The sequence below is a fragment of the Castellaniella sp. S9 genome (genome assembly GCF_027257175.1).
Taxonomy (GTDB): domain Bacteria; phylum Pseudomonadota; class Gammaproteobacteria; order Burkholderiales; family Burkholderiaceae_B; genus Castellaniella.
The window spans coordinates 226,990-280,569 of record NZ_JAPFGD010000006.1 but is presented as its reverse complement, the minus strand read 5'-3'; the positions used below and the strand labels follow the sequence as shown (position 1 = coordinate 280,569).

The 53,580-nt window shown below is 67.4% G+C and carries 56 protein-coding genes and 2 tRNA genes (2 of these 58 cut by a window edge); 13 read left to right on the top strand and 45 right to left on the bottom strand.

What is annotated here, in order from left to right:
- Window positions 1–280 (top strand): ATP-binding protein (locus OOZ48_RS12230; protein ID WP_269498681.1); only part of this gene is annotated, 280 nt, incomplete at its 5' end.
- A gap of 174 nt (window positions 281–454) precedes the next feature.
- Here OOZ48_RS12230 and OOZ48_RS12225 read toward each other — a convergent pair.
- Window positions 455–904, bottom strand: coding sequence for a hypothetical protein (locus tag OOZ48_RS12225; RefSeq protein ID WP_269498679.1), 450 nt, complete (start codon window positions 902–904; stop codon window positions 455–457).
- Between the two features lie 414 nt (window positions 905–1,318).
- Here OOZ48_RS12225 and OOZ48_RS12220 point away from each other — a divergent pair, with 414 nt between their 5' ends.
- On the top strand, window positions 1,319–1,873 hold the full coding sequence (locus OOZ48_RS12220; RefSeq protein ID WP_269498678.1) for a hypothetical protein: 555 nt from the start codon (window positions 1,319–1,321) through the stop codon (window positions 1,871–1,873).
- 145 nt (window positions 1,874–2,018) lie between these two features.
- On the opposite strand, the gene OOZ48_RS12215 is transcribed toward OOZ48_RS12220, so the two are convergent.
- From OOZ48_RS12215 to OOZ48_RS12165, 11 genes are all read right to left on the bottom strand, one after another.
- Window positions 2,019–2,228 (bottom strand): cold-shock protein, encoded by a 210-nt coding sequence (locus OOZ48_RS12215; RefSeq protein ID WP_269498676.1) that lies wholly within the window; start codon window positions 2,226–2,228, stop codon window positions 2,019–2,021.
- 502 nt (window positions 2,229–2,730) lie between these two features.
- Window positions 2,731–2,807 (bottom strand) — tRNA-Pro (locus tag OOZ48_RS12210).
- A 95-nt stretch (window positions 2,808–2,902) separates the two neighbouring features.
- The gene (locus OOZ48_RS12205; protein WP_269498674.1) at window positions 2,903–4,768 is read right to left on the bottom strand and encodes a GGDEF domain-containing protein; all 1,866 of its coding nucleotides are present in this window, start codon (window positions 4,766–4,768) and stop codon (window positions 2,903–2,905) included.
- A gap of 166 nt (window positions 4,769–4,934) precedes the next feature.
- Entirely contained in the window at window positions 4,935–5,492 is a 558-nt protein-coding gene (gene sufT, locus OOZ48_RS12200; RefSeq protein WP_269498672.1) for a putative Fe-S cluster assembly protein SufT, read from the bottom strand.
- A gap of 10 nt (window positions 5,493–5,502) precedes the next feature.
- On the bottom strand, window positions 5,503–5,955 hold the full coding sequence (sufU, locus tag OOZ48_RS12195) for a Fe-S cluster assembly sulfur transfer protein SufU (RefSeq protein WP_269498671.1): 453 nt from the start codon (window positions 5,953–5,955) through the stop codon (window positions 5,503–5,505).
- Between the two features lie 4 nt (window positions 5,956–5,959).
- On the bottom strand, window positions 5,960–7,201 hold the full coding sequence (locus OOZ48_RS12190) for a cysteine desulfurase (protein WP_269498669.1): 1,242 nt from the start codon (window positions 7,199–7,201) through the stop codon (window positions 5,960–5,962).
- Window positions 7,198–8,508, bottom strand: coding sequence for a Fe-S cluster assembly protein SufD (gene sufD, locus OOZ48_RS12185; RefSeq protein ID WP_269498667.1), 1,311 nt, complete (start codon window positions 8,506–8,508; stop codon window positions 7,198–7,200). The genes OOZ48_RS12190 and sufD overlap by 4 nt, the downstream gene beginning before the upstream one ends.
- Window positions 8,505–9,305, bottom strand: a complete 801-nt coding sequence (gene sufC, locus OOZ48_RS12180; RefSeq protein WP_269498666.1) for a Fe-S cluster assembly ATPase SufC — start codon at window positions 9,303–9,305, stop codon at window positions 8,505–8,507. Before sufC ends, sufD begins: the two co-directional genes overlap by 4 nt.
- Before the next feature lie 14 nt (window positions 9,306–9,319).
- Window positions 9,320–10,768, bottom strand: coding sequence for a Fe-S cluster assembly protein SufB (sufB, locus tag OOZ48_RS12175; protein ID WP_269498664.1), 1,449 nt, complete (start codon window positions 10,766–10,768; stop codon window positions 9,320–9,322).
- Window positions 10,765–11,247: an SUF system Fe-S cluster assembly regulator gene (locus OOZ48_RS12170; protein ID WP_269498663.1), complete on the bottom strand. Its 483-nt coding sequence runs from the start codon at window positions 11,245–11,247 to the stop codon at window positions 10,765–10,767. The genes sufB and OOZ48_RS12170 overlap by 4 nt, the downstream gene beginning before the upstream one ends.
- A gap of 43 nt (window positions 11,248–11,290) precedes the next feature.
- Window positions 11,291–13,105, bottom strand: coding sequence for an ABCB family ABC transporter ATP-binding protein/permease (locus tag OOZ48_RS12165; RefSeq protein ID WP_269498661.1), 1,815 nt, complete (start codon window positions 13,103–13,105; stop codon window positions 11,291–11,293).
- Between the two features lie 75 nt (window positions 13,106–13,180).
- On the opposite strand from OOZ48_RS12165, the gene OOZ48_RS12160 reads away from it, so the two are divergent.
- Together OOZ48_RS12160 and OOZ48_RS12155 are read left to right on the top strand one after the other, a co-directional pair.
- Window positions 13,181–13,690 carry an RNA polymerase sigma factor gene (locus OOZ48_RS12160; protein ID WP_269498659.1) on the top strand — a complete coding sequence of 170 codons (510 nt, stop codon included), beginning with the start codon at window positions 13,181–13,183 and terminating at the stop codon, window positions 13,688–13,690.
- The gene (locus OOZ48_RS12155) at window positions 13,687–14,169 is read left to right on the top strand and encodes a hypothetical protein (protein WP_269498657.1); all 483 of its coding nucleotides are present in this window, start codon (window positions 13,687–13,689) and stop codon (window positions 14,167–14,169) included. Before OOZ48_RS12160 ends, OOZ48_RS12155 begins: the two co-directional genes overlap by 4 nt.
- 2 nt (window positions 14,170–14,171) lie before the next feature.
- Here OOZ48_RS12155 and OOZ48_RS12150 read toward each other — a convergent pair whose 3' ends face one another.
- The 9 genes from OOZ48_RS12150 to OOZ48_RS12110 all read right to left on the bottom strand — a co-directional run bounded on the left by OOZ48_RS12150 (window position 14,172) and on the right by OOZ48_RS12110 (window position 21,647).
- Window positions 14,172–14,600 (bottom strand): MerR family transcriptional regulator, encoded by a 429-nt coding sequence (locus OOZ48_RS12150; RefSeq protein WP_269498655.1) that lies wholly within the window; start codon window positions 14,598–14,600, stop codon window positions 14,172–14,174.
- A complete protein-coding gene (locus OOZ48_RS12145; protein WP_269498653.1) occupies window positions 14,597–14,908 on the bottom strand; it encodes an integration host factor subunit alpha in 312 nt (103 codons plus the stop codon). Before OOZ48_RS12145 ends, OOZ48_RS12150 begins: the two co-directional genes overlap by 4 nt.
- Before the next feature lie 11 nt (window positions 14,909–14,919).
- On the bottom strand, window positions 14,920–17,325 hold the full coding sequence (gene pheT, locus OOZ48_RS12140; RefSeq protein ID WP_269498651.1) for a phenylalanine--tRNA ligase subunit beta: 2,406 nt from the start codon (window positions 17,323–17,325) through the stop codon (window positions 14,920–14,922).
- Window positions 17,326–17,363: 38 nt separating this feature from the next.
- Window positions 17,364–18,386, bottom strand: a complete 1,023-nt coding sequence (pheS, locus tag OOZ48_RS12135) for a phenylalanine--tRNA ligase subunit alpha (protein ID WP_269498649.1) — start codon at window positions 18,384–18,386, stop codon at window positions 17,364–17,366.
- A 107-nt stretch (window positions 18,387–18,493) separates the two neighbouring features.
- Entirely contained in the window at window positions 18,494–18,853 is a 360-nt protein-coding gene (rplT, locus tag OOZ48_RS12130; protein WP_269498647.1) for a 50S ribosomal protein L20, read from the bottom strand.
- Window positions 18,854–18,865: 12 nt separating this feature from the next.
- Window positions 18,866–19,063 carry a 50S ribosomal protein L35 gene (gene rpmI / locus OOZ48_RS12125; protein WP_269498645.1) on the bottom strand — a complete coding sequence of 66 codons (198 nt, stop codon included), beginning with the start codon at window positions 19,061–19,063 and terminating at the stop codon, window positions 18,866–18,868.
- Between the two features lie 187 nt (window positions 19,064–19,250).
- Window positions 19,251–19,493, bottom strand: a complete 243-nt coding sequence (locus OOZ48_RS12120) for an accessory factor UbiK family protein (protein WP_442867582.1) — start codon at window positions 19,491–19,493, stop codon at window positions 19,251–19,253.
- A gap of 49 nt (window positions 19,494–19,542) precedes the next feature.
- Window positions 19,543–21,063: a YifB family Mg chelatase-like AAA ATPase gene (locus OOZ48_RS12115; RefSeq protein ID WP_269498642.1), complete on the bottom strand. Its 1,521-nt coding sequence runs from the start codon at window positions 21,061–21,063 to the stop codon at window positions 19,543–19,545.
- Between the two features lie 167 nt (window positions 21,064–21,230).
- Window positions 21,231–21,647 (bottom strand): hypothetical protein, encoded by a 417-nt coding sequence (locus tag OOZ48_RS12110; protein WP_269498640.1) that lies wholly within the window; start codon window positions 21,645–21,647, stop codon window positions 21,231–21,233.
- 468 nt (window positions 21,648–22,115) lie between these two features.
- Between OOZ48_RS12110 and OOZ48_RS12105 the strand changes: the two genes are divergently transcribed.
- Window positions 22,116–22,454, top strand: a complete 339-nt coding sequence (locus OOZ48_RS12105) for a P-II family nitrogen regulator (protein WP_269498638.1) — start codon at window positions 22,116–22,118, stop codon at window positions 22,452–22,454.
- A gap of 29 nt (window positions 22,455–22,483) precedes the next feature.
- Complete coding sequence (locus OOZ48_RS12100) at window positions 22,484–23,713, top strand: ammonium transporter (protein WP_332108274.1); 1,230 nt, start codon at window positions 22,484–22,486, stop codon at window positions 23,711–23,713.
- A 49-nt stretch (window positions 23,714–23,762) separates the two neighbouring features.
- On the opposite strand, the gene ptsP is transcribed toward OOZ48_RS12100, so the two are convergent.
- Genes ptsP through thrS form a run of 6 tightly spaced genes read right to left on the bottom strand, consistent with a single transcriptional unit; the run spans window position 23,763 to window position 29,786 of the window.
- Window positions 23,763–25,514 (bottom strand): phosphoenolpyruvate--protein phosphotransferase, encoded by a 1,752-nt coding sequence (ptsP, locus tag OOZ48_RS12095; RefSeq protein ID WP_269498633.1) that lies wholly within the window; start codon window positions 25,512–25,514, stop codon window positions 23,763–23,765.
- 32 nt (window positions 25,515–25,546) lie between these two features.
- On the bottom strand, window positions 25,547–25,816 hold the full coding sequence (locus OOZ48_RS12090; RefSeq protein ID WP_269498631.1) for an HPr family phosphocarrier protein: 270 nt from the start codon (window positions 25,814–25,816) through the stop codon (window positions 25,547–25,549).
- A 20-nt stretch (window positions 25,817–25,836) separates the two neighbouring features.
- Window positions 25,837–26,259, bottom strand: a complete 423-nt coding sequence (locus tag OOZ48_RS12085; protein ID WP_269498629.1) for a PTS sugar transporter subunit IIA — start codon at window positions 26,257–26,259, stop codon at window positions 25,837–25,839.
- Window positions 26,260–26,263: 4 nt separating this feature from the next.
- Window positions 26,264–27,223: a glutathione synthase gene (gshB, locus tag OOZ48_RS12080; RefSeq protein ID WP_269498627.1), complete on the bottom strand. Its 960-nt coding sequence runs from the start codon at window positions 27,221–27,223 to the stop codon at window positions 26,264–26,266.
- Between the two features lie 49 nt (window positions 27,224–27,272).
- Window positions 27,273–27,818 carry a translation initiation factor IF-3 gene (gene infC, locus OOZ48_RS12075; protein ID WP_269498711.1) on the bottom strand — a complete coding sequence of 182 codons (546 nt, stop codon included), beginning with the start codon at window positions 27,816–27,818 and terminating at the stop codon, window positions 27,273–27,275.
- Between the two features lie 27 nt (window positions 27,819–27,845).
- Window positions 27,846–29,786, bottom strand: coding sequence for a threonine--tRNA ligase (thrS, locus tag OOZ48_RS12070; protein ID WP_269498624.1), 1,941 nt, complete (start codon window positions 29,784–29,786; stop codon window positions 27,846–27,848).
- A 39-nt stretch (window positions 29,787–29,825) separates the two neighbouring features.
- Between thrS and OOZ48_RS12065 the strand changes: the two genes are divergently transcribed.
- Complete coding sequence (locus OOZ48_RS12065; RefSeq protein WP_269498622.1) at window positions 29,826–30,113, top strand: hypothetical protein; 288 nt, start codon at window positions 29,826–29,828, stop codon at window positions 30,111–30,113.
- Window positions 30,104–30,180, top strand: a tRNA-Val gene (locus OOZ48_RS12060). Before OOZ48_RS12065 ends, OOZ48_RS12060 begins: the two co-directional genes overlap by 10 nt.
- Before the next feature lie 92 nt (window positions 30,181–30,272).
- On the opposite strand, the gene OOZ48_RS12055 is transcribed toward OOZ48_RS12060, so the two are convergent.
- The 13 genes from OOZ48_RS12055 to OOZ48_RS11995 form a co-directional block, all read right to left on the bottom strand.
- Window positions 30,273–30,956: a phosphoribosylanthranilate isomerase gene (locus OOZ48_RS12055; RefSeq protein WP_269498621.1), complete on the bottom strand. Its 684-nt coding sequence runs from the start codon at window positions 30,954–30,956 to the stop codon at window positions 30,273–30,275.
- A complete protein-coding gene (locus OOZ48_RS12050; protein WP_269498619.1) occupies window positions 30,953–32,617 on the bottom strand; it encodes a TRAP transporter large permease in 1,665 nt (554 codons plus the stop codon). The genes OOZ48_RS12055 and OOZ48_RS12050 overlap by 4 nt, the downstream gene beginning before the upstream one ends.
- A 2-nt stretch (window positions 32,618–32,619) precedes the next feature.
- Window positions 32,620–33,231 (bottom strand): TRAP transporter small permease subunit, encoded by a 612-nt coding sequence (locus OOZ48_RS12045; protein WP_269498618.1) that lies wholly within the window; start codon window positions 33,229–33,231, stop codon window positions 32,620–32,622.
- 149 nt (window positions 33,232–33,380) lie between these two features.
- Window positions 33,381–34,205 carry a tRNA pseudouridine(38-40) synthase TruA gene (truA, locus tag OOZ48_RS12040; RefSeq protein WP_269498616.1) on the bottom strand — a complete coding sequence of 275 codons (825 nt, stop codon included), beginning with the start codon at window positions 34,203–34,205 and terminating at the stop codon, window positions 33,381–33,383.
- Window positions 34,206–34,215: 10 nt separating this feature from the next.
- Window positions 34,216–36,102: a type IV pilus assembly protein FimV gene (locus tag OOZ48_RS12035; protein WP_269498614.1), complete on the bottom strand. Its 1,887-nt coding sequence runs from the start codon at window positions 36,100–36,102 to the stop codon at window positions 34,216–34,218.
- Entirely contained in the window at window positions 36,103–37,233 is a 1,131-nt protein-coding gene (gene asd, locus OOZ48_RS12030; protein ID WP_269498612.1) for an aspartate-semialdehyde dehydrogenase, read from the bottom strand.
- Between the two features lie 102 nt (window positions 37,234–37,335).
- Window positions 37,336–38,994 (bottom strand): methyl-accepting chemotaxis protein, encoded by a 1,659-nt coding sequence (locus OOZ48_RS12025; protein WP_269498610.1) that lies wholly within the window; start codon window positions 38,992–38,994, stop codon window positions 37,336–37,338.
- 152 nt (window positions 38,995–39,146) lie between these two features.
- Complete coding sequence (gene leuB / locus OOZ48_RS12020) at window positions 39,147–40,220, bottom strand: 3-isopropylmalate dehydrogenase (RefSeq protein WP_269498608.1); 1,074 nt, start codon at window positions 40,218–40,220, stop codon at window positions 39,147–39,149.
- 79 nt (window positions 40,221–40,299) lie between these two features.
- Window positions 40,300–40,950 carry a 3-isopropylmalate dehydratase small subunit gene (gene leuD / locus OOZ48_RS12015; RefSeq protein ID WP_269498606.1) on the bottom strand — a complete coding sequence of 217 codons (651 nt, stop codon included), beginning with the start codon at window positions 40,948–40,950 and terminating at the stop codon, window positions 40,300–40,302.
- Window positions 40,951–40,960: 10 nt separating this feature from the next.
- Window positions 40,961–42,364: a 3-isopropylmalate dehydratase large subunit gene (leuC, locus tag OOZ48_RS12010; RefSeq protein WP_269498604.1), complete on the bottom strand. Its 1,404-nt coding sequence runs from the start codon at window positions 42,362–42,364 to the stop codon at window positions 40,961–40,963.
- Between the two features lie 165 nt (window positions 42,365–42,529).
- On the bottom strand, window positions 42,530–43,354 hold the full coding sequence (locus OOZ48_RS12005; protein ID WP_269498602.1) for a M48 family metallopeptidase: 825 nt from the start codon (window positions 43,352–43,354) through the stop codon (window positions 42,530–42,532).
- Window positions 43,355–43,372: 18 nt separating this feature from the next.
- Window positions 43,373–44,440, bottom strand: a complete 1,068-nt coding sequence (aroC, locus tag OOZ48_RS12000; RefSeq protein WP_269498600.1) for a chorismate synthase — start codon at window positions 44,438–44,440, stop codon at window positions 43,373–43,375.
- A 145-nt stretch (window positions 44,441–44,585) separates the two neighbouring features.
- On the bottom strand, window positions 44,586–45,002 hold the full coding sequence (locus OOZ48_RS11995) for a MerR family transcriptional regulator (protein WP_442867578.1): 417 nt from the start codon (window positions 45,000–45,002) through the stop codon (window positions 44,586–44,588).
- 328 nt (window positions 45,003–45,330) lie between these two features.
- Between OOZ48_RS11995 and OOZ48_RS11990 the strand changes: the two genes are divergently transcribed.
- Window positions 45,331–46,173: an EAL domain-containing protein gene (locus OOZ48_RS11990; protein WP_269498596.1), complete on the top strand. Its 843-nt coding sequence runs from the start codon at window positions 45,331–45,333 to the stop codon at window positions 46,171–46,173.
- Here the strand turns inward: OOZ48_RS11990 and OOZ48_RS11985 are convergent.
- Genes OOZ48_RS11985 through OOZ48_RS11975 form a run of 3 tightly spaced genes read right to left on the bottom strand, consistent with a single transcriptional unit; the run spans window position 46,115 to window position 48,947 of the window.
- Window positions 46,115–47,092: a 2-hydroxyacid dehydrogenase gene (locus OOZ48_RS11985; protein WP_269498594.1), complete on the bottom strand. Its 978-nt coding sequence runs from the start codon at window positions 47,090–47,092 to the stop codon at window positions 46,115–46,117. The two genes, OOZ48_RS11990 and OOZ48_RS11985, sit on opposite strands and share 59 nt — an antisense overlap.
- Before the next feature lie 24 nt (window positions 47,093–47,116).
- Complete coding sequence (locus OOZ48_RS11980) at window positions 47,117–48,589, bottom strand: protein adenylyltransferase SelO (RefSeq protein WP_269498592.1); 1,473 nt, start codon at window positions 48,587–48,589, stop codon at window positions 47,117–47,119.
- Window positions 48,582–48,947, bottom strand: coding sequence for a DUF2069 domain-containing protein (locus OOZ48_RS11975; protein WP_269498591.1), 366 nt, complete (start codon window positions 48,945–48,947; stop codon window positions 48,582–48,584). The genes OOZ48_RS11980 and OOZ48_RS11975 overlap by 8 nt, the downstream gene beginning before the upstream one ends.
- Before the next feature lie 38 nt (window positions 48,948–48,985).
- Between OOZ48_RS11975 and OOZ48_RS11970 the strand changes: the two genes are divergently transcribed.
- Both OOZ48_RS11970 and OOZ48_RS11965 read left to right on the top strand, forming a co-directional pair.
- Window positions 48,986–50,245, top strand: a complete 1,260-nt coding sequence (locus tag OOZ48_RS11970) for a YihY family inner membrane protein (protein ID WP_442867577.1) — start codon at window positions 48,986–48,988, stop codon at window positions 50,243–50,245.
- Between the two features lie 30 nt (window positions 50,246–50,275).
- Window positions 50,276–50,737, top strand: coding sequence for a CBS domain-containing protein (locus OOZ48_RS11965; protein ID WP_269498589.1), 462 nt, complete (start codon window positions 50,276–50,278; stop codon window positions 50,735–50,737).
- Here the strand turns inward: OOZ48_RS11965 and dusA are convergent.
- Window positions 50,689–51,669, bottom strand: a complete 981-nt coding sequence (dusA, locus tag OOZ48_RS11960; RefSeq protein WP_442867581.1) for a tRNA dihydrouridine(20/20a) synthase DusA — start codon at window positions 51,667–51,669, stop codon at window positions 50,689–50,691. The two genes, OOZ48_RS11965 and dusA, sit on opposite strands and share 49 nt — an antisense overlap.
- Before the next feature lie 186 nt (window positions 51,670–51,855).
- Here dusA and OOZ48_RS11955 point away from each other — a divergent pair, with 186 nt between their 5' ends.
- Both OOZ48_RS11955 and OOZ48_RS11950 read left to right on the top strand, forming a co-directional pair.
- Window positions 51,856–52,824 carry a homoserine kinase gene (locus tag OOZ48_RS11955; protein ID WP_269498585.1) on the top strand — a complete coding sequence of 323 codons (969 nt, stop codon included), beginning with the start codon at window positions 51,856–51,858 and terminating at the stop codon, window positions 52,822–52,824.
- 9 nt (window positions 52,825–52,833) lie between these two features.
- Window positions 52,834–53,580: the 5' portion of a BPSS1780 family membrane protein gene (locus OOZ48_RS11950; protein WP_269498583.1), read on the top strand. It continues 54 nt past the right edge of the window; only the first 747 of its 801 coding nucleotides appear in the window; it begins with the start codon at window positions 52,834–52,836; its stop codon lies beyond the right edge, outside the window.
- Window positions 53,565–53,580: the 3' portion of a DUF192 domain-containing protein gene (locus OOZ48_RS11945; protein WP_269498581.1), read on the bottom strand. Its footprint extends 320 nt past the window's final position; only the last 16 of its 336 coding nucleotides appear in the window; its start codon lies off the right edge, out of view; the stop codon is at window positions 53,565–53,567. The two genes, OOZ48_RS11950 and OOZ48_RS11945, sit on opposite strands and share 70 nt — an antisense overlap.

Genomic DNA, 53,580 nt, shown 5'->3' with positions numbered 1-53,580 from the left:
GGCCAAGACGCAGGTGTTGGTGCTGGACGATTGGGGCCTGGTGGGCCTGGACACCCTGACCCGCGAAGCGCTGATGGAAATCCTGGATGACCGCGCCGGCGCACGCGCCACGCTGGTGACCAGCCAGCTACCGGTGGAGCACTGGCATGCCTGGATCGGTGAGCCGGCCCTGGCCGACGCCATGCTCGACCGAATGCTGCCACAGGCCCACCGCATCGTGCTCAAGGGGGAATCCTTGCGGGCGCCCGAGCGCTCAGGCGGCAGCGTGTCGGACGCCTGATTGGGCGCGTTATCTGCCGACTTCCCAGCCCCGGTTCCGGGGCCGAAAACGCCTTCACGTACAATCAGATCCGCGCTTGATCCCGCCGGCCACCGCCAAGGTGGTCACGATCATCGGAATCGGTGGTCACGATACCGGACTGCCTGGTCACGATGCCGGAATCAGTGGTCACGATCAACCGGAATACCCTGGGTGGGTCTTGCCGGCGAGCTGCGGCACCCAGAATGAATGGAGGACGTCGACGCTTTCCAGCTCGATCCGCACGGGCACACCGACGGGGATGTGGATCTCGTTGGCGGTGACGACGGGCCGGTCGGAATCGGAAGGACCCTCATACCGGACTTCCCACCACCAGTCGTGGGCGGTCACCTTGACCGTCAGGGCCGGAGCGGGCGAGGGCTGGGCGACCGCCTCCAGGGTGACCAGCGTATAGGCCAGCGTGATCAGCAAGGCGATCGTGGACAGGCCGACGCCGATATAGACGAAGGCCAGGCCGCCCTGCTCCTTGCCCAGCGCCCGCTCGTCCGCGGGCGGACGCCGCCTGAGCAAGGCGCCGGCCAGCAGAAAAAAGACCAGCACCACCACCGAGACGCACAACGCCGTAATGCCCCAGCCCAGATGCATGGTGGGTATCGCGGCGGGACCATACGCCTGCCAAAAATATCCCAATGGGGCGGCCGCATCCGCCGATGCGGGCCAGGCAAACGCAGCTGCCAGGGCCGGCGCCAGCCGGCGGAGGATGAGGGACGGTTCAGTCGTGGCGCAAGGCTCCCAGGATCGGTGTGTTGACAGAGCCGGCGCGCGGCGGCGGCGCCCCCGGCCTTATCCCGCCATTGTGGGTGAAGCCCGTCCGTGTCTCAACGCGATTCTGTATCGACGTATGTCCGATACCCTCACGCGCCACGGGGCGCCTTCACCGCCATGCGGTGCCCGCGCCATCGCGCAACGGGCGCCCGGGCCCACGCCCCGCGCAGTTCGTCCCGGCACCGGCACATGACTTGCTGCAGTCCTGTCATGACACGTGAAAAGGTGGACAAAATGGCTCTGATCGTTGCCGCTCGTTTCAACACCTTCGATGCCGCCGAGGCCGCCGCCAGCCAGCTCATGGCTGCCGGGATGACGGCGGACGACCTGTTTACGTTCTTCGTCAACCCGGCCGACAAGCCCGGCCCCCACCCCGCGGAGGATCCGGCCTCGGGCGGCGCCTGGATCGGCGCAGCCGTTACCGGCCTCGTGGGCGCCGTCATCGGTGCCCTCATCGGCTCGGTCTTCGGCCTGACCGCCATCGGCATCGTCGGCGGCGCGGGCGTGGGCGCCTACGTGGGCTCGCTGGCAGGCGCCTTGCGAACGCTCGGCCGCCAGCGGCCGCCGCGCAGCCCCGTCGGCGGCGCCGCGCCCCCCGCCGCCAACGCAGGCAGGCCATCCGGTGTCCTCCTGGCCGTCCACGTCCAGGCCCAGGACGAACAGCGGATCGCGCATCTGCTGCGCGATGCCGGCGGCCAGGAAGTGGAGCGCGCGCAGGGACGCTGGGAGGATGGCAAATGGCAGGACTTCGACCCCTTGGGCAGTCCCGACATGAAACGCGACCTCTGAGCTGCCGCGGCTCACCCTACGCGCCGTCATCCGAAAAGCGGGTCAACACACGGAGACGGCCGTGGTCAAAATAAAAGCGGAACCCCATGTTTCAAAGGGTTCCGCCATACAAAGAACAGTCAGCCTGCCTGAGCAGGCGCTGTGTTTAGATCGCTACGATCTGCGTCGCGCAGGGGCCTTTTTGCCCTTGGCCGACTACAAACGATACACGCTGGTTTTCTTGGAGAGTCTTGTGGCCAGCGCCTTGAATTTCGCTGAAATGTGCAAAGAGATCCTTTCCGCCAAGTTCGGGCATGATAAATCCGAAGCCTTTGTCGTTATTGAACCACTTCACGATACCTGTTTCTGTTTTCAATGTAAGTCCTAAGTTTTAAAAGGGAAAAATATCCCCGAGCCCACTATCGCCCATATGCCAACATAAAGATAGGCGCGTTTCAAATTAACACATGTCGGATGAGGAATCGCGCCCCGCCTCCGGCTGGGCTCGCACGCTCTCGGCATGGGGCGTCTTGAACGCTTTCAATTCATCGCTAGGGGATTCGGTCCCGGCAGCGTATCCTCAACAGGTGACAGTCAACAGCAGTCAGCCATAGAGATCCTCTCAGACTGACAAGAGGAGTCGACATCACGAATTTATCTCACACCGCGCGGCCATTTTCGGCCCAGGGCAACAACATGAACATGCCCCCCAATCCCCCGTCCCCCGCAGACGAGGAAGCGCGCAAGCGGCACGCTTTGCTACGCAAGCGCCTCGTGCAGCAACTAAAGCGCACGTTCCCAGGGTTGCCATATTAAGCAAGCGCCCTAGCGACACAACAAGGGCTTGCAGACCAAAGTCTGCAAGCCCTTGATTTTTTTGGTCGGGACGGAGTGATTCGAACACTCGACCCCTTGCACCCCATGCAAGTGCGCTACCAGGCTGCGCTACGCCCCGAAAGACAGGCATTCTAGCATAAAAAACCAGGGCTACCGCGAGGGTGGGCCGCGGTTTGCGCAGCCGGGGAAAAGCGTCTGACTGGGACACCGGCATCAGACGATGCGCGACAGGCGCACGGCCTTGCGGCGGTCGATGAACAAGGCGTTGCCGCCGTGCTTCTTGGCTTGCGATTTGGCCTCGGTGGCCGCGCGCGCGATCTGGTGGTGCGAATCATATTCGCCCGGCTCGGCGCGCACGATGCCCAGCGACAGGCTGGGCAGCGCATAGCGCCGGCGGTGGCCGATGCGGTCCTCGGCGGTATAGCCCTGGGTGAAATCCTCACCTGGGCTGCAGGCCCGCATGTGCTGGTCCACCGCCGCCGGAAAATCCGTCAGGATGGCGCGGCAGCGGACCTCCCAGTCCTCGCTGCGAAACAGGATCAGGAAATCGTCGCCGCCGATGTGCCCGAGAAAATCGAGCTTGGGGTCGACGTGGCGCGCGAGCGTCCTGCCGGTGAGCTGGATGATCTCGTCGCCGCGCTGATAGCCGAACACGTCGTTGAAAGGCTTGAAGTGATCCAGGTCCGCATAGCATGCGGCAAAGCGCTGTCCCCGGTCCAGCAGGCGCTGGATCTCGCGCCCGATGGGAACATTGCCCGGCAATTGCGTCAGGGGATTGGCGTGGCGCGCGGCGCTGATCTGCAGGTCGTTGAGGGAATGCAGCAGGTCCTGGCTGGTGCCGATGCCCAGGTAGCGCCCACCGTCCGTGATGATGAAATCGTTGACCAGACCGTAGCCGTCGGCCTGGACGAGCCGCCGGCTGAGAGTGGTCAGCGAGGTGTGCATGTCGGCGACCACCGGCTTGTCGTCCATGATCAGCGCGCAGGGCTTGCCGCCGAATATTTCCCGTTGGTAGGGTTGCGCGAAGCGCTCGCTGAATGCGCTGCGCGTGATCACGCCCACCGGCACGCCCTGATCGACCACCGGAATGGCATGCAGTTGCGGATGGGCGCGAAAGAGCTCGCCCACCGCATGGTTCGACATCGAGGGCTCGACCGACGGCACGCGCCGCAATAGCCGCAGGGCCCTGCCGTCATCGGGACATTCCGCCTCACCGTCCCTTGCCAGCGAGGCGCTGGACCAGGCCGCGGCGCGGCCGGCCAGCCGGCTCGCGAGTTCGGGCTCCAGGAGATCCGAGGGTGCCGAGCCGGGACGCGCAATATAGTAGCCCTGCCCGCAGTTGATGCCTTGCTCGGCCAGGCAACCCAATTCGTCGTGCGTTTCAATGCCCTCCGCCACCACCTGGGCGCCCGTGGCCTTGGCCATGTCGCACAGCGAGCGTATGAATTGCTGGCGCAGCGGATCGCCCTCGATGCCGCGTACGAAGCGCTTGTCGGCCTTGATGTATTCGGGCCGCAAGTCCAGCCAGCGGCCCAGGCTGGAGTAGCCTTCCCCCAGGTCGTCGATCGCAAACTGCAGGCCGATGGCCCGGTACCACGCGGCCGCCTCGGCCAGGCGCGCATCGCTGGATTCGTTGCGTTGCTCGGTGAGCTCGAACACCACGTCGCGGGCCTCGACGCCGGCCTGGGCCAGCCAGTCCACCAGATCGGCGCGGCTTGCCAGCGAGGCGATGAGCGCTGCCGGACTGATGTTGAGGAACAGTTTTCCGGCCAGTCCCAGCGCGCCGAACCGTTGCAGGATCAAGCGGCAGCAGGCGAGCTCGAGTTCGATGCCGCGCCCCAGCGCGCGAGCGGTCCGGAACAAGGCATCGGGCATGTGCAGAGGGCTGCCCGCCGGCCCGCGGATCAGGCCCTCATAGCCCAGCAGATTGCCATGCCGCATCCGGACGATGGGCTGGAAGACCGGCGCCAGGCCGCCGCCGTCGAGAATGTCGTCCAGGAGCCGGCCCAGGAGGTCCAGGGGCGGTTCGCCCGGATCCGGAGGTTCGTTTGGAGAGGCTTTGAGGGCGGTTCCTGACATGGGGCGCGACATGGGGACGGAAGTGCAGCGACGGGGGCTGAAAAATTTTGTCACTACTATACAAGCTCTGGATGACGCGTCAATGACGGCTGTCAGCTTCGCGGACTTTCCCCATGCATGGCGGTGTCCGCCCCACACACCCGTCCGTGTACCCCTCGCGGCCGCCTCAGAGCAGGCCCAGCTGCAGGCGCGCCGGCTCGCTGATCATCTCGCGGCTCCAGGGCGGATCCCAGACCAGGTCGACCGTGACTTCGTCCACGCCTTCGATGTTCAGCAGTTTGTTGCGCGCCTCGTCGGCAATCATGGTGCCCATGCCGCAGCCGGGCGCGGTGAGCGTCATTTCGACCTCGATGCGAAAGCGCTCGGGCGCGCCCGCCGGCAGGATCCTGCAGGTGTAGACCAGCCCCAGGTTGACGATGTCGACGGGGATCTCGGGGTCGTAGCAGGTCGAGAGCATGGTCCATGCCGCCGCCTCGACCGACTCGGCCGTGGCCGGCCCGTCGTGGGTGTGGGCGACCTCCTCGATGGGCTCGAAGCCCAGCGCGTCGGCGTCCACGCCCTCGATGCGATACAGATTGCCCTCGACCATGACGGTGAAGGTGCCCCCCAGCTGCTGGGTGATGACCGCGTCGCAACCGGCCTCGATGGTGACCGGCGAGCCGTAGGGTACGGTCACCGCCGGCACGTCCCGGTTGACGACGACTTCTTGGCGTGTGTAGCTCATGGCATGTCCTCTATTCGGTACTGGCGGTATCCCTGGCGAGCGTGATGGCGTTGTGCAGCGTATGCCAGGCCAGGGTGGCGCACTTGACGCGCGAGGGGAACTCGCGCACGCCGGAGAGCACCTCGAGCTTGCCCAGGTCGCAGTCGGGGTGCGCCTCGGTCAGCATGGCGTGGATGTCGCGAAACAGGGCCTCGGCATCGTCCACGCGGCGACCCTTTACCGCCTCGGTCATCAGCGAGGCCGAGGCGGTCGATATCGCGCAGCCATGGCCGACGAAGCTGACCTCCTCGATCACGTCGTCGCGCAGGCGCACATAGACGGTGAGCTGGTCGCCGCACAAGGGATTGTGGCCGTCCGCGCGGCGCGAGGCGTCGGCCATCGCATGGAAATTGCGCGGATTGCGGTTATGGTCGAAGATGACCTCCTGGTAGAGCTCGCGCAGGCCGTCGTCTTGCTCGTCCATCGGCTCAGACTCCAAACAATTTCTGTGCCTTGCGCACGCCGGCCACCAGGGCGTCGATGTCCCGGCTGTCGTTGTACAGGGCGAACGAGGCGCGCGCGGTCCCGGGGACGCCGAAACGCGTCATCAGGGGCATGGCGCAGTGATGGCCCGCCCGGATGGCGACGCCTTCGGTATCGAGGATGGTGCCCAAGTCATGGGGATGGATGCCGTCCACCAGGAAGGACAGGATTCCCGCCTTGTGCGGCGCCGTTCCGACGACGCGGATGCCCGGCAAGGCCAGCATGCGCTCGGTGGCCTCGGCCAGCAGGGCCGATTCATGGGCGGCGATGCGATCCAGGCCGATCCCGCGCACGTACTCGATCGCCGCGCCCATCACGACGGCGCCACCGATGTTGGGGGTGCCCGCCTCGAAGCGCTGCGGGCCCTCCGCATAGGTGGTGCCCTCGAAGCTGACCGTGCGTATCATGTCGCCGCCCCCCTGCCAGGGCGGCAGGTCGGCCAGGATCGAGGCGCGCACGTAGAGCGCGCCGATGCCCGTCGGGCCGTAGAGCTTGTGGCCCGAAAAGGCATAGAAATCGCAATCCAGGGCCTGCACGTCCACCGCCTGGTGGGCGACGGCCTGGGCGCCGTCGACCAGCACCAGGGCGCCGGCCCCATGAGCCAGGCGCACGACCTCGTCGACGGGGTTGACGGTGCCCAGCGCATTGGACACGTGGGCCAGGGCCACCAGGCGGGTGCGGGCGTTGAGCTGCGCCTTGAAATCCGCCAGGTCGAGCTCGCCTGAGTCGGTGACCGCCGCGGCGCGCAGCACCGCGCCCGTGCGTTCGCACAGCAACTGCCAGGGAACGATGTTGGAGTGGTGCTCGAGGCCCGTGACCAGGATTTCGTCGCCGGCGCGCAGGCGCTGGCCCCAGGTCTGGGCCACCAGGTTGATGGATTCCGTCGTGCCGCGGGTAAAGACGATTTCCTGGGCGTCGGCCGCGTTCAACAACGCGCGCACCTGCTCGCGGGCCTCCTCGTAGAGGTCGGTGGCGTGCTGCGAGAGCCAGTGCACGCCACGGTGGATATTGGCGTTCGAGCGCCCATAGAACGCATCCAGCGCGTCGATGACCGCCTGCGGCTTTTGCGTGGTCGCGCCGTTGTCCAGATAGGCAAGGCGGCGCCCCCGCACCGGCTGCGCCAGGATGGGAAAATCGCCCGCCCGATCCAGCAGGCCCGAAACGAGGGTGGATTCCGGGGCGTTCATGCGACCACCTCGGTGGCGATGTCGCCCGGCAGCATCGCACGCACCGCCCGTTCGACGCGCCGGCGCAGGGGTTCGGCCTCGATGCGGGCGACGCTGGCCGCCGCAAAGGCATAGATGAGGATGTCACGGGCGCGTGCCTCGTCCAGCCCGCGCGAGCGCAGGTAGAACAGGCTGTCGGCATCGATCTGGCCCACCGTGGCGCCGTGCGCGCACTTGACGTCGTCGGCGTAGATCTCGAGCTCGGGCCGCGCGTCGGACTTGGCCAGGCGCGACAGCAGCAGGCTGTCGTTGCGCTGGACCGCATCCGTGCCGTCGGCGCCCGGCGCCACGAGGATGCGGCCGCTGAACACGCCGTGCGAGGTGTCGGCCATGATCCCGCGATAGGATTCGTGGCTGACGCAGCGCGGCTGCGCGTGGCCGATCAGCGTGTGGTGGTCGACGTGGCGGCGCTTGTCCACGTAGTACAAGCCGTTCAGCAGGGTCTCGCAGCGCTGCCCGGTAAAGTGGGTCGCGATGTCGTGGCGCGCCAGGCGCGCACCCAGCGACATCGAGTGCGAGGCGAAATACGAGCCCTGAGCCTGGCGGGCGTCGATGTCGCCCAGGTGCCAGGCCTCATCGGATTCGCGCTGCAGCTTGAGGTGCGTGATGCGCGCATCGCGGGCGAGGTCGAGACGCGTGGCGGCGTGGCTGAAGTTGGCCGCACCCGGCACGCCGACGTAGTGCTCGACCACGGTCGCCTGCGCCGCGTCATCGGCGATCACGACGTGCCGCAGGAACTGCGAGGCGCGCGGCGAGGCCGCCACGCAGACCAAGTGCACGGGCTCGGCGATCGCCGCCCCGCGCGGCAGCTTCAGAAAGGCGCCGTCGCTGGCCAGGGCCAGGTTCAGGGCCGAGGGGCTGGGGCCGTCCTCGGCCTGGCCGAGCACCGGCCGGATGTCCTCGGCATGGGTGGCGAGCGCCTGGGACAGCGGCTGCAGAATCACGCCCGCGGGCAACTCGCCGATCAGGGACAGCGCGGGATCGAAGCGCCCGTCCACGAACACCAGCCAGTGGCCGGACTCGTCCTCGCGCAGCGCCTCGACGAGGTCCGCAACCGGTTGGGCGCCGCCGTCCTCGAAGGACTGCGCGGCCAAGGCCGCCAGCGACGTATGGCGCCAGGCCTCGAGCCGGGTATTGGGCCACCCCTCGGTGGCGAAGCGATCCATGGCCTCGCGGCGCAGGCCGGCCAGCCAGGGGATCCCGGCGCCCGGCAGCCCGCCGGCGCGGCGGCTGAAGGCGTCGGTCCAGGCTTGCAGTGCTGCGCTCATGCCGTCGCCCCTTTCGCCGCGGGACCCCGGGCGGGACCCTTGGCCGCCTGCCCTGCCTGGTCCTCGATCCAGCCGTAGCCGCGCTCCTCGAGCTCCACCGCCAGTTCGCGGCCGCCCGAGCGCACGATGCGCCCGCCCGACAGCACGTGCACGTAATCCGGCACGATGTAGTCCAGGAGGCGCTGGTAGTGGGTGATCACGATCATGGCGCGATCGGGCGAGCGCAGCCGGTTGACGCCGTCGGCGACGATCTTGAGCGCGTCGATGTCCAGGCCGGAGTCGGTCTCGTCCAGGATGGCGAGTTTGGGTTCGAGCAGCGTCATCTGCAGGACTTCGTTGCGCTTTTTCTCGCCGCCGGAGAACCCCTCGTTGACCGCGCGATACAGGAATTCGTCACGCATGCCGACGAGCTTCATCTCGGCCTTGGCCCGCTTGACGAAGTCCATGGCGTCGAGTTCGGGCAGGCCGCGCTGGCGCCGCACGGCATTGACCGCCGCGCGCAGGAAATAGGCGTTGGAGACGCCGGGGATCTCGATCGGATACTGGAAAGCCAGGAAGATGCCGGCGCGCGCGCGATCCTCGACGGCCATGGACAGCAGGTCCTGGCCCTCGAATTCGACCGTCCCGTCGGTGACCTTGTAATCCTCGCGGCCGGCCAGCACCTGCGACAGGGTGCTCTTGCCCGAGCCGTTGGGCCCCATGATGGCGTGGACCTCGCCCGCCTTGACCTCCAGGTCCAGGCCGTGAAGGATCGTCTTGTCTTCGATCGAGGCGTGCAGATTCTTGATGTTCAGCATGAGTAGTGGGCTCCTTAACCGACGCTGCCTTCCAGGCTCACGCCGAGCAGGTTCTGTGCTTCGACGGCGAACTCCATGGGCAATTCCTTGAAAACCTCCTTGCAGAAGCCGTTGACGATCATCGACACGGCATCCTCGGCCGACAGGCCGCGCTGCATGGCGTAAAACAGTTGGTCCTCGGCGATGCGCGAGGCCGTGGCCTCGTGCTCGACGCTGGCGCTGGGGTGCTGGACCTCGATGGTCGGGAAGGTATGCGCGGCGCATTCCTTGCCGATCAGCAGCGAGTCGCACTGCGTGTAGTTGCGGGCGTTCTCGGCCTTGGGCGTCATGCGCACCAAGCCACGGAAGGTGTTGCTGCCGTGGCCGGCCGAGATGCCCTTGGAAATGATGGTGCTGCGCGTGTTGCGGCCCATGTGGATCATCTTGGTCCCGGTGTCGGCCTGCTGGCGGTGGTTGCTGAGCGCCACCGAATAGAATTCCCCGGTGGAATCGTCGCCCCGCAGGATCACGCTGGGGTATTTCCAGGTGATCGCCGAGCCGGTCTCGACCTGCGTCCAGGAAATCCGCGAGCGCGCACCCCGGCAGTCGCCGCGCTTGGTCACGAAGTTGTAGATCCCGCCCACGCCGTTCTCGTCGCCCGGATACCAATTCTGGACGGTGGAATATTTGATCTTGGCGTCCTCGAGCGCGACCAGTTCGACCACCGCGGCGTGCAGCTGGTTCTCGTCGCGCATCGGCGCCGTACAGCCCTCGAGATAGCTGACGGTCGCGCCCTCCTCGGCAATGATGAGCGTGCGTTCGAACTGCCCGGTGTCGGCCGAGTTGATGCGGAAATACGTGGAGAGCTCCATCGGACATCGCACGCCCTTGGGGATGAAGACAAAGGACCCGTCCGAGAACACGGCCGAGTTGAGCGCCGCGTAGAAATTGTCGCCCGGCGGCACGACCGAGCCCATGTACTTGCGCACCAGGTCGGGATAGCTGCGCACCGCCTCGGAGAACGAACAGAAGATCACGCCCGCGTCGGCGAGCTGCTTGCGAAAGGTCGTCGCCACGGACACCGAGTCGAACACCGCGTCGACCGCCACGCCCGCGAGCTTGGCGCGCTCGTGCAGCGGCACGCCGAGTTTTTCATAGGTGCGCAGGAGCTCCGGATCGACTTCGTCCAGGCTCTTGGGGCCGTCCTTTTTGGATTTCGGCGCAGAGTAATAGCTGATGTCCTGGAAGTCGGGCTCGGGGAATTCGACCTTGGCCCACTTGGGTCGCGGCATCTTGAGCCACGCGCGATAGGCGTTCAGGCGCCATTCCAGCATGAATTCCGGTTCCCGCTTGATGGCGGACAGGCGGCGGATGACCCCCTCGTCCAGGCCCTTGGGAAAAGTGACGGACTCGATTTCCGTGACGAAACCCGCCTCGTATTCACGATCGAGGAAGGTATCGAGCTTGTCGTTGACGGTACTCATTTGGACAGACTCCAGGTCGGGGCATGGGCCGCGGTGATGCGCGTCCCGACCGGGGCGCGCGCAGGTTGTTTGGGATCGCCCTGGATCATGTCGGCCACCGACACGGCCTCGAGCGTGCGTCGCACCATGAGGTTGATGCGCTGCCAGTGCGGCCGGATGTGACAGGCCTCCTCGACGCTGCACACCCCGGGGACGGCCGTGCATTCGGTGAGGCCGAAGGGCTGTTCCTCGAGGGCGTCGATGATCTGGGCGATGCTGATGTGCTGGGCGGGCCGGCCCAGCCGGTAGCCGCCGTGGGCGCCGCGGGTGCTGGCCACCAGGCCGTGCTGGGCGAGGAGTTTCAGCACCTTGCTGACGATCGGCTGGCCCAGCCCCAGAGCGCCGGCCAGTTCGGCCGCGCTGCACACATGCGTCGGATGGGCGCCCATGTGCGTGAGCACGAGGATGCCGTAATCGACGATCTTGCTGATGCGCAGCATGGGCGGATCCGGGGGGATTTGTTGAAGGGACGGTTAAATAGTACTACTTCGGTACTGTATCGGTCAAATTCCCCTGCCCCTCGTCCAGGCCGGATTGCTGCAATTGCCACATCCTGGCATAGCGGCCGCCCAGGGCCAGCAGGCCCGCATGATCGCCCTCCTCGGCCACGCGCCCGGCATCGAGCACGATGATCCGGTCGGCATCGACGATGGTGGACAGGCGGTGCGCGATGATCAGGGTGGTGCGGTCCCGGGCGATCTGGGCCAGCTCGTCCTGAATGGCGCGCTCGGTGCGCGTGTCCAGTGCGCTGGTCGCCTCGTCGAGAACCAGGATGGGCGGATCCTTCAACAGCGTGCGCGCAATCGCCACCCGCTGCTTTTCGCCGCCGGACAATTTTAACCCACGTTCGCCCACCGGCGTCTCGTAGCCTTGGGGCAGGGACATGATGAAGGCGTGGATGTGGGCCGCCCGGGCGGCGCGCTCGATGGCCGCCTGGTCCGCCCCCGGACGGCCGTAGGCGATGTTATAGGCAATGGAATCGTTGAACAGCACGGTATCCTGGGGCACGATGCCGATATGGGCCCGCAGGCTGGCCTGCGTATAGTCGCGCACGTCGCGGCCGTCGACCAGCACCGCGCCGCCATCCACGTCGTAGAAGCGGAACAGCAGGCGCGAGAGCGTCGACTTGCCGGCGCCGGAGGCGCCCACCACCGCCACCGTCGCGCCCGCGGGAATGTCGAAGCTGACCTTGTGCAGGATCCGGCGGTCGGACTCGTAGCCAAAATCGACGTCCCGGAAGCGCACGGTCGCCCGGCGCGTGGCCAGCAGCCGGGCATCGGCCCGGTCGGCGACCTCCTGGCGATTGCCCAGCAGGTCGAACATGCGCTCCATGTCGGCCAGGGCGTGCCTGATCTCGCGATAGACGAAGCCGAGAAAGTTCAGCGGCGCATAGAGCTGCGTCAGATAGGCCGACACCAGCACCACGTCGCCCACCGTCATGGCGCCCTCGACGACCCCCGCCGCCGAACGCCACAGCAGCGCGGTGATCCCCAGGGTGATGATCATGCCCTGCCCCATGTTCAGCAGGTTGAGCGACACTTGGTTGCGCACCGCCGAATCGACCCAGTGCGCCATGTCATGGTCGTAGCGCCGGTGCTCGTAGGCCTCGTTGCCGAAATACTTGACCGTCTCGTAATTGATCAGCGCATCGACCGCCTTGCCGTTGGCCTGGCTGTCGAGCGCGTTCATGCTGCGCCGGTAGACCATGCGCCGCTCGGTCACCAGCAGGGTGAACGCCACGTACGCGCCGATCGTCCCTATCGTGAGCGCCGCAAAGACCCAGTCGTAGCGCCACAGCAGCACGCCGGCGACCATGGCGATCTCGAGCAAGGTGGGCAGGATGTTGAAGACCGTGAAATTGAGCAGGAAGCCGATGCCCTTGGTGCCGCGCTCGATGTCACGGCTCAGGCCACCAGTGCGGCGCTGCATGTGAAAACGCAGCGACAGCGACAGCAGGTGCTCGAACACCCGGCTGGCCACCTGGCGGATGGCGCCCTGCGTCACCCGCGCGAACAGGGCATCGCGCAGTTCGCCGAACAGGCTGGTGGACAGGCGCGCCAGGCCGTACCCCAGCAGGGCCGCCACGGGCAGCGCCAGGAGAGTCCCCGGAACCCCGAGGGCGTCGACCAGGTCCTTCAGGTAGAGCGGCGTCACGACATTGGCGACTTTGGCCAGCACCAGGCAGGCGAAGGCCAGGCTGACCCGTGCGCGAAACGCCCAGACATAAGGCCAGAGCGCGCGCAGGGTGTGCCAATCATCGCGCCGCGCGGGCGCCGGACCGGTATGAAAACGAGGCATGAGGGATCACGGAAGAATGTCGGCAGCGCATACAATGGGAAAATCGGCATGCGCATGTTCGACTGGGATGATTGTATGACTGTTTCCGTATTCGACTATGAAGGCGAGCTTTCCGCCTGCGCCGCCGGCGACCGATCCGCCTTCGACGCGCTCTACGCACAAGAGGCGCCCGCCATGCTGGCCCTGGGCCGTGCTCTGGTGGGCGACCAGGCCGAGGACCTCGTGCACGAGACCTTCGTCCTGATCTGGCGCAACGCGGCAGGCTACAGTCCGGCCATCGGCACGGCCAGGGCCTGGATCTACAGCATCCTGCGCTACCGGGCCCTGGCCCGCCTGCGGCGGGGTGGCGGTCCGCGCCCCGATCCGGGGCGGGCACCGCCACAGTCCGCCGAAACGCGGGCGCCCACCCGCCTGACCCGGGCGCTGGCCCAACTGCCGCCGGATGCGCGCGAGGCCTTGCGGCTGGCCTACCTGCAGGGCCTGGACTATGCGCAGCTGGCCGCCCGCCTCGGGCGTCCGGAGGCCACGGTGCGCCACGAGATGCGTCAGGCGCTCGGACGGCTCGACCAGGCGATCCTGGCATGAAACACCCGGCCCGCACCCACACCGACCTCGACGTCGCCGAGTACGTGCTCGGCCTGGCGGCGGCCGACGATACCGCCGAGATCCAGGCGTGGCTCGCCCGCGACAATGCCGCTGCGGCCTGCGCCCTCAAGTGGGAAGCCTACCTGCTGGGCATCGCCGACGACCTGCCGGGCGAGGTCCCCGCGCCGGCACTGCGCGCCCGGATACACGCCAGCCTGGGGTTCACCCAGACGGATGGTGTATCGATCATTTCCGAGCGCCGTGCACCGCGCGCCGAGCCCTCGCGGCGCACGTCCGGCAGGCGCCGCCCCGTCCGCCTGCGCCGGGGCCGGGTCGCCGCCGTGGCGGCGGCCGCGGTCGCACTGGCCGTGTCGGTGCTGGTCGGTGTGGCGATATGGCGTCCCGCCGGGCAACAGTCCACCGAACAGGCCGTGGACCTCGTACCGGTCAACCCCGCCGTGCCGACGCCCGGGGCTTGAGCCTACAGGTCCAGCAGGTCGCCAGCGGGATGATTCGCGGGCGCCTGCTCCCGCAGCGCCTGGGCAAGGCTTTCGCGGATGGCCTGCAGATCGCCGCGCAAGGCCTGGAGTTCAGCGCCCGTCAGGCGCACCGCCGCATCGTGGTCGCGCGGCATCTCGCCGCCATCGCCCAGCCGATTGCGCGCACCGGCGATGGTAAAGCCCTGTTCGTAGAGCAGGTCGCGAATGCGGCGCACCAGCAGGACTTCATGGTGCTGGTAATAGCGGCGATTGCCCCGGCGCTTGACCGGCTTGAGCTGCGTGAACTCCTGTTCCCAGTAGCGCAGGATGTGCGGTTTGACGCAGCAGAGCTCGCTGACCTCGCCGATGGTGAAATAGCGTTTCGCCGGAATCGGCGGCAGGACGACGGACGCGGGACCCGTGGTGCTCATTGATGCTCACCCCCCGCCTGGCCGACGCCGTCCTTCAGTTTCTGGCTGGCGTGGAAGGTCACCACGCGCCGCGCGGCGATGGGGATCACCTCGCCGGTCTTGGGGTTTCGGCCCGGGCGCGGCGGCTTGTTGCGCACCTGGAAACTGCCGAAGCCCGAGAGCTTGACCTCGGTGCCGTGCACCAGCGCATCGCGGATCTCGGCAAAGAACGTGTCGACCACGTCCTTGGCCTCGCGCTTGTTCAATCCGACACGCTCGAACAGGAGTTCGGCCAGGTCGGCCTTGGTCAGAGTACGATCCGTATTCACAAACAGCCCTCCTAGGAACGCAAGCGAGCCCCATGCGCCTGCACCAGCGCATCCAGCAAGCGTTGCGTGCAGTATTCGATCCGGTGTTCATCCAGCGTCGCATCATGCCCCTGGAACCAGAAGCGCAGCGCGAGACTCTTGTTCCGGACATCGTCCTTGTCGCGCCAGATGTCGAACAGTTTAATGTCTTTGACCACCGAGAGCGCAACATCGTTGGCGACCTGGTGTAAAAGAGTGTCAAGCACGGCCTGCCATGCCAGGCCGGCATCCACCCACACGGCCAGGTCGCGCACCACCACCGGCTGCCGGGACAGTTCGGCGGGACGCGGGAAGACGCGCTCGCCGATGCTGTGCGCATCCACCTCGAAGACCACCGGCGCATGCGCCAGGTCCAAGGCCTGGGCCCAGCGTGGATGCGTCTCGCCCAGCCAGCCGATCGGCTGGCCGTCGAGCAGCAGGCGCGCCGAGCGCCCTGGATGCAGGGCCGGATAGGCGGCGGGCTCGCAGCGCAGGCCGCCGGCGCGGGCGCCGAGCAGGGATTCCAGGTCGCGCTTGACGTCGAAGAAGTCGACGGGTCGCGCCGCCTCGCCCCACTGCTCCGGTGCGGCCGGCCCCCATGCAGCGCCCGCCAGGCGGACCGGTTGAGCCACGCCCGCCACCTCGAGGTCGCCATCGGTGACGCGCGGATCGCGCGCGAACACCCGCCCGAGTTCAAACACCCGCACGCGGCTTTGCTTGCGCTTGGCGTTGTGAGCGATGTTGTCGAGCAGGCCGCCGATCAGGCTGGAGCGCATGACCGCCAATGGGCTGGCGATGGGATTGAGCAGCCGGATGGGATCGGTGTTGCCGGCGTAGTCGCGCTCCCAGGCGTCCTCGACGAACGAAAAATTGATGACCTCCTGGTAGTCCAGGGCGGCCATGGCCGCGCGCATGGCGTGCGGCCCGTAAAGCGTTTCCGGCACCACGCGCATCTTGGCCGGCGCAACGGGCGGCACGTCGGGAATCCGGTCGAAGCCGTGGATGCGTGCGACCTCCTCGATGAGGTCTTCCTCGATGGCGAGGTCGAAACGCGCGGGCGGCGGGTTAACGATGAAATCCTCGCTCTCGCGGCGGAATTCAAAACCCAGGCTGGCGAACACCTGCGCCACCTCATCGCCGTCCAGCGGCACACCCAGGACCCGTCGGCAGCGCGCCAGGCGCATGCGCACGGGCGCGCGCTCGGGCAGTCGCAGCACCTGATCGTCGATGGGCCCGGCCCGGCCGCCGCAGATGTCCAGCACCAGTCGCGTCATCACCTGGAGGTGGTCGGCGACGGATTGGAAATCCACGCCGCGTTCGAAGCGATGGCTGGCCTCGGAGGAAAATTTGTAGCGGCGCGCACGCCCCATGATGGCCTCGGGCCACCAGAAGGCCGCCTCGAGGTAGATGTCGGTGGTCTCCAGCGTCACCGCGGTCGCCTCGCCCCCCATGATGCCGGCCAGGCTCTCGATCGCATCATCGGTGGCGATCACCCCGACGTCGGGGGCGAGTTCGACGGTCTGGCCATTGAGCAGTTCCAGGGACTCGCCCGCGCGGGCCCAGCGCACCGTCAGGCCGCCCTGAATCCGCTGCAGGTCGAATACGTGCGTCGGGCGGCCGAGTTCCAGCATGACGTAGTTCGAGATGTCCACCAGCGCCGACACGCTGCGCTGGCCGGCGCGCTCGAGGCGCGTCTTCATCCAGGCCGGCGTCGGCGCACGCGCATCGACGCCGCGCACGATGCGCCCGGCAAAACGGCCGCAGAGGTCGGGTGCATCGACCTTCACGGCCAGGCGATCGGCAATCGTCGCCTGGACCTCGGGAATGTCCAGGGCCTTGAGGGCGCAGCCCGTGAGGGCCGAGACCTCGCGCGCCACGCCCTGGATCGACAGGCAGTCGGCGCGATTGGGGGTGAGCTTGATGGTAAAGATCGAGTCGTCGAGCGCGAGCGCCTCACGCAGCGGCCGGCCGGGCGCAAGACCCGCATCCAGTTCCAGCAAACCCGCATGATCCTGGGACAGGCCCAGTTCGCGCGCCGAGCACAGCATGCCCATGGACTCGACGCCGCGCATCTTGACCGGGCCGATGCGCATGTCGCCGGGCAGTTCGGCACCCACGCGGGCGAGCGGCACCACCAGGCCGGCGGCCGCATTGGGCGCGCCGCAGACGATCTGCAGCGACGCGCCGGAGCCGTCGTCCACTTGGCACACGCGCAGCTTGTCGGCATCGGGATGAGGCTGCACCTCGACGATGCGGGCCACGACGACCCCCGAGAACGGCGGCGCGAAAGGTTTAGTGTCCTCGACCTCGAGGCCGGCCATGGTCAGGCGATGCGAGAGCTCGGCCGTGTCGATGTCCGGATCGGCCCAGGCCCGCAGCCAGGATTCAGGAAATTGCATGATTCGGATTCCGTCTGGGCATTGGCGCGCGGCCCGCCCTATTGATTGAACTGGCGCAGGAAACGCAGGTCGCCCTCGAAGAACTGCCGCAGGTCGTCGACCCCGTAGCGCAGCATGGTCAGGCGCTCTAGGCCCGAGCCGAAGGCGAAGCCGATGTAGCGTTCCGGATCGAGGCCGAAATTGCGCACGACCTGGGGATGCACCTGGCCCGAGCCGGAAATTTCGAGCCAGCGGCCCTGGTTGGGGCCCGAGGTGAACATCATGTCGATCTCGGCCGAGGGTTCGGTGAACGGAAAGAACGACGGCCGGAAACGCAGGGTCAGGTCATCGGTCTCGAAGAACGCGCGCAGGAAGTCGGTATAGACGCCCTTCAGGTCGGCAAACGAGATGTCCTCGGCGATCCACAAGCCCTCGACCTGGTGGAACATCGGCGAATGGGTCGCATCGCTGTCGACGCGGTACGTGCGGCCCGGGGCGATGACCTTGATGGGCGGCTGATGCATGCGGGCATAGCGCACCTGCATGGGGCTGGTATGGGTGCGCAGCACCAGCGGCAGGCCGCCCGCGTCCTTCATGTCCACGTAGAACGTGTCCTGCATCGAGCGCGCGGGATGGTTTTCCGGATTGTTGAGCGCGGTGAAATTGGTCCAGTCGTTCTCGATCTCGGGTCCGTCGGCCACGTCGAAGCCGATGGACCGGAAAATCGCCTCGACGCGCTGCCAGCTGCGGATCACCGGATGGACGCCCCCCATCGGGCGGCCACGCCCGGGCAGCGTCACATCGATGGTCTCGGCCGCCAGCCGACGGTCGAGTTCGGCCTGGGCCAGCTCGGCGCGGCGGGCGTTGAGCAGGCCTTCGATGGCTTGCTTGGCCTGGTTGATGCGGGCGCCGCGTTCGCGTTTTTCGTCGGGCGCCAAGCCCGCCAGGCCCTTCAATAGCGCCGTCAGCGAGCCTTGCTTGCCCAGGAACACGGCTTTTTCATTTTCGAGGGCGGCCGCGTCGGCTGCCCGGGCGAATCGCTCCCCGGCCTGGGCGATCAGCTCGTCGAGCGTCATGGTCATGGTGCTATCCACAAATCCAACATGCAAAATGGTGCGGCCCCAAGGCAAACGGGGCCCGATCGAGCCCCGTTCGCAATCATACAGAATCGGAAACGAAACTGTGTGGGTCAGGCTGCCAGCGCGGACTTGGCTTGGGCGACGACGGCGGCAAAGCCCGCCTTGTCGTGGACGGCCATGTCGGCCAGGACCTTGCGGTCCAGATCGATCGAGGCCTTTTTCAGGCCGGCGATGAACACGCTGTAGGACACCCCCAGTTCGCGGCAGGCCGCGTTGATGCGGGTGATCCACAGGGCGCGGAAGGTGCGCTTTTTGTTGCGGCGATCGCGATAGGCATATTGCCCGGCGCGCATGACCGCTTGTTTGGCGACCCGAAATACATTACCGCGGCGACCGCGATAACCCTTGGCGGCCTTGAGGACTTTTTTATGGCGTGCACGTGCTGTGACGCCGCGTTTGACGCGAGGCATGTGATTCTCCGATCAGGCGAAAGGCAGCATCGCCTTGACCGAGGCGACATCCGAGTCATGGACGGCGGCCGAGCCGCGCAGCTGACGTTTGTTCTTGGTGGTTTTCTTGGTCAGGATATGACGCTTGAAAGCCTGGCCGCGCTTGATGGAACCACTGCCGCGAACCTTAAAGCGCTTGGAGGCGCCTTTCTTGCTCTTCATCTTGGGCATGACGATACTCTGTTGACTTACGAAACCAGGTGACCCGCCGATCCGGCAAGGGTGCTTCATCGACCTGGGATTCGCACTGCTGACCCCGGGCGTACCGCGCAACCTGCGGCCAAAACCCCGGGAGCCTCCCTGAAAATCACGAAAATGATCTGGAAAGTCAGGGAAAAGCCATTGATTATATGATGGATTATTCAGATTTGTCGAGCTGCTCCAGCGCTTGGACACGCGCCTCGAGCGCCTCGACGCGCTCGATCGTGCGCGCCAGCAGGGCCGCCTGCACGTCGAATTCCTCGCGCGTGATGAGGTCCATGCGGGCGAAGGTCTGGGCCATCAGGGCCTTCATGTTGCGCTCGATGTCGGCGGCCGGCGTCTTGGCCAGCAGTTCGGACATGTTTTTTTGGAAGTCATCCAGCCATTGATTGGGAGCGATCACGGGGCCTCCGTTCGGAGTAGTGGTTTCAATCCCCCATTCTACCTGCTCAGGGGGATGCCGCGGACGGCGGACGATAGCGGATGGCCTCGGCGAGGTGCCCGGCCCCGATGCCCGTGGCGCCGGCCAGATCGGCGATGGTGAGGGCCACCCGCAAGACGCGATCCACGCCGCGTGCCGACCAAGCCCAGCGCCGGGCGGCCTCGGCCAGCAGCGCCCCGCCTTCGTCATCCAGGCGCGCATGCCGCCGCAGGGCGGCCGGGCCCAGCGCGGCGTTGGGCGCGCCCTGCCGTTCGTGCTGGAGGCGGCGCGCATCCGCCACCCGCGCACGCACCCGCACGGAGGATTCGCCCGCCGGCGCCTGGGCCCCGACCTCCTCGGTCGCGAGTTCCAGATGCAGGTCGATGCGGTCCAGCAAGGGGCCGGACACGCGCGCCCGATAGCGCTCGATGCGTTCGGGCGTGCAGCGGCAGGCCCGGCGCGGATGGCCCAGCCAGCCGCACGGGCAGGGATTCATGGCGGCGACCAGCTGGAAGTCCGCCGGAAACCGGCACGTGCCCGAGGCGCGGGCGATCGATACATGGCCGGTTTCCAGCGGCTCGCGCAGGGCCTCGAGCGCGCGCCGCTGGAATTCCGGCAGCTCGTCGAGGAACAGTACGCCATGATGCGCGAGACTGATTTCACCGGGGCGCGGGTGCCTGCCGCCGCCCACCAAGGCCGCCATCGACGCGGAATGATGGGGCGCCCTGAACGGCGGCGTGCCGGGATGATGATCGGCGCCCGCCCCCGCGGCGCCCAGCACGGCGGCCACCTCGAGGGCCTGGTCCGTAGGCAGCGGCGGCAGGATGCCCGGCAGCCGCTGCGCCAGCATGCTCTTGCCCACGCCCGGCGGCCCCGACATCAACAGGCTGTGGCGTCCCGCGGCGGCGATCTCGAGGGCGCGGCGAGCGATCGACTGGCCGCGCACGTCCGACAGGCAGGGCAGGCCGGAAGGGTCCGCCACGACGCAGACATGCGGAATCGCTTTCGCCAAGGGTTCCTGCCCGGCGAAATGGGCCGCCACCTTGCCCAGCGTGCCGGCGGCCAGCACGGCCAGCCCGGGCACCTGGGCGGCGATCGATGCGGCATCGGGCGGCATGACGAGAATCGCATCCGGGGCACCGCGCGCGACCTCGAGGGCGATGGCCAGCGGGGCGCCGGCGGCGGTGATGGCGCCGGTCAGCGACAGCTCGCCGGCGAACACATAGGGGCGCAGGTCCGGCGCCTCGCCCCCGGCGGCCGCCACCTGCCCCGAGGCGAGCAGCACACCCAAGGCGATGGGAAGGTCGAAGCGGCCGGAGTCCTTGGGCAGGTCGGCCGGCGCCAGATTGGCGGTGATGCGCCCGGCCGGGAATTCGAAGCCGCTATTGATGATGGCGGAGCGCACGCGTTCGCGGCTTTCGCGCACGTCGGTGCCCGGCAGGCCCACCAGATGGAAGGCCGGCAGGCCGGTTCCGACATGGACCTCGACCCGCACCACGTGGGCCTGCAGCCCGGACAGGGCGCGGCTGGACAGCACGGCCAGGGACATGCGTAGCGGCCTCCTTGCAATGCACGAGTACGGCCACAGGGGCCGCATGCAGGGGCCACCCGCCCCCGCTGCGCCAGTATGCGCGCTCACGGCCCGTGCGCGCATCGCCGGGCATGCGGACATCCATCGGGGAATGCCGCAGCCCGGCGACTCGGACCGCTACCGGCTTACTCGGATTTCGGCGCGGACGAGCCGTTGCCCACGGAGTCTTGTATGGCCGCGTCCGCCTTGGCGGCACCCTCGGCGATCGAATCGCGGGTCCGATGAGCGGCATCGCTGGCGCCGTCGGCCAGTTTCGCCGCGCCGTCGGAGATCGCCTCGCCGGCAGCGGCGGCCTTTTCCTTGGCTGCGGCGGCGGTTTCATCGAATTTCTCGCTCATGGATTGCTGGTCGGACTGAGGCTGTGTCGTGGCCGGCGGCTGTTCCTGCGGTGGCGGCGGCACGGGGGCCGGCGTCGGCGTGGTGGACGGAGCGGGCGCGGCGGGCGCGACCGGGGCCTCGTCCTCGCCCTTGGAGCATGCGCCAAGCAAGCCCAGGGCGGCGACCATGGCGGCCAAAGTCAACGTTTTACGCGTCATATTCATGATGATCCCTATTCAGTAGTCCGCCATGTCGGGCGGAAGGCAATCGAGGACCGGTCTGTTACAACCGGCTTGGTTACAATTCTAGCCACGACCTGAACGCAGCATGCCGACCTCGTGTAAATACTAATTTCACCCTTCTGGTTTTAGTGGCATACACAAGCCGTCGCCGGCAGAAGGCAATCCGCCGCCGCCGCACGTTTCCCCTCCTGGTCGCGTGCCAATACCTCGATACAAATCAGCCATTCCTCTAAACGCTGGTTACACCCGTCCGCTGCATTCGTCCCTTTCAGGCCACGCCGGCACCGCCATTCGCCCCGCCCCACGATGGTGCGCCCTGCCCCGAACCGGTGCGCGGACGGCGGCGGCTTTTGAGGCGCCCCCCTGGCGATACGTTTGAAACGCAGACATTCTGGAGTTGGCATGGTTGTTGCTTGACAAGCCTGGCCATTCCAGCAAGAGGACAACACCATGAAATTGATCACAGCGATCATCAAGCCGTTCAAGCTCGATGAAGTCCACGAGGCCCTGGTCGAGGCCGGCATCCAGGGCCTGACCGTCATCGAGGTCAAGGGGTTCGGACGCCAGAAAGGCCACACGGAGCTCTACCGGGGGGCCGAGTACAGCGTCGATTTCCTGCCCAAGCTCGAAGTCCAGGTGGCGGTCTCGGACGACCAGGTCGAACTGGTCCTCGAGAGCCTGTGCGCCGCGGCGCGCACCGGCAAGATCGGCGACGGCAAGGTCTTCGTCACCCCCCTGGAGCAGGTGGTCCGCATCCGCACCGGCGAGTCCGGCGAGTCCGCGCTCTGACCTCCAACCCCGACAAAGGAGTATTGATGATGGATAAAAGCGATCTGGCCTGGGTGACAGTATCCACGCTGCTGGTGCTGATGATGACCGTGCCGGGACTGGCCCTGTTCTATGGCGGCATGGCGCGCGCGCGCAACGTGCTGTCCGTGCTCACGCAGGTCCTGGGAACCTGCGCGCTGGCGCTCGTGCTGTGGTTCCTGTATGGCTATTCCCTCGCCTTCACCACCGGGGCGGGCATGATCGGCGGCTTCTCGCGCGTGCTGTTCTCGGGCCTGTACCTGCCCGGCGGCGACAGCCCGATGCCGCTGGCCGGCGCCCTGCCCGAAATGGCGTTCGCCGCCTTCCAGGCGACCTTCGCCGGCATCACCTGCGCGCTGATCACCGGCAGCATCGCGGAGCGGGCGCGGTTCGGCGGCGTCATGCTGTTCACCGGCCTGTGGCTCACTCTCGCCTACCTGCCGATCGCCCACATGGTGTGGGCGCCGGATGGCTGGCTGCTGCTGCGCGGCGCCCTGGATTTCGCCGGCGGCACGGTGGTGCACATCAATGCCGGCGTGGCGGGCCTGGTGTGCGCGTGGCTGATCGGGCCGCGCAAGGGCTACGGCCGCGAAGCCATGCCGCCGCACAACCTGCCGATGAACCTGATCGGCGCGGCACTGCTATGGGTGGGCTGGTTCGGTTTCAACGCCGGCTCGGCCCTGGGCATCAACGAGGTGGCGACGCTGGCCTTCATCAACACCTTGCTGGCGACGGCGGGCGCGGTGCTCGCCTGGGCGCTGATCGAGCGCCTGATCAAAGGCCGGGCCTCGCTGTTGGGCGCAACCTCCGGCGCCATCGCGGGCCTGGTGGGCATCACGCCGGCCGCGGGTCTGGTCGCGCCGGGCGGCGCGCTGCTGATCGGCATCCTGGCCGCGGCGGCCTGCGTATGGGGCGTGAACGGCCTCAAGCGCCTGCTGCGGGCCGATGACACGTTCGACGTGTTCGGCATCCACGGGGTGGGCGGCATCGTCGGTGCGCTGCTGACCGGCGTGTTCAACTCGGGCTCGCTCGGCGGCCCGGGCGCCGCGGGCCTGGGGCGGATGGCCGCACAGGTCTGGCTGCAAGCCGAGGGCGTGCTGGTGACCATCGCCTGGTCCGCTGTCGCGGCGTGGATTGCCTACCGGATCGCGGACAAGGTGTGCGGCATGCGCTGCACGCCCGAGGAGGAGCAACGCGGCCTGGACCAGGTCGACCACGGCGAAACCGCCTACCAGCGCTAAGCCGCCCGCGGCGCGCCGGCCCGGTCCTACCGGGCCGGCGCGTAAGTTGTCAGGACAGCGCCGCCAGGTCGATGCGTTCGGCGCGGTTCAAGGCCGACGCAACCTGGACCCGCAGGGCGTTCGAGTGCGCCAGGCGGATTTCCTTCTTGACGTCGAGCAGCTGCTGCGGATGCATGGAAAAAGCCGTCAGGCCCAGACCCAGCAGCATGCGGGTGACGCGCGCATCGCCGGCCATTTCACCGCAGACCGAGACCAGCTTGCCGACGCGCTCGCCCACATTGATGGTATGCGCGATCAGACGCAGCACCGCCGGGTGCATGGGGTCGTAGAGCGCGGCCACGTCCTTGTCGCCGCGATCGATCGCCAGCACGTACTGGATCAGGTCATTGGTGCCGATCGACAGGAAATCCAGCGCCTCGGCGAAGGGTTCGATGGCGATCGCCATGGCCGGGATCTCGACCATGGCGCCGACCTGGATGCCTTCCGCATACGGGATGCCCTCGTCGCGCAGCTGTTCGGCGGCGCGCTCGATGGCGCGCTGGGCGGCCCTGACCTCGTGCATGTGTGAAATCATGGGCAGCAGGATACGGACGCAGCCGTGGCGCGAGGCCCGCAGCAAGGCGCGCAACTGCGTATGGAACATGTCCGGATTGGCCAGGCAGTAGCGGATCGCGCGCAGGCCCAGCGCCGGATTGGTGGCGACGGTCGCATCCCCGTCGAGGGTCTTGTCGGCGCCGATGTCCAAGGTGCGTATGGTCACCGGCCGGCCGCCCATGGCGGACACGACCGAGGCATAGGCTTCGTACTGCTCGTCCTCGTCCGGCAGGTCGGGACGGCCCATGAACAGGAACTCGCTGCGGAACAGGCCGATGCCCTCGGCACCGGCGGCCAGGGCGTCGGCGGCCTCGTCGGGCAGTTCGATGTTGGCCTCCATCCGGATCTGGATGCCGTCCAGGGTGACGGCCGGCGCATGGCGCAATCGCTTGAGTTCGGCGCGCTCGCGCTGGAAGGCCGCCTGGCGCTCGCGGTATTCGAGCAGGATGCGCTCGGATGGGTTGACCAGCACCACGCCATTGGTGCCGTCGACGATCAGCTGGTCACCGTCGCGCACCAGCGCGCGCACGTGCCCCATGCCCACCACGGCGGGCACGTTCAGGCTGCGCGCCACGATGGCCGTGTGCGAGGTGGCCCCGCCGAGGTCCGTCAGGAAAGCGGCGAACTTGCCGCTGCGCAGGCGCATCATGTCGGCCGGCGAGATATCGCGCGCGACCACGATGAAATTGCCATCGGCCTGCGCGGTATCCAGGGCCGGCAGCCACGCGGAGGAGCCCGACAGCACGCGCAGCACGCGCTCGATCACCTGCCGGATGTCGGCGCTGCGTTCGCGCAGATAGGCGTCCTCCATCATCGAAAACTGCTCGACCAGCAGCTGGCCCTGGGTGGCCAGCGCCCATTCGGCGTTGTAGTGGCGCTCAGTGATCAGTTCGCAGGCCGATTGCACCAGCATCGGGTCCTCGAGCAGCAGGCCGTGCACCGACAGCAGCGCGGCCAGCTCGCGCGGCGCATCCGGCGGCAATGCACCCGCCATCTGGCGCAGTTCGGCAACGGCGGTGTCGATGGCGTGGCGCAGGCGCAATCCCTCGGCCTCGATATCCGCGGGGCCGACGTGATAGTGGGCGACCTCGAGCGATGCCGCGCTCATGATGACGGCCCGGCCTATCGTATAGCCCCGGACGATGCCCTGGCCGTGCAGGCACAAGGTCGGCGCGGAAGGCGGCGCGGTCGGTTCGGCGGGATTCATGGGCGAAAGACGGAGGCGGTCGGTGCGGGCGATTATTCCTGTTCGCCGAATTTGCCTTCAAACAGCGCGCGTATGTCCTGCAGGGCACGGTCCTCGTCCTCGCCCTGCGCATCGATCTTGACCGTGACGCCCAGGCCGGCGGCCAGCATCATGACGCCCATGATGCTCTTGGCATTGACGCGCTGGGCGCCGCGGGAAATGTAGATGTCGCTTTGGTAGCGGCCCGCCAGCTGGGTCAGTTTGGCCGCCGCACGCGCATGCAGGCCGAGCTTGTTCGAAATCACCAAATCGATCGACGGCATGGGCATTTCCCTAAAAATGGCTAGTCGCTGGAGGATCGGCAGGCCTCGTCGGCATTGACGATACCGCGCAATGCCCCCTGACGCACCTTTTCGCTGAAGGTTTCAGGGTTTTCCTGCTGATCGGTCAGCGCCTTGAGCACCATGCAGGCATTGGTGCCGGTGAGCAGGTGGCCGTCCAGGCCTTCGGCGGCGGCCTGGCGCAGCGCCTCGGTCGCGATGTTGAAGGGTGTCGCGCCGTACAGGTCGCACAGCACCAGCACCGGGTCGCGCGCATCGCCATGGCCGCGGATCCAGTCCAGCATGCGCTCGGCCTCGGCCTGCGGCTCGGCATCGGCTGCGATGTCGAAGACGGCCAGATCGGGTTCGGCGCCCAGCACGTGGCGCGCACAGGCCGCGAACGCCGCACCGAGGGGCTCGTGCATGACCAGCGCGATGCGTGTCATGGTGTCAGTCCTCCAGCGCCTGTTCCAGCGCGTCCACGAAGCGCCCGGCCACGTCGTAGCCGGTTTGCTCGGTGATCTCGACGAAGCAGGTGGGGCTGGTGACGTTGATCTCGGTGATGTAGTCGCCGATCACGTCCAGACCCACCAGCAGCATTCCGCGTTCGCCCAGACGCGCGCCCACCGCCTCGGCCAGGCTGCGGTCGCGCGCGGTGAGCGGCCGGGCCACGCCGCGTCCGCCCGCGGCCAGGTTGCCCCGGGTTTCACCCTGCAGGGGAATGCGCGCCAGTGCATGGGGAACGGGCACGCCGCCGATGATGAGGATGCGCTTGTCGCCGTCGACGATCTCGGGGATGTAGCGCTGGGCCATGATGGTGCGCGTACCCAGCTCGGTGAGGGTTTCGAGGATGGTGCCCAGATTGGGCTCGTCGGCGCGCATCCGGAAGATGCCGCTGCCGCCCATGCCGTCCAGCGGCTTGACGACCACGTCGCCGTGGCGGGCATGGAAGGCGCGCAGGCGCGCCATGTCGCGCGACACCAGGGTCGGCGCGGTGAATTCGGCGAACTCCGTGATGGCGAGCTTTTCCGGGTGGTTGCGGATCCCCTGCCCCGTATTGAAGACCCGGGCCCCTTGCGCCTGCGCGTAGTCGAACAGATGCGTCGCATAGACGTATTCCATGTCGAACGGCGGGTCCTTGCGCATCAGCACCGCATCGAAATCGGCCAGATCGGACTCGACCGCCGCGGGATCCTGTTCCCACCAGTCGTGACCGTGCAGGTCGGCCTGCGGGCGCAGGCGCAGGCCGGTGGCCGCGACCCGCACGCGGCCGCAGTCGATGAACAGATCGCCCATCAAGGCAAAGCTGAGCCGGTGGCCGCGCGCCGCGAGGCCGCGCATGATGGCCACGGACGAGTCCTTGTAGGCCTTGAGCGAGGGCAGCGGATCGATGATGAACAGAATATGCATCAGAGGCCTCGGTGGGCGGCCGGCCATGAGGCCGGCCGCGGGAGCGGGTTCAGGCGGCCTCGCCTTGCTTGCCGGAGGCTTTCTTGCGCGGGGCGAGCACCATCACCATTTGCCGGCCCTCGAGCTTGGGCATGGCCTCGACCTGGCACAGGTCGCCGAGGTCGTCGCGGACGCGCTCGAGGACGCGCATGCCCAATTCCTGGTGCGCCATCTCGCGGCCGCGGAAGCGCAGGGTGACCTTGGCCTTGTCGCCGTCCTCGATGAAACGGCGCAGGTTGCGCAGCTTGACCTGGTAGTCGCCCTCGTCGGTGCCCGGCCGGAATTTGACTTCCTTGACCTGGATGATCTTTTGGCGCGCGCGGGCTTCCTGTTGGCGTTTTTGTTCCTGATACTTGAACTTGCCGTAATCCATCAGGCGGCAGACCGGGGGATCCGCGGTGGGTGCGATTTCGACCAGATCGACCTCGTGCTGTTCCGCCAGGGCCATGGCCTCAGAGGTCCGGACGATGCCCAATTGCTCGCCGTCGACGCCAATCAGGCGTACTTCGTGGATACGGATTTCACCGTTGGTGCGGTGTTTCTTTTCGGTTGCGATGTCTAAAGCTCCTGTGAAGTTGAAGGCTCAGGCCTGCGGCCGATCCAGGCCGCGAGAGTCGATGTCCGTGCGCAAGAGGCCGGAAAACTCGGAAGCGGGCATCGTGCCCAGGTCCTGGTTTCCGCGTCCGCGCACCGACACCGCACCCGATTCGCGCTCCTTGTCGCCGACGACGAGGATATAAGGGATCTTTTGCAGGCTGTGCTCCCGAATTTTACGGGTGATTTTTTCACCGCGCAAATCGGAAAATACTCTAAATCCTTGTTTTTTCAGGCCTCGCGCCACGTCGTCCGCATATGATGCGGAACCGTCGGAAATACAGCACACCACAGCATGCTGCGGCGCGAGCCAGGCGGGCAGCGCGCCGGCATGGTTTTCGATCAGCATGCCGATGAAGCGCTCCAGCGAGCCCAGGATGGCGCGATGCAGCATGACCGGCGTGCGGCGCTGATCGTCAGCATCCACGTATTCCGCGCCGAGGCGCTGCGGCATGGAAAAGTCGACCTGTATGGTGCCGCATTGCCAATGGCGGCCGATGGCATCCTTGAGGGTGTACTCGATCTTGGGGCCGTAGAATGCGCCCTCGCCCTCGGACACCTCGTACTCGCACTGCGAAAGGTCGAGGCTGTCCTTGAGGGCCTGTTCGGCCTTGTCCCAGACCTCGTCGGAGCCGATGCGCTTTTCGGGTCGCGTGGCGACCTTGTACAGGATCTCGGTGAAACCGAAATCGGCGTATACCTTTTGCAGCAGGCGCGTGAACGCCGCGCACTCGGCCTGCAGCTGGTCCTCGGTGCAAAAAATGTGGCCGTCGTCCTGGGTGAAGCCGCGCACCCGCATCATGCCGTGCAGCGATCCCGAAGGTTCGTTGCGGTGGCACTGGCCGAACTCGCCGTAGCGCAGCGGCAGTTCGCGATAGGAATGCAGACCGGCGTTGAAGATCTGGACGTGGCCGGGACAGTTCATGGGTTTGAGTCCGTAGACGCGGTTCTCGGACTCGGTGATGAACATGTTTTCCTTGTAGTTGTCCCAGTGGCCGGTCTTTTTCCACAGCGACAAGTCGAGGATCTGGGGCGCCTTGACCTCCTGGTAGCCGTTGTCGATGTACACCTGGCGCATGTATTGCTCGACCTGCTGCCAGACGGTCCACCCCTTGGGGTGCCAGAAGATCAGCCCAGGCGCCTCGTCCTGGAAATGGAACAGGTCCAGTTCGCGGCCGATGCGGCGATGGTCGCGGCGCTCGGCCTCCTCGAGCATGTGCAGGTAGGCCGCCTGGTCCTCCTTGCGCGCCCAGGCCGTACCGTAGATGCGCTGCAGCATCTCGTTGCGGCTGTCGCCGCGCCAGTACGCCCCAGCCACCTTCATGAGCTTGAAAACCTTGAGGCGGCCGGTGGACGGCACGTGGGGGCCGCGGCACAGGTCGATGAAATCGCCCTCGCGATAGAGGCTGATCCTTTCGCCGGCCGGAATCGAGGCGATGATCTCGGCCTTGTAGTCCTCGCCGATCCCGCGAAAGAAGGCCACGGCCTCGTCGCGGTCCCATTCCTCGCGCGTGACGACCTCGTCCCGCCGCGCCAATTCGGCCATTTTTTTCTCGATGGCCTCGAGGTCCTCGGGCGTAAAGGCGCGCTTGTAGGAAAAATCGTAGTAGAAGCCGTTATCGATCACCGGGCCGATGGTGACCTGGGCATCGGGAAAGAGCGACTTGACCGCATAGGCCAGCAAGTGGGCGGTGGAATGCCGGATGAGGTCCAGGCCCTCGGGGTCCTTGTCCGTGACGATGGACAGTTGCGCATCCCGATCGATGACGAAGCTGGTGTCGACCAGGCGGGCCTCCTGCCCGTCGAAGGCGACCTTGCCGGCGAGCGCCGCACGCCCGAGACCCGCACCGATGCTGTGCGCGACGTCGTGCACGGTAATCGGCCGGTCGAACTCGCGTTGCGAACCGTCGGGAAGGCTGATGCAAACCATGAATGCGTCCTGAAAGATGGGGCGCCTGCCGGCGGCAAAATGCGAAACGCGGCCTGGGCCGCGTCTGGAAAACCTGAAACTGCCAAGCAGGAAGATTATGGAACCAGTGTAACAATCGCAGCAAAAACAATCAATTTGGTCGGCACGATAATCGCTGACAATGAGGTCCGGCAGGCCTTTTGCGGCGGATTCCGTTGCGAAAACGACGACAAAGGGGTTCGCTGCGGCGGACGTCCCCCCGACGAAACCGGCTTTTGGAGCATTGAAGATTCGTTTTTGACAAGCCGCAAGGGGCTGCTTATAATGCCGGTCTTTGCAGGCGGTTAGCTCAGTTGGTTAGAGCGCTACGTTGACATCGTAGAGGTCGCTGGTTCGAATCCAGTACTGCCTACCAGAATCCAGCCGGGGATGCCCAAACCCGCCAAGAAAGGCCGCATCATCGACGAGATGCGGCTTTTTTGTTGCCAAAACCCGCGCCGGCGGGGCTCAGGCGTCAGCCGCGCGCACGGCCCGCATGAACGCCCGGATCCGGGCCGCGTCCTTGAGGCCGGGGGCTTCCTCCACCCCGCTGCTGACATCCACGGCATAGGGCCGCAGTTGCGCGATGCGCGCGCCCACGTTGTCGGCGGACAGGCCGCCGGCCAGCACCAGCGGCCGCGCTTCGGGCGCGCGCGCAACCTCGCGCAACAAGGCGGGATCCAGCGACGTACCGCTGCCGCCGTAGCCTTGGCTGAAGCTGTCGAACAGCCACGCGGCCGCCTGGCCGTGGGCCGCGCAATGCGCAGCCAGGCCTTCGGCGGTGTCCTGGCCCGGGGCACCGACGCGAAAGCCCTTCATGTAGCGGACCCCGAACTGCCGGCAGAACTCGGGGGATTCCTCGCCATGGAACTGCAGCAGATCGGGATTCACCCCGTCGATGACTTCCCGCACCTCGGCGGGCGACGGATTCACGAACAGGACGACCGTGTCCACGAAGGCCGGAACCAGGTTCCGCAGGGCCGCCGCGGCGCCCACGTCCTGGTAGCGCCGGCTGGGGGGATAGAACACCAGCCCGATCGCGTCCGCCCCCGCATCGACCGCGGCGCGGACATCGTCGGCGCGCGTCAGCCCGCAGACCTTGACGCGGGTGCGGTGCGGCACGGCCGCACCCAGGTCCTCATCCCTGCTCATTTGAAGGCTGCCCCCGCGTCGCCCCCATACGAATCCAAGCCGTAGGCGCTGCTCTCGCCGAAGGTGACGGTGTCCGGGTCGACGGTGGAGGCGTCGCTCTTGTAGTGCGTCACCATGCCGGGGAACGCCAGGACCGCCGCGACCATCAAAACCTGGATCACGATAAAGGGAATGGAACCCCAGTAGATGTCCCCCGTGGAGACCTTGGCGACGAGCTTGCCTGTAATCCTGTCATGGTAGTCCTCTTTGGGCGCCACGGATCGCAGGTAGAACAGGGCAAACCCGAAAGGCGGATGGATGAACGAGGTCTGCATGTTGACCGCCAGGAGGACCCCGAACCAGATCAGGTCGATGCCCATTTTTTCCGCCACCGGCCCGAGCAGCGGAACGATGATGAACGCCAGTTCGAAGAAGTCCAGGAAGAACGCCAGGAAGAAGGTCATGACGCTGACCACGATCAGGAAGCCCAGCTCGCCGCCGGGCACGTGCAGCAGCAATTGCTCGACCCAGACGTCGCCGTTGACTCCGCGAAAGCTCAGGCTGAAGATCGTGGACCCCACCAGGATGAAGACCACGAAGCAGGACAGGCGCGCCGTGGTTTCCATGGCCTGGCGCAGCTGGCGCATGGAGAATCGCCCGCGCGATACCGCCATGACGAGGGCGCCGACCGCGCCCATGGCACCACCCTCGGTGGGGGTGGCCACACCGATGAAGATCGTGCCCAGCACCAGGAAGATCAGCGCCAGCGGCGGGATCATCACGAAGGTCACGCGTTCGGCGATCCTGGAGAGCAGGCCCAGACGCAGGTATTTGTTGGCCAGCGCCATGGCCAGCGCCGCCATGCCCCAGATCAGCAGCACGATCACGACGCGCTCGTCCACCGGGATGTCGGTGTGCGAGCGAAAGTAATGGTTCGATCCGAAGTACGACACCAGGGCGGCAATCGCGGTCAGCACGGCCAGCGAGCGCAGGCCCCGGCCGCCGTCGGGCTCGACGTAGACGCGCGCCTCGACCGGCAAGGCGGGGGCGGCGGCGGGGCGGATCAGCGACAGCAGCACGATATAGGCGACATAGGCCCCCGCCAGCAACAGGCCTGGCAGCATGGCCCCCCGGTACATGTCGCCAATCGAACGGCCCAGCTGGTCGGCCAGGATGATCAGCACCAGGGAAGGCGGAATGATCTGCGACAGCGTGCCCGAGGCCGCGATCACCCCCGAGGCCAGCCGCCGGTCGTAGCCGTAGCGCAGCATGATCGGCAGGGAGATCAGGCCCATCGAGATCACCGAGGCCGAGACCACGCCGGTGGTGGCCGCCAGCAGCGCGCCGACGAACACCACGGCGACCGCCAGGCCGCCGCGCAGCGGCCCGAACAATTGGCCGACGGTGTCGAGCAGGTCCTCGGCCATGCCGGATCGCTCGAGGATCAGGCCCATGAAGGTAAAGAACGGAACCGCCAGCAGCGTGTCATTGCTGACGATGCCGAATATCCGCTGAGGCAGGGCCTGGAACAGGGCCGGCTGCATCAGGTTCAGGTCGATGGCGATCAGCCCGTACAGCACGCCGGTGGCCGCCAGCGAAAACGCGACCGGAAAACCCATGAGCAGAAACACGATCAGGTTGAAGAACATGATCGGCGCCAGATTGTCGAGGAGAAACTCCATGCTCAGCGCCCCTCGCCCGTGATTTGGTTCTGTGCCTGTTGCTGTGCGAGGATGTCCTCGACCAGTTCCTCCTCGGCGCTGCGTCCACTGCCGACCTTCATCGGATTGGGGCAGGCGCCCAACAGGAATCCGACACACTTGATCAGGTGCGAGATCGCCGCCAGGATCAACAGGCCGAAGCCCGCGGGGATCAGGAATTTGGCGGGCCAGCGAATCAGGCCGTCCGTGTTGGAGGACAGCTCGTGGATCACGTAGGAATCCCAGAAGAACGGGATCGACAGCCAGAACACGAGGCAGCATGCCGGCAAGAGGAAAAACAGGACGCCGAAGATGTCGATGCCGACCTGCGCGCGCTCGGGCAGTTTCTGTGACAGGATGTCCACCCGGACATGTTCATTGCACAGGAAGGTATAGCCGGCCGCCAGCAGGAAAATGGCGCCGAACAAATACCATTGCAGCTCGAGCCAGGCGTTGGAGCCCAGATTGAAGGCCTTGCGAAACACAGCGTTGGTGGCGCTGACGATCACGACCACCAGTACCAGCCAGGTGATTGCCTTGCCGACCAGGGTGTTGATCCAGTCTATCCCTCGGGATAGCCGTAAGAGTGAAGTCATGAATGTTCCAGCATCCGGGTTTGGGTGCACCCGGCGGTGATCCGACAGAAATCCTCCCGCAGCCTATTGCCCGCAGGGGAAACTGCTAGATTCTATACGAGTTGAGACATAAAGCATCCTAGGGATTCTCAGCACAGAACGAACAAGCCCTAGGGGTGTCCCGCAACGTCGGGGCACGGCCATCCCAGGTGGGCGGCGAGCGCGCGCTCGGGCTGCAGCAGCGGCAGCTCCGGGTGCGCGGGATAGCCGACGTGGGCCAGGTACAGGCCATCGGGCATGAAGGTCGGCGCGGCCAGCCGCCGGTCGCGCTGCGACAACAGTTCCGCGGCCCACTCCGGCGGCCGGCGGCCGCGCCCGACCGCCACCAGCACACCCATCAGGTTGCGTACCATGTGGTGCAGAAAGGCATTGGCCTCGAAGCGCAGGACCAGGAACTCGCCGGTGCGCAGGACGTCCAGGCGGCTCAAAGTGCGCACCGGGCTTGCCGCCTGGCAGTCGGACGAGCGAAAGGCGCTGAAATCATGCTCGCCCAGCAGATGGGCCGCGGCGGCGCGCATGCGGGTTTCGTCCAGCGCGTCGTGGACCCAGCCCACGCGCCCGCGCAAAATGGGCGATGGCGCCGGCGCGCTGCGCAGGACATAGAAGTAAGTGCGTGAGCGCGCGGCGAAGCGCGCGTGGAAATCCTCGGCCACCGGACGCGCCCACTGCACGGCGATCTGAGCGGGCAGGTGGGCGTTGAGTCCGCGGACCCAGGACATTTCGCGGCGAACCGCAACGGTATCCAGGTGCACGACCTGCTGCAGGGCATGCACGCCGCTGTCGGTGCGGCCCGCGCAAATCGTGGCGGTCGGCCGGTCCAGGAACGCCTCGAGGGCCGCCTCGAGGGCATCCTGGAAGGTCCGGCGGCTGGGCTGGGTCTGCCAGCCGCTCCAGCCCGACCCTTCGTAGGCCAGGCCCAGTGCGATGCGGGCCATGGCGCCGTCCTCAGCCCTTGGTCGCGGGGTCGTCCTGCCGGGGCTTCAGTTCGAGATCAATGTCCCGGAGCGTCTCGCGAACCTTGGCCTCGGTGGCCAAGGCCGCGTCGTAGGCCTCGTCGCGCGTATTGCCGGCGCGGCGCAGCAGCCACGCGATGATGAAGACAATGAGCGCAAGCAGGCCGGTCATGACCATCAGCAGGTGGTCCTGCAGCCAGTCGACGACGCCCTGGGAACGCTCGGCCGCATCAGCCTCGGCTTGTGCCGCCCGGGCCGCCGCCTCGGGCGGGACGGGCGATGCCAGCGGGCTCGCCGCGGGATCCGCAGCGGCGCCCGGGGCCGGAGTGCCCGAAGCAGGGGGTGCCCCTTGATCCGTCCCACTGGCGACGCCTTGGCCCGGCGCAGTGGCCACACCCTGGCCCGGCGCTGCGCCGCCTGGGGCTGCGCCCGGGGATGCGCCATTCGCCGTGGCTGCCGACGATGCACCGGACGACGCCCCAGCGTCGGAGCCCGTGGCTGCACCAGCGGCGGTGCCTGGCGATGCCCCGCCTGTGTTCTGTGATGCCCCGCCCGGCGCAACGGTCGAGGCCGTGCCCGCACCATTCGGGGAGCCGCCGTCCGTCGTGCCCGAGGAACCCGCGCCCGCCGCCGAGCCTGCGAGCCCCGACGAATCCGCACGGGATGCGCCTGCCGCAGCCGCCTGGTCGCCGGCCTCGGAGGACTGGCGCAGGGCCGCGTCGGCCTCCTCGGCCTTGCCCGCCTCGACGATCGCCTGCGCGACGTCGGCAATCGAATCGCTGATGCCCTTGGCACCCTCGACGACGGCGTTGCGGGCCGCTTCGCCCTGGCTTTTCAAGGCCTCGTTGAGGTGCTGTACGTTGTCCTCAAGCTGGTTGATCCGGCCCTGGGTGTCGGCCCGGGCCAATTGCCCGGACCTGCGGGCGTCGGCCTCGGCATCCCGAGGCGATTGCCGGGCATCGCTGAGTTGCAGATGGTCGCCGCGGCCTGCCGCCGGCGCCGCCTCGGCCGGTGCCGCGGCCTCGGAAACCCGTCCCTGGCTGGGTGCATTCCCGGCTTGCGCCGGCACCGAGGCGGCCGCGCCGGCGAGACGGCCGCGCATCGCCGCGAAGGCTGCGGCCTGAATCTGGAATTGCCGGCGCGCCTCGCGGTCGGAGATCGCCAATAGCTCGTCCATGCCCGGCACGGTCAGCTGTGCGCCGGCCTTGACGAGGTTGACGTTCTGCTGGATGAAGGCCTGCGGGTTGGCGCGCTGCAAGGCCATCATCATCTGATAGACGGTCACGCCCTCGACCGCATGGCGGCGCGCGATGGCGAACAGGGTATCGCCCCGGCGCACGCGGATCGCGCCTTGGGGGACCCGGCTGCCGCTGGTATGGGCCGCGCCGGCCGACGCGGCGCCCGCCTGGCCGGCGGTGGGCGCCGCGGGCGGGGCAGCCGGCGCGCGGGCACCGGTGACCAGCGAAACCTGATAGCGCTGCATGCCGCTGGCGGTACGCACGTCCAGCAGCAGATCGGCCAGCGGGCCGGAAAACGGCTGGTTGGAACTGACGCGCAGCATGCGCCCCTCGGGGCGCACGCCGGGTTCGACCGAGACTCGCAGGCTGTCGAGCGCCACCGGCGGGGTCAGACCCGCCCGGGACCAGTCCGTGGCCGCCGCGGCCTGGGCCGACAAGGCCTGCGCATCGGCGGCACTGAGATCCCTGACGGGAATCTGGATGATCAGGGGCTCGCCCTGCGGCGAGAGGATGCGGGCATGGCCGAAGCTTGCCGCGACAGCCCCGGAGCATCCGAGCAGGCTCGCCGCCAATGTCAACGCCAGTCTTGTTTTTGTGAGTCGCGGGCTGGGCGTGGGCGCCTGGCGGCGTGGTTCTGTCATTTAGAGTTCACCGAGAGCAATGCGCAACATCCGGCGCAGCGGCTCGGCCGCGCCCCACAGCAGCTGATCCCCCACCGTGAAGGCGCTGAGGTACTCAGGCCCCATCGACATCTTGCGCAGGCGGCCGACGGGGATGTCAAGTGTGCCGGTTACCGCCACAGGCGTCAATGCGCGCATCGAGGACTCTTTGTCGTTGGGCACCAGGCGCGCCCAATCGGTGCCCTCGCGCACCGCGGCCTCGATGTCCTCCATCGGCACGTCGCGACGCAGCTTGATCGTCAGGGCCTGGCTGTGGCAGCGCATCGCGCCGATGCGCACGCACAGGCCGTCGACCGGCACCGGATCCCGATCGAAGCCCGGGCCGCGGCCCAGGATCTTGTTCGTTTCGGTGCCGCCCTTCCATTCCTCGCGCGACACACCGTTGCCCAGGTCCTTGTCGATCCAGGGGATCAGGCTGCCGCCCAGCGGCACGCCGAAATTGTCCTGCGGCAGGGCCGGATCCTGTTGCGCGGCCAGCACACCGCGGTCGATCTCGAGGATGGCCGAGGCCGGGTCGTCGAGCAAGCCGCCGACCGCCCGGTTCAGCAAGCCGAACTGGGTCAGCAGTTCACGCATGTGGCGCGCGCCGCCGCCGGAGGCCGCCTGATAGGTCATGCTGCTCATCCACTCGACCATGTCGTGCTTGAACAGCCCCGCCAGGCCCATGAGCATGCAGCTGACCGTGCAGTTGCCGCCGATGTAGTCGCGCACGCCGCGGCGCATCGCCTCGTCGATGACGGGACGATTGACCGGATCCAGCACGATGACGGCATCGTCCTGCATGCGCAGGGTGCTGGCCGCGTCGATCCAGAGGCCGTCCCAGCCCGCGGCGCGCAGCTTGGGATAGACCGCGCTGGTGTAGTCGCCGCCCTGGGCCGTCAGGATGATGGGCAGTTTGCGCAGGGCCTCGATGTCGTACGCATCGGCCAGCGCCGGCGCACCCTCGGCCCAGCCCGGGGCCGATCCGCCCGCGTTGCTGGTCGAAAAGAACACCGGCTCGAACAAGGAAAAATCGTTCTCGTCGCGCATGCGCTGCATGAGGACCGAACCCACCATGCCGCGCCATCCGACCAAACCTACTGCCTGTGCCATAGACCCATCCAACCCAAAAAAACGTCGAAACGCATTATTTTAATGCCTTCCGCGGGTACGCGCCCAGGCAGGGCGCCGCAGGGCGTCGTCCGCGCCGCCGAATCAGGCCGGCAGGCGCGCCGCGAGGGGCTGCGCGGGCGGCGGGCCAGCCGGGCCCGCGGGCGGCCGAGCGGCGACCGTGGCCACGCCCATGTCCTTTTCGATCCGGAACTCCCGCACGGTGTCCAGCAGCTGCACGGCCTGCTCGTTCAGGCTGGCCGCAGCCGCGGCCGATTCCTGCACCAGCGCGGCGTTCTGCTGGGTGATGCTGTTGAGCTGCGCCACCGCGGCATTGATCTGGCTCAGCCCCGAGGTCTGTTCGGTCGCCGCCGCATCCACGGAATCGATGAGGCCGGCGACCTGCTGGATCTTGTCCACCAGATCGCGGATCCCCGCGCCCGCCTGCTCCACCACCCGCACGCCCGTATTGGTGCGCTCGGCGCTCTCTTCGATGAGCGAGGCGATCTCGCGCGCGGCTTCCGCGCTCTTCAGGGCGAGGGCGCGCACCTCGCTGGCGACGACGGCGAAGCCGCGACCCTGGTCGCCAGCCCGGGCAGCCTCGACCGCCGCGTTCAAGGCCAGGATATTGGTCTGGAAGGCGATGCCGTCGATCACCTGCACGATGCCGACGATCTTGCGGGAAGCCTCGCGTATGCCCTCCATGGTCTGCACGATGTCCTCGATGCCACGCCCGCCCTCCTCGGCCGCGCGGCTGGCGTCGGCCGACAGCCGCGCCGCCTCGCGCATGGCCTGCGCCGTGCTGGCCACGGTGCTCGAAAGCTCGTCCATGGCAGCGGCAGTCTCGGTGATGTCGGCGGCCTGGCGCTCGGTGCGTTGCGCCAGGTCGGTATTCCCCAGCCGGATCTGCTCGGAACCGCTGGCGATGTGGTCGCTGCCGGCGCGCACCGTCCCGACGATGCGGCGCAGGGATTCCTGCATGTGGGCCATCGCCTGCACCACGCTGCCGCGGTGGGCGCGCGCGGTGCCGATCACGGAACTGAGGTCGCCGCGCGCCACGGCATTCGCGGCATGCGCGACGTCGCGCGGCTCGCCGCCCAGGGCACGCGTCAGCCCACGGGTGATCAACATCCCGATGCCCAGCCCCAGCAGGATGCCGCCCAGCGTCAATCCAATCATGAACCATTGCGCCCGCGCATGGATGGACGCGGTCTCAAGGCTCAGGGCGCTGGCCTGCTCGAGCCGGTGGCCGATCAGCTGCTCCATGGCCGCATCCAGGCGGTCGGCCACCGGGATGACCTCGCCATACAGCATGCCGACCGACTTGCGCACCTGTTGCGGGGGCTCGGTGGCCAAGATCTCGACCACCCGGGAAATATTGACGCGGTACGCGCGGGCCGCGTCGAGGGCCTGGGCGACCAGCGGATGCCCAGGTCCGGCATCGAAAGCCTGGGCGGCCCGCAGCAGGCTCTCGTCCATGTCGTCCAGGTGAGCCCGCACCGCCTGGAACTGGCGCTCGCGGATGTCCTCGGTCGGCGCCAGCGCCGCCACGCGCACGGCCCGCGCGGTCTTCAGCAATTGCTGGTCGGCCCGCGCGATGTCGCGCAAGCCCATGGTGTCGCGATGGTACATGGTCTCGGCCAGGGTATTGACCTGCCGCGTGGAATACAGCCCGACCGCCCCGACCAGGGCGGCGATGCCGCTGAGGATGAGAAAGCCGCCGATCAACTGGGTGGATACGCGCAGCGAGTGAAGCAAGGCCATGGAACGGTCTCCTATGCAGCGGCGCCCGCCCGCGCGGGAACGCCGATGCACCATGGTGGGGTCTCGGGGATTTGTGTCCTGCTTTTCTTGTTGTCGCCCGGGACCATAAGGTCCGTACCACGCTACGGAGTCAAGGACTCCGTGGAAGAGGACTACAGCGCTGCCAGCACCGCGTCGCCCATCTGGCCGGTCGAGACTCGCGTCGTCCCGGGCTCGTGGATGTCGGGGGTGCGCAGGCCCTGCGCCAGCACCGCCCGCACGGCTGCCTCGATGCGCGCGGCCGCCTGCGGCGCATCCAGCGAATAGCGCAACAGCATGGCGGCCGACAGGATGGTGGCCAGCGGATTGGCCACGCCCTGCCCTGCGATGTCCGGCGCTGACCCGTGGCTGGGTTCGTACAGGCCCTGTTGACTGGCGTTCAGCGACGCCGAAGGCAGCATGCCGATCGAGCCGGTGAGCATCGCCGCCTCGTCCGACAGGATGTCGCCGAACAGGTTGCCGGTGACGATCACGTCGAAGGCCTTGGGCTCGCGCACCAGCTGCATGGCGGCATTGTCCACGTACATGTGCGAGAGTTCGACCTGGGGATACTCGCGCGCCACGTCGATGACGATGTCGCGCCAGAACTGCGAGGTCTCCAGCACATTGGCCTTGTCCACGCTGCACAGGCGTCCCTGCCGGCCGGCGGCCGCCTGGAACGCCACGTGGGCGATGCGGCGCACCTCGCTTTCCGCGTAATGCATGGTGTCGTAGCCCTGGCGTTGGCCCTTGAAGGGGCCGTCCTCCAGGGTCCGCACGCCGCGCGGCTGGCCGAAATAGATGTCGCCGGTCAGTTCGCGCACGATCAGGATGTCCAGGCCGGCGACGACCTCGGGTTTCAGCGAGGAGGCGTTGGCCAGCTCGGGATAGAGGATCGCGGGGCGCAGGTTGGCGAACAGGCCCAGGGCCTTGCGCAGCCCCAGCACGGCCTGTTCGGGACGCAGGGCGCGCTCGAGCGAATCGTACTTCCAGTCGCCCACGGCGCCGAACAGCACCGCCGAGGCGCTCTGCGCCAGCGCCAGGGTGTCGGGCGGCAAGGGGTGGCCATGCAGGGCGTAGGCGGCCCCGCCCACCGGCGCCTCGACGATGTCCAGGTCGAGGTCCAGGGCGCGCAGGACGCGCACGGCCTGTTCGACGATTTCGGGGCCGATACCGTCGCCCGGCAACACTGCAATACGAGAACTCATGGTTTATTCCAGGGGAAGTCAGTGAAAAAGGCCCCGTCCTTCCGACGGGGCCCACGGCGTGGCTTGCGGCGATCGGCCATCAGCCGGGAACGCGCTTGGCCAGCCAGGGATGGCGCCCGAGGCGCTCGGCCTCGAAGGCGCGGATCGCCTCGGCGCGCAACAGGGTCTGGCCGATCTCGTCCAGGCCCTTGAGCAGGGACTGCTTGCGGTAGTCGTCGATCTCGAAGGGCGACTCGGTGCCGTCCGGAGCGATCACGCGCTGACGCTCGAGGTCGACCGTCAAGGTATACCCCGGAAAGGCGTTGACCTCGTCGAACAGCCGGGCGACCCGGGACTCGGGCAGCACGATGGGCAGCAGGCCGTTCTTGAAGCTGTTGTTGAAGAAGATGTCGGCGAACGACGGCGCGATGATGGCGCGGAAACCGTATTGCTGCAGAGCCCAAGGCGCATGCTCGCGGCTGGAGCCGCAGCCGAAGTTCTTGCGCGCCAGCAGGATCGAGGCCCCCTGGTAGCGCGGCTGGTTCAGCACGAAATCCGGATTCAGCGGGCGGCGGGAATTGTCCATGCCGGGCTCGCCATGGTCCAGATAGCGCAACTCATCGAACAGGTTCGGGCCGAAGCCCGTGCGCTTGATCGACTTCAGGAACTGCTTGGGAATGATCAGGTCGGTGTCGACATTCTCGCGGTCCAGCGGGGCGACCAAACCCTGGTGAGTGGTGAAGGCTTGCATGGCGGGGCTCCTAGCTGAAACGGCGGACGTCGACGAAATGGCCCGCCACCGCCGCGGCGGCGGCCATCGCAGGGCTGACCAGGTGAGTGCGCCCCCCCTGCCCCTGACGGCCTTCGAAGTTGCGGTTCGAGGTCGAGGCGCAGCGCTCGCCGGGTTCCAGCCGGTCGGCGTTCATGGCCAGGCACATGGAACAGCCGGGCTCGCGCCACTCGAAGCCGGCGGCCAGAAAGATCCGGTCCAGGCCTTCGCGCTCGGCCTGGGCCTTGACCAGCCCCGAACCGGGTACGACCATGGCCTGGCGCACATTGGCGGCCACCCGGCGGCCCTTGGCCACGGCGGCGGCGGCGCGCAGATCCTCGATACGCGCATTGGTGCATGAGCCGATGAACACCCGGTCCACGTGAATATCGATCATGGGCGTATTGGGCTCGAGTCCCATGTATTGCAAGGCGCGCTCCATGCCGCCGCGGCGCACCGAATCCTTTTCCTTGTCGGGATCGGGCACCCGGCCGTCGACCGGCAGGACCATCTCGGGCGAGGTGCCCCAGCTGACCTGCGGCGCGATCCGCGCGGCGTCGATCTCGACCACCCGGTCGAAGTGGGCGTCGGGATCGGAATGCAAGGTGCGCCAGTAGGCCACCGCCTGGTCCCACAAGGCCCCCTCGGGGGCGTAGGGCCGGCCCTTGAAGTAATCGATCGTGGTCTGATCCACGGCCACCATGCCCGAGCGCGCGCCGGCCTCGATCGCCATGTTGCAGACGGTCATGCGGCCTTCCATCGACAGCGCGCGCACCGTGCTGCCGCCGAACTCGATGGCATAGCCCGTGCCGCCCGCCGTGCCGATCTGTCCGATCACATAGAGGATCAGGTCCTTGGCCGTACAGCCGAAGGGCAGCTTGCCCTCGACACGCACCAGCATGTTGCGGCTTTTCTTCATCAGCAGCGTCTGGGTGGCCAGCACGTGCTCGACCTCGGAGGTGCCGATGCCGAAGGCCAATGCCCCCATGGCGCCGTGGGTGCTGGTGTGCGAATCGCCACAGACCACGGTCATGCCGGGCAGGGTCGCACCCTGCTCGGGGCCGATCACGTGGACGATGCCCTGGCGGCGGTCGTTCATGCGGAACTCGGTGATGCCGTGGGCTTCGCAGTTCTTGTCGAGGGTCTCGACCTGCAGGCGCGAGACCGGGTCCTGGATGCCCTCGCTGCGCGCCGTGGTGGGCACGTTGTGATCGGCCACCGCCAGGTTGGCGTCGACCCGCCAGGGTTTGCGGCCCGCCAGATCCAGGCCCTCGAAGGCCTGCGGGCTGGTGACCTCGTGCACCAGATGGCGGTCGATGTACAGCACACAGGTGCCGTCCTCGCCCTGGTGCACCACGTGGGCGTCCCAGAGCTTGTCATACAGGGTTTGTGCCATGATTGTTTCCGATGAAGTCGCCGGGCGCGCCTCGATGCACGCCCATTGCCCTCATTATGGCAGTCCCGCACAGAGGGACAAGACCATTGCACATCCTAGTATCCTGAATACCAGGATACCTGGATGCAGGCGGCCCGCCGGCCGGCCATGGCCGGGCGAACAGCCTTATTTGCCGGCAGCCTGCTGGTACAGCGGCATCACCTTGGCGGAGGCCTGCTCCAGATCGGCGATGCGGCTGCTCGACGACGGGTGCGTGGACAGGAATTCGGGGCCGCCTCCGCCGAGGCTGGCCATCTTTTGCCACAGTGTCACGGCTGCGCGCGGATCGTAGCCGGCACGCGCGGCCAGCTCGACGCCGATCCGGTCGGCCTCGGTCTCGTTTGCCCGGCTGTTGGGCAAGGTGAACATCACCTGGCTGAGCGTGGAGCCCAGGTCGGCGCTGGCCTGGCTGCCGGTGACGGCCGCGAGGATGGTGACCCCCATCTGGGCCGCCATCTGGCGCGACACCTGTTCGCGCGCGTGCTCGCGCAGCGCATGCGCGATCTCGTGGCCCAGGACCGCGGCGAGTTCTGCGTCCGTGGGCTTGATCTGCTGGATCAGGCCCGTGTAGACGGCGATCTTGCCGCCCGGCATGCACCAGGCGTTGACCTCGTCCGAGCTCAGCACATGGGTTTCCCAGTTCCACTGCAAGGCATCCTGGCGAAAGGCCCCGACCTGCTGGATCAGGCGCTGGGTAATGCCCTGGACCCGGCGAACCTGATCGGCATCGCGGTCCAAGGCCTTTTGCGCACGGGCCTGCGACAACAGGGCCTGGTACTGCGATGCGGCCTCGCGCTCGAGCTCGGCCTCGGAGACCAGGCTGGACATGTATTGAGTCCGGTCGATGCCGACCACCCCGGACTGCGTCGTCTGGACCTGGGCGCAGGCGCCCAGCAGCGTGGCCAAGGCCACGGGAAGGATCAGGCCGCGCAGGCGTGCGTAGGAATTCATGAAACCTCCAGTCGTCGGTCAAGCACCCTGGCCGCACTGGCCGCGATGACGCAGGGCATGGTCCATCAGGACGATGGCCAGCAGGGCCTCGACGATGGGCGTTGCCCGGATCGCCACGCAGGGATCATGGCGCCCCAGGGTCTGGACCATGACGGGTTCGCCGGCCCGATTCACCGAGCGGCGCTCGATGCGGATGCTGGAGGTCGGCTTGACGGCCAGCGACACCGTCAGGTCCTGGCCCGAGGAAATACCGCCCAGCACCCCGCCGGCATGGTTGGCCATGAAGCCGTCCGGCCCGAGTTCGTCGCCGTGCTCGGAGCCGCGCATCGCCACGCAGTCGAAGCCCGAGCCGATGGATACGCCCTTGACGGCATTGAGGCCCATCATGGCATGCGCGATGTCGGCATCCAGCCGGTCATAGAGAGGTTCGCCCCAGCCGGAGGGCATGCCCTCGGCGACCACCTCGATGCGCGCGCCGATCGAGTCGCCGGCGCGGCGCAATTCGTCCATGAACGATTCGAGCTGCGGCACGATGGTCGCATTGGGCGCAAAAAATGGGTTGCGCGGCACCTCGTCCCAGGATTCGAAGGGAATCGGGATCGGTCCGAGCTGGCTCATGCAGCCGCGGATGCGCACGCCGTGCTCTTGCGCCAACCATTTGCGGGCGACGGCGCCGGCCGCCACCGTGGGCGCGGTCAGGCGCGCCGACGAACGTCCGCCGCCGCGCGGATCGCGCACCCCGTATTTCTTGAAGTACGAGAAATCCGCATGGCCGGGACGGAAGGTATCGGCAATGTTGCTGTAGTCCTTGCTACGCGCATCGGTGTTGCGGATCAGCAGGCCGATGGGCGTGCCGGTTGTGACGCCCTCGTACACCCCCGAAAGGATTTCGACGGTGTCGGGCTCGCGCCGCTGGGTGACGTGGCGCGAGGTGCCGGGCCTGCGCCGGTCGAGCTCGGCCTGGATGTCGGCCTCGCTCAGCTCGAGACCCGGCGGGCAGCCGTCGATGACCGCGCCGATGGCCGGCCCGTGGGATTCGCCGAAATTGGTGACGCTGAACAGTTTTCCGAGGGTGTTTCCGGACATGGGCTGTGGGGGTGTAAAGGCATCGACGCCCGGACTGGTCATCGCCGGGCCCCGGCCAGGGGATTTTCAATGCTCAATTATGGCATTTTTCAATCGCGGCCACGCCCTGTCGATTACACCTGTCGATTCCGCCATCGACGGCGAATCACTCGAGGCCCGTGGCGGCGGCTATCGTGCCGAAGCCCTCCGCCCGGATGCCGAGGTCCTGCCAGTGTTCTACGCAGGACAGATGCCCGCGCAAGGGGCAGCCGGCGCACTCGCGGACCTCCCGGCATTGGCTGAGCAGGCGCTCGAGCGTGTGCACGCGTCGCGTCAGGCCGTCGATCTGGGAGCGCTGGGTGCGGATCTTGGCCTGGACGAGCTCGTGCACCTGGGCGCACCCTTCGGTCGAGGGCGATTGCAGCAGGACCGCGATCTCGCCGAGCGAAAACCCCAGCGCCTGCGCCCGCTTGATGAAGCGAATCCGCGCCACGACTTCGGGAGGATATCGGCGGTAGGTCCCCAAGGGTTTGGCCGGCTCGACAATGAGGCCACGGCGTTGGTAATAGCGAATGGTTTCCACATTCACGCCAGCGAGCTTTGCAACACGGCCGATATTCAATGCAGCACCTCACGAATTCCTTGACTCCGTACATGGGTACGGACGTTAGATTGCCCTTAACGACAAGGAATTCATGAGGTGGGAACAGCCCCTCGAATAGGCGCGTCTGGCTACGTAGATCACATGCCACAGTCATCCGCCGCATGCGTATCTTATCCGCAGGGAATTCATTTGACCAGAATAATAACGGCGATCCGCCAAGACCGGGCCTTCCGCATCAGGCCGGAAATCGAGCACCGATTCCCGGCCGGCGCGAGCGCCGGTTGACTCCAGGAGGAAGGCGAGGAACATGGCAACGAGCCCCATGCCCGAAACATTGTTCCGGCACGCGCTGGACCACGATGAATTCCGCCTCGCCTACCAGCCCATCGTCGACCTGCGCACTCGACGCCAGATCGGCGTGGAAGCCCTCATCCGCTGGCCCGGAGCGGACGTCGGACCCGACATCTTCATCCCCATCGCCGAGCAGATCGGCCTGATCCGCGAGATCACGCAGCGGGTGTGCGACCTGGCGGCCCGCGACTGTCGGGCCGTCCCCACCGCAATCAGCCAGTTGTCGATCAATCTGTCGGCCGCCGACATCCAGGCCGCCGACACGGTGGACATGCTCCGCGCGCTGCAAGACACGACCGGCGGCCGACTGCGCCTGTCGGTCGAGCTGACCGAGCGCAGCCTCCTGGACCCCGAGCGCTGCGGCCCCGTCATCAAGGCCCTGCGGGCGATGGACATCCAGGTGGTCATCGATGACTTCGGCACCGGCTACGCAAACCTGCAGGCCTTATTGATGCTGGAGCTCGACGGCATCAAGATCGATCGCAGCCTGTCCCAGAGGATCGGTACGTCGCCCGCCGCCTCATTGGTCATCCATCACCTATGCGCGCTCGCCCGCGCCTTGGGCCTGTCGATCGTCGCGGAAGGCGTGGAGACCGAAACCCAGGCCGGCTTGCTGTACGGGCAGGGAATCCGCCGTGCCCAGGGCTGGCTATTCGGTCATCCACAGCCCATCGAACACTGGGCGGGCATGCGCCGCCCGGCACACAGCGGCCGCAGCACCGCCCCGGCCGACCCGCCATTCAGGATCGGCGGCGGAGCGGATATGCCGCCAGGGGCGTTTCGCCGCGCAGCGCCATGAGCAGGTTGCTGGTGGCCATTTCCGCCATCGCATGGCGGGTCTCGTGGGTGGCCGAGCCCACGTGCGGCAGGGGCAGCACCTTGGGGTGCGTGCGCAGCGGCGAATCGAGCGGCAGCGGTTCGGTGGCGAAGACGTCCAGCGCCGCCCCCCGCAGCTTGCCCTCGTCCAGGGCGCGGATCAGGGCGTCCTCCTGCAGGACCGCGCCGCGGCCGCCATTGATCAGAAAGGCGCCGGGCTTCATGCGGGCGAACTCGGCCTCGCCCAGCAGGCCGCGGGTCTCGCCGCTGAGCGGCAGGACCACCACCAGGAAATCGGATTCGCTCAGCAGCTCGGGCAGCTGCACCTGCCGCGCGGCGCCCTCGGGCAGGCCGCTGTCGCGCGGCGAGCGCGCGCAGTACAACACCGGCATCCCGAACCCCAGCGCGGCGCGGCGCGCCACCGCGTGCCCGATGCGCCCATAGCCCAGCACGCCCAGGGTCTTGCCATGCACGTCCCAGCCAAAAAGCGCCGGCCCCACGTTGCCGTCCCACTGGCCCGCGCGCACATGGTCGGCCAGTTCGTGAATGCGGCGCCCCATGGCCAGCACCATGCCCATCAAGAGGTCGGCGACCGTCTCATCCAGCACCCGGGGGGTATGGCACAGCACGATATCGCGTTCGGCCAGCGCCTCCTGGTCGTAAGCATCCACGCCCACCGATATCGAGGACACGACCCGCAAGGCCGGCGCCCGCGCCAGCAGGTCCGCCCCCACCGGGTACAAGGCGCCGATCATGCCCGAGGCCCGGCCCAGGGCCTCGAAAAAAGCCGCCTCCTGACCGGGCAGGAAGGGATCGGCCTGGATCACCTCGTGTTCGGCGCGCAGGCGGGCCAATTGGTCGGGCGGCAATTCGCGATACGCCAGGACCACGGAACGGGACATCGGAGACTCCTTGTGAGGTGACCTTCAGGACGAACAACTGACCGCGACGGCCGGCGCGCCCGTCGGCGGCGGCGCCGCATAATCCGCCATGCCGGGCCGTTCGGTGTACGGATCGCGCAGCAGGGACAGCAGGCGGTCGATCTCCGAGGCGTCGCCGTGCTGCGCCGCCTCGATGGCGCGCTGGGCCAGATGGTTGCGCAGCACATACAGCGGGTTTGCGCGCCGCATGTCGGCGCGCCGCGCGAGGGCGTCCCAGTCCTGCGCGGCCAGGCGCGCGCGATAGCGCTCCAGCCAGGCCTGCGCCGCGGCGGGATCCGCGAACAGCGCCAGGAACGCCTCGGGCGCCTCGTCCGCATCGGCCAGGTGCCGGAACGCCAAGGTGAAATCGGCGGATTGCTCGTGCAGCAGGGACCACCAGGCATCGGCCAGTTCGCCGTCGCCCTCGCGCCAATCGCGCAAGCCGAACTTGCGCGCCAGGCCTTGATGGAACGCCCCCAGGAACTCGGCCTCGAAGGGCTTGATGCAGTCCTGCAAGGACTCGCCGTCGCAACCGAGCACCATCAGGCTGCCGGCCAGGCGATAGAGGTTCCAGTGCGCCACGGCGGGCTGCGCATTCCAGGCATAGCGCCCGCCGGTATCCGTATGATTGCAGATGTGGCGCGCATTGAACCGGTCCATGAAGCCATAGGGCCCGTAGTCCAGGGTCAGCCCCAGGATGGACATATTGTCGGTGTTCATCACACCGTGGCAGAAACCCGCCAGTTGCCAGTGGGCGATCAGAACCGCAGTGCGCCGCACCACCTCGCGCAGGAACGCCAGGGTGATCGCCGGCGTGTCGTCCGGCCCCTCGCCCGCCTGGCGGCACTCGGGAAAGAAACGATCCACCGCATGGTCCAGCAAGGCCTTCTGGCGCGCGTGCGTATGGCCCCAATGCTCGAAATGGCCGAAACGCAGGAAACTGGGCGACACCCGCGTCACCACGGCGGCGGTCTCGACGGTTTCACGGTAGACGGGATCGTCCGAGACCACCAGGGCCAGGGCGCGCGTGGTCGGGATCCCGAGGCCCGCCATGGCCTCGCTGGCCAGGTACTCGCGCACGCTGGAGCGCAGCACGGCGCGCCCGTCGCCCATGCGCGCATAGGGCGTGCGGCCCGAGCCCTTGAGCTGGATCTCCCATGCGCCCGTGGGACCGTGGATCTCGCCCAGCAGATGCGCGCGCCCGTCACCCAGCTGGCCGGCCCAGACGCCGAACTGGTGGCCGCTGTACACGGTGGCGATCGTCTGCCCGCCGGGCAGCGGGATCTGCCCGGCGCACAAGGCAAGAAAGTCGGCGGACTGCAGCACGTCCTCGTCCAGGCCCAGCAAACGGGCCACGTCCGGGTTCGCGTGCAACAGGCGCGGCGCGCCCGGCGGCATCGGCGAAACGCGCGAGTAGAACGCCTCGGGCAAGTCCGCGAAGGAATTGCCGATCCGCAGCCCCGCCAGCCACTTATCCATGGCGGGCCGCCTGCTTGGCCGGGCGCACGTAGAAAATGGCGCCGAGGTACAGTCCGAGGGCGAGCGCGGCCTCCAGCCCCGCCAGCGCGGCGGAGACCGGCTGCAGGTCTGACCAGGCGCGCACCAGCCCCTCCATCAGGTAGAGCAGGCTGAGCATCGCGGTCCATTGCATGGTGTAGAGGCTGCCCTTGAGCACGCCGCGCACGGCGAACAACAGAGGCACGGCCTTCAAGGCCAGCAGCGACCCGCCTGGCCGCAAGGGCGCCCACCACAATTCCCATCCGACGCACAGAATGATCAGGGCGGCCAGGCAGGCCACGGCCATCCAGTGCAACTTGGCGCTGAGCTCGACTTTCATGCTGTTATTATGACTCGAAACCCATTATCCGGCCGACCATGAAGACATCCCCGGATCCCTCCCCGTCCACCGACGCGCGCGCCCGCGCCATGGACATCCTGCGGTTCACGCTGGAATACGCCGGTGAAAAGAAACTCACGCGCGCGGCATCCAGCCTGACGTTCACGACGGTGCTGGCCATCGTGCCGCTGCTGGCGGTGGTGCTGTCGCTGTTCACCGCCTTCCCGCTGTTTTCCGAGTTCCGCGTGGCGCTCGAGACTTTCCTCAGCGAAAGCCTGCTGCCGCCGTCGTTCTCGGACACCATCATGAGCTACCTGAACCAGTTCGCCGCGCAGGCCTCCGGGCTGACGGCAGTGGGCGGGGTGTTCCTGATGGTGACCTCGATCATGCTGATCATGACGATCGACGAGGCCTTCAACGAGATCTGGCGCGTGGAAAAACAGCGCCCGCTGCGCCAGCGCCTGCTGGTCTACTGGGCGATCATCTCGCTGGGGCCCATCCTCACGGGGGCCAGCCTCTGGGCCACGACAGTGCTGGCGCGCGAGTCCCTCGGCTACATCGGCCAACTGCCCGACTGGCTCAGCCTGCTGCTGAACGTCGTACCAGTGGTGATCTCGGCACTGGGATTCACCGCGCTGTTCGTCTTCGTCCCCAACTGCCGCGTGCGGTGGCGCGACGCACTCATGGGCGGCGCGGGCACGGCGATCATCCTGGCCATCATGAAGGGCGGCTTTACCTGGTACCTGACGCGCTTTCCCTCCTACACCGTCATCTACGGCGCCTTCGCCACGCTGCCGATCTTTCTGTTGTGGATCTATCTGTCGTGGCTGGTCGTGCTGATGGGCGCCATGGTGGCCTCGCTGCTGCCCGCCCTGCGCCATCGGCGCTGGGCGGTCCTCAGGCGGCCAGGCGCGCCCCTGGTCGACGCCATCCACATCCTGCACATCCTGTGGCGCGCACGCGGCGGCACGCCGCCGGGGCGCAGCCTCAATTTCCTGGAACAACGCCTGAACGCGCACCCGGACGCCCTGCACCAGACCCTGCGCGCCCTGCGGGACCTGGGCTACGTGGTGCCCGCGCAGGACGCCGACCTGTGGGTGCTGTCATGCGATCCGGACCAGGCCGACCTGGGGCCGGTCCTCAATCGCCTGCTCATCGATCGCGCCCAGGAGGGCCTCACCCCGCAGATCGCCGAGGCGCTGTCGGCCACCCTGGCGGGACGCCCCCCCACTCTCGAGCGCCTGTTCCTGGATTTCCTACCGGAAACCGGTACGATGATGCAAAATACCGAAAAGTGAATCACTGAGCGGCAAGCGAGGGACGACACCATGCTCAAAGTCAACGAAATCCTGCGTGTCAAGGGGCACACTCTGTATACGGGCTCGCCGGACATGCCGGTGCGCCAGGCGATCGAATCCATGAGCCAATTCGACATCGGCTCGCTCGTCATCATGGAGCACGGCCAGTTGGTCGGCATGCTGACGTTCCGCGAAATCATTCGCCATTTCCACGCCCACGACGGCGAGGCCGGCGACTTCACGGTGCGCAGCATCATGGACGATGCCCCGGTCAGCGTCACGCCCAACACCGACGCCGACGAGGTCCAGCGCCTGATGCTGGACAAACACGCCCGCTATATCCCGGTCATGGACGGCCCCACCCTGATGGGCGTGATCTCGTTCTACGACATGGCGCGCGCCATCGTCGAGGCGCAGCAGTTCGAAAACGACATGCTCAAGGCCTACATCCGCGACTGGCCCGCGGACCCCGCCGAACAAAGCAAGGCCTGATCGGGGCCCAGTTCGGCCCAGGCACGCCGCAGGATCGCGGGCCCCTCGGCACGCAAAGCCGCCGTATCCGACAGGATGCGCCGCCACCGGCGCGCACCCGGCAATCCGGCGCGCCAACCCAATATGCCACGCAGCACGATGTGCAGGGGCGCGCCGTCCGCCACCCGGCGCGCGGCATAGCCGGCAAAGGCCTCGAGGACCTGCTCGGGCGGGAGAATGGCCTGGTCGGGCGCAATCCGTCGATTCAGTTCGGACAGGACGTCCGGATGGTGCCAGGCCGCGCGCCCCAGCATGACGCCGTCGAACCGCCCCATCCATTCGAGACTGTCCTCCACGCCCGACAGGCCGCCGTTGAGGACAAAGCGCGCCCCGGGAAAATCCCGGCGCAGGCGCAAGGCGTCCTCGTAGCGCAGCGGCGGCTTTTCCCGGTTGTCCTTGGGCGACAGGCCCTTGAGCACCGCATTGCGCGCATGCACGATGAACACGCGGCAGCCGGCCTCGAACACGGCGCCGACGAAGTCCCGCACGAAACCATAGGAATCGTCGTAGTCCAGCCCCAGGCGATGCTTGACGGTGACCGGCACCGAGACCGCGTCGCGCATGGCGCGCACGCAATCGGCCACGAGGGCCGGCTCGGCCATCAGGCAGGCGCCGAAGGCGCCGCGCTGCACCCGCTCGGACGGGCAGCCACAGTTCAGGTTGATCTCGTCATAGCCCCATTGCTGGCCCAGCCGCGCGCAATGGGCCAGGTCGGCGGGCTCGCTGCCGCCCAGCTGCAGGGCCACGGGATGCTCGGCCGCGTCGAAGTCGAGGTGGCGGCCCGCGTCGCCATGCAGCAAGGCGCCGGTGGTGACCATCTCGGTATACAGGCGGGCCTGGGGGGCCAGCAGGCGGTGGAAATAGCGGCAATGGCGGTCGGTGACATCGATCATCGGCGCCACGCACAGACGCCAGGGTGCCGCCTCGGCGCCGGCATCGGGCAACTGGGACATACGATAGGTTCCGGTAACGAATTCATATTTTACCGTGCGGGCGGCAGGCGCCCACGCAAGGCGCGCGGGTAGACTAAAATCCAGTGTTCGACCACTTTCGGCCCCAGGCGGCCGCACGCATCTTCCATGGCCGTATTCACCCCCGTATCCGACGCCGACGCGCAGGCACTGCTGCAACGCTATGACCTGGGCGAACTCGTCGCCCTGCGCGGGATCACCGCCGGCATCGAGAACACCAATTATTTCCTCGACACCACGCGCGGCGAATACGTGCTGACGCTGTTCGAGGTCCTGACGGCCGCCCAGCTGCCGTTCTACATCGAGCTCATGCACCACCTGGCCGGCCGGGGCGTGCCCGTGCCCCAGCCGCAGACCCTGCGCGACGGCACCCGCATCACCGAACTGCACGGCAAGCCCACGGCCATCGTCACGCGCCTGTCGGGCGGCTACGAACCGGAACCCAGCCCCACGCACTGCGCGCTGGCCGGCCGCACCCTGGCGCAGGCGCACCTGGCCGGGCGGGATTTCGACATCCGCCAGCCCAATCTGCGCGGCCTGCCCTGGTGGCGCGAAACCGCGCCCAGGCTGCAGCCCTTCCTCAGCGGCGAGCAGGCGGAGCTGCTGAACCGCAGCCTGGACGAACAGATCGCATTCGCCGCCGGGCCGGTCTATGCGCGCCTGCCCGAGGGGCCGTCGCACTGCGACCTGTTTCGCGACAACGTCCTGTTCGACGGCACCTACGAGACGCCGCACATGGGCGGCTTCATCGATTTTTATTTCGCGGGCTGCGACACCTGGCTGTTCGACGTGGCAGTCAGCGTCAACGATTGGTGCATCCAGCGCGCCACCGGCGCCTTCATCCACAAGCGCGTGGACGCCTGGCTGCGCGCCTACCACGAGGTGCGCCCTTTCACCGAGGCGGAGCGCGAGGCCTGGCCCGCCATGCTGCGCGCGGCCGCCCTGCGCTTCTGGGTCTCGCGCCTGTACGATTTCCACCTGCCGCGCCCGGCCCAGACCCTCAAACCGCACGATCCGCGCCATTTCGAGCGTATCCTGCGCCTGCGGACGACCCGGCCCGCCCCCACACTACCCTGAAGTCCCGCCATGCAAGCCGCCATATTGCCCGTCTCCGCCGGCTGGTCCTGGATCGCCCAGGGCTACGAACTGTTCCGCCGCCAGCCCCTGGCGATGTTCTTCTGGAGCGTGCTGACCAGCTTCGTCATCATGCTGGCCTCGGCGATCCCGCTGCTGGGCCAGCTGGCGCTGATCACCTTCACCCCGCTGCTGACCTTCCTGACCCTGTGCGCCTGCCGCAACATCGACCGCGGCGTGCGCATGCTGCCCGGCATGTGGCTGCAGCCACTGCGCACGCCCGGGGTGACCGGCCGGTTGACGCGCCTGGGCCTGGCCTACCTGGCCGCCAGCCTCGCGGCGGCCCTGATCGCCACCCTGCCCTTCGTCTCGTCCTTGTCGGGCACCATCGACGACCAGGGCCAGATCGACTATGCCGCCATGGCCTCGGCCATCCGCGCGCCCCTGGCGGTGTTCGGCGTGCTGTACCTGCTGCTGTCGGCCCTGTTCTGGCACACGCCCGCGCTGATCGGCTGGCATCGCGTCCCGCTGGCCCGCGCCTTGTTCTTTTCCATGGTGGCCTGCTGGCGCAACAAATGGGGCTTTCTGCTGTATGCCCTCAGCTGGGTCGGGCTGTTCTACGGGATGCAGGCCGTGGTCGACATGCTGGTCGAGGCGGGCGTGTCCACCAGCCTGCTGCAATGGATCCTGGTGCCGGGCAACATCCTGGTGGCCGCCGTGCTGTATTGCAGCTTTTATCCCGCCTACGTGATGATCTTC

Bases quoted from the DNA above. Each gene is read 5' to 3' on its own strand.
- aroC (WP_269498600.1), bottom strand. From the start codon at position 44,440: ATGTCCGGAAACACCCTCGGAAAACTGTTCAGCGTCACCAATTTCGGC.
- OOZ48_RS12190 (WP_269498669.1), bottom strand. From the start codon at position 7,201: ATGAACGCCCCGGAATCCACCCTCGTTTCGGGCCTGCTGGATCGGGCG.
- OOZ48_RS11970 (WP_442867577.1), top strand. From the start codon at position 48,986: ATGAAGACATCCCCGGATCCCTCCCCGTCCACCGACGCGCGCGCCCGC.
- OOZ48_RS12005 (WP_269498602.1), bottom strand. From the start codon at position 43,354: ATGAATTCCTACGCACGCCTGCGCGGCCTGATCCTTCCCGTGGCCTTG.
- OOZ48_RS12085 (WP_269498629.1), bottom strand. From the start codon at position 26,259: ATGACACGCATCGCGCTGGTCATGCACGAGCCCCTCGGTGCGGCGTTC.
- OOZ48_RS12055 (WP_269498621.1), bottom strand. From the start codon at position 30,956: ATGAGCAGGGATGAGGACCTGGGTGCGGCCGTGCCGCACCGCACCCGC.
- OOZ48_RS12105 (WP_269498638.1), top strand. From the start codon at position 22,116: ATGAAATTGATCACAGCGATCATCAAGCCGTTCAAGCTCGATGAAGTC.
- asd (WP_269498612.1), bottom strand. From the start codon at position 37,233: ATGGCACAGGCAGTAGGTTTGGTCGGATGGCGCGGCATGGTGGGTTCG.
- OOZ48_RS12065 (WP_269498622.1), top strand. From the start codon at position 29,826: ATGCGAAACGCGGCCTGGGCCGCGTCTGGAAAACCTGAAACTGCCAAG.
- sufT (WP_269498672.1), bottom strand. From the start codon at position 5,492: ATGAGCTACACACGCCAAGAAGTCGTCGTCAACCGGGACGTGCCGGCG.
- sufB (WP_269498664.1), bottom strand. From the start codon at position 10,768: ATGAGTACCGTCAACGACAAGCTCGATACCTTCCTCGATCGTGAATAC.
- rpmI (WP_269498645.1), bottom strand. From the start codon at position 19,063: ATGCCCAAGATGAAGAGCAAGAAAGGCGCCTCCAAGCGCTTTAAGGTT.
- sufC (WP_269498666.1), bottom strand. From the start codon at position 9,305: ATGCTGAACATCAAGAATCTGCACGCCTCGATCGAAGACAAGACGATC.
- pheS (WP_269498649.1), bottom strand. From the start codon at position 18,386: ATGACCATGACGCTCGACGAGCTGATCGCCCAGGCCGGGGAGCGATTC.
- truA (WP_269498616.1), bottom strand. From the start codon at position 34,205: ATGGCCCGCATCGCACTGGGCCTGGCCTACGAAGGGTCGGGCTGGAGC.
- OOZ48_RS12110 (WP_269498640.1), bottom strand. From the start codon at position 21,647: ATGAATATGACGCGTAAAACGTTGACTTTGGCCGCCATGGTCGCCGCC.
- OOZ48_RS12050 (WP_269498619.1), bottom strand. From the start codon at position 32,617: ATGGAGTTTCTCCTCGACAATCTGGCGCCGATCATGTTCTTCAACCTG.
- thrS (WP_269498624.1), bottom strand. From the start codon at position 29,786: ATGGTTTGCATCAGCCTTCCCGACGGTTCGCAACGCGAGTTCGACCGG.
- OOZ48_RS11965 (WP_269498589.1), top strand. From the start codon at position 50,276: ATGCTCAAAGTCAACGAAATCCTGCGTGTCAAGGGGCACACTCTGTAT.
- OOZ48_RS12225 (WP_269498679.1), bottom strand. From the start codon at position 904: ATGCATCTGGGCTGGGGCATTACGGCGTTGTGCGTCTCGGTGGTGGTG.
- OOZ48_RS12220 (WP_269498678.1), top strand. From the start codon at position 1,319: ATGGCTCTGATCGTTGCCGCTCGTTTCAACACCTTCGATGCCGCCGAG.
- OOZ48_RS12150 (WP_269498655.1), bottom strand. From the start codon at position 14,600: ATGAGCACCACGGGTCCCGCGTCCGTCGTCCTGCCGCCGATTCCGGCG.
- OOZ48_RS12100 (WP_332108274.1), top strand. From the start codon at position 22,484: ATGGATAAAAGCGATCTGGCCTGGGTGACAGTATCCACGCTGCTGGTG.
- leuC (WP_269498604.1), bottom strand. From the start codon at position 42,364: ATGGCACAAACCCTGTATGACAAGCTCTGGGACGCCCACGTGGTGCAC.
- dusA (WP_442867581.1), bottom strand. From the start codon at position 51,669: ATGATCGATGTCACCGACCGCCATTGCCGCTATTTCCACCGCCTGCTG.
- rplT (WP_269498647.1), bottom strand. From the start codon at position 18,853: ATGCCTCGCGTCAAACGCGGCGTCACAGCACGTGCACGCCATAAAAAA.
- gshB (WP_269498627.1), bottom strand. From the start codon at position 27,223: ATGCATATTCTGTTCATCATCGATCCGCTGCCCTCGCTCAAGGCCTAC.
- leuB (WP_269498608.1), bottom strand. From the start codon at position 40,220: ATGAGTTCTCGTATTGCAGTGTTGCCGGGCGACGGTATCGGCCCCGAA.
- OOZ48_RS12205 (WP_269498674.1), bottom strand. From the start codon at position 4,768: ATGTCAGGAACCGCCCTCAAAGCCTCTCCAAACGAACCTCCGGATCCG.
- OOZ48_RS12090 (WP_269498631.1), bottom strand. From the start codon at position 25,816: ATGCCGTCGATCGATTTGGTGATTTCGAACAAGCTCGGCCTGCATGCG.
- sufU (WP_269498671.1), bottom strand. From the start codon at position 5,955: ATGGACGAGCAAGACGACGGCCTGCGCGAGCTCTACCAGGAGGTCATC.
- OOZ48_RS11990 (WP_269498596.1), top strand. From the start codon at position 45,331: ATGGCAACGAGCCCCATGCCCGAAACATTGTTCCGGCACGCGCTGGAC.
- OOZ48_RS12170 (WP_269498663.1), bottom strand. From the start codon at position 11,247: ATGCTGCGCATCAGCAAGATCGTCGATTACGGCATCCTCGTGCTCACG.
- OOZ48_RS12025 (WP_269498610.1), bottom strand. From the start codon at position 38,994: ATGGCCTTGCTTCACTCGCTGCGCGTATCCACCCAGTTGATCGGCGGC.
- leuD (WP_269498606.1), bottom strand. From the start codon at position 40,950: ATGCAAGCCTTCACCACTCACCAGGGTTTGGTCGCCCCGCTGGACCGC.
- OOZ48_RS11985 (WP_269498594.1), bottom strand. From the start codon at position 47,092: ATGTCCCGTTCCGTGGTCCTGGCGTATCGCGAATTGCCGCCCGACCAA.
- OOZ48_RS11980 (WP_269498592.1), bottom strand. From the start codon at position 48,589: ATGGATAAGTGGCTGGCGGGGCTGCGGATCGGCAATTCCTTCGCGGAC.
- OOZ48_RS11955 (WP_269498585.1), top strand. From the start codon at position 51,856: ATGGCCGTATTCACCCCCGTATCCGACGCCGACGCGCAGGCACTGCTG.
- OOZ48_RS11975 (WP_269498591.1), bottom strand. From the start codon at position 48,947: ATGAAAGTCGAGCTCAGCGCCAAGTTGCACTGGATGGCCGTGGCCTGC.
- ptsP (WP_269498633.1), bottom strand. From the start codon at position 25,514: ATGAATCCCGCCGAACCGACCGCGCCGCCTTCCGCGCCGACCTTGTGC.
- OOZ48_RS12115 (WP_269498642.1), bottom strand. From the start codon at position 21,063: ATGTCCCTGGCCGTGCTGTCCAGCCGCGCCCTGTCCGGGCTGCAGGCC.
- OOZ48_RS12160 (WP_269498659.1), top strand. From the start codon at position 13,181: ATGACTGTTTCCGTATTCGACTATGAAGGCGAGCTTTCCGCCTGCGCC.
- OOZ48_RS12165 (WP_269498661.1), bottom strand. From the start codon at position 13,105: ATGCCTCGTTTTCATACCGGTCCGGCGCCCGCGCGGCGCGATGATTGG.
- OOZ48_RS12045 (WP_269498618.1), bottom strand. From the start codon at position 33,231: ATGACTTCACTCTTACGGCTATCCCGAGGGATAGACTGGATCAACACC.
- OOZ48_RS12035 (WP_269498614.1), bottom strand. From the start codon at position 36,102: ATGACAGAACCACGCCGCCAGGCGCCCACGCCCAGCCCGCGACTCACA.
- OOZ48_RS12155 (WP_269498657.1), top strand. From the start codon at position 13,687: ATGAAACACCCGGCCCGCACCCACACCGACCTCGACGTCGCCGAGTAC.
- sufD (WP_269498667.1), bottom strand. From the start codon at position 8,508: ATGAGCGCAGCACTGCAAGCCTGGACCGACGCCTTCAGCCGCCGCGCC.
- pheT (WP_269498651.1), bottom strand. From the start codon at position 17,325: ATGCAATTTCCTGAATCCTGGCTGCGGGCCTGGGCCGATCCGGACATC.